48 protein-coding genes are annotated in these 56,545 nt (G+C 72.3%); 21 read left to right on the top strand and 27 right to left on the bottom strand.

The features are described 5' to 3' along the window. The first annotated feature begins 77 nt into the window (after positions 1-77). Positions 78-851: an MBL fold metallo-hydrolase gene (locus ACFRIC_RS36305; RefSeq protein WP_382795248.1), complete on the top strand. Its 774-nt coding sequence runs from the start codon at positions 78-80 to the stop codon at positions 849-851. After that, positions 848-1,474 (top strand): DedA family protein, encoded by a 627-nt coding sequence (locus tag ACFRIC_RS36300; RefSeq protein WP_382795245.1) that lies wholly within the window; start codon positions 848-850, stop codon positions 1,472-1,474. The genes ACFRIC_RS36305 and ACFRIC_RS36300 overlap by 4 nt, the downstream gene beginning before the upstream one ends. Before the next feature lie 123 nt (positions 1,475-1,597). Here ACFRIC_RS36300 and ACFRIC_RS36295 read toward each other — a convergent pair whose 3' ends face one another. The 7 genes from ACFRIC_RS36295 to ACFRIC_RS36265 form a co-directional block, all read right to left on the bottom strand. Continuing rightward, positions 1,598-2,692 (bottom strand): MBL fold metallo-hydrolase, encoded by a 1,095-nt coding sequence (locus tag ACFRIC_RS36295; protein WP_382795242.1) that lies wholly within the window; start codon positions 2,690-2,692, stop codon positions 1,598-1,600. Beyond that, positions 2,689-3,936: an aminotransferase class I/II-fold pyridoxal phosphate-dependent enzyme gene (locus tag ACFRIC_RS36290; protein WP_382795240.1), complete on the bottom strand. Its 1,248-nt coding sequence runs from the start codon at positions 3,934-3,936 to the stop codon at positions 2,689-2,691. The genes ACFRIC_RS36295 and ACFRIC_RS36290 overlap by 4 nt, the downstream gene beginning before the upstream one ends. Positions 3,937-4,053: 117 nt before the next feature. Then, positions 4,054-5,127 carry a hypothetical protein gene (locus tag ACFRIC_RS36285; protein WP_382795238.1) on the bottom strand — a complete coding sequence of 358 codons (1,074 nt, stop codon included), beginning with the start codon at positions 5,125-5,127 and terminating at the stop codon, positions 4,054-4,056. Positions 5,128-5,398: 271 nt separating this feature from the next. Then, positions 5,399-6,193 (bottom strand): RNA polymerase sigma factor SigF, encoded by a 795-nt coding sequence (locus ACFRIC_RS36280; RefSeq protein WP_382795235.1) that lies wholly within the window; start codon positions 6,191-6,193, stop codon positions 5,399-5,401. A gap of 226 nt (positions 6,194-6,419) precedes the next feature. Further along, on the bottom strand, positions 6,420-6,998 hold the full coding sequence (locus tag ACFRIC_RS36275) for a TIGR03086 family metal-binding protein (protein WP_382795232.1): 579 nt from the start codon (positions 6,996-6,998) through the stop codon (positions 6,420-6,422). Next, entirely contained in the window at positions 6,995-7,237 is a 243-nt protein-coding gene (locus tag ACFRIC_RS36270) for a DUF6158 family protein (protein WP_355771041.1), read from the bottom strand. Before ACFRIC_RS36270 ends, ACFRIC_RS36275 begins: the two co-directional genes overlap by 4 nt. A 181-nt stretch (positions 7,238-7,418) precedes the next feature. Beyond that, the gene (locus ACFRIC_RS36265; protein WP_382795229.1) at positions 7,419-9,038 is read right to left on the bottom strand and encodes an ABC-F family ATP-binding cassette domain-containing protein; all 1,620 of its coding nucleotides are present in this window, start codon (positions 9,036-9,038) and stop codon (positions 7,419-7,421) included. Positions 9,039-9,143: 105 nt separating this feature from the next. On the opposite strand from ACFRIC_RS36265, the gene ACFRIC_RS36260 reads away from it, so the two are divergent. Next, entirely contained in the window at positions 9,144-10,649 is a 1,506-nt protein-coding gene (locus ACFRIC_RS36260; protein ID WP_382795226.1) for a bifunctional phosphatase PAP2/diacylglycerol kinase family protein, read from the top strand. A gap of 267 nt (positions 10,650-10,916) precedes the next feature. Then, positions 10,917-11,750, top strand: a complete 834-nt coding sequence (locus ACFRIC_RS36255; protein ID WP_382795223.1) for a class I SAM-dependent methyltransferase — start codon at positions 10,917-10,919, stop codon at positions 11,748-11,750. Positions 11,751-11,881: 131 nt separating this feature from the next. On the opposite strand, the gene ACFRIC_RS36250 is transcribed toward ACFRIC_RS36255, so the two are convergent. Together ACFRIC_RS36250 and ACFRIC_RS36245 are read right to left on the bottom strand one after the other, a co-directional pair. Beyond that, a complete protein-coding gene (locus tag ACFRIC_RS36250) occupies positions 11,882-12,628 on the bottom strand; it encodes a GvpL/GvpF family gas vesicle protein (RefSeq protein ID WP_382795221.1) in 747 nt (248 codons plus the stop codon). A 68-nt stretch (positions 12,629-12,696) separates the two neighbouring features. After that, the gene (locus tag ACFRIC_RS36245; RefSeq protein WP_382795218.1) at positions 12,697-14,673 is read right to left on the bottom strand and encodes a transketolase; all 1,977 of its coding nucleotides are present in this window, start codon (positions 14,671-14,673) and stop codon (positions 12,697-12,699) included. Between the two features lie 202 nt (positions 14,674-14,875). On the opposite strand from ACFRIC_RS36245, the gene ACFRIC_RS36240 reads away from it, so the two are divergent. After that, entirely contained in the window at positions 14,876-15,223 is a 348-nt protein-coding gene (locus ACFRIC_RS36240) for a VOC family protein (protein WP_382795216.1), read from the top strand. 164 nt (positions 15,224-15,387) lie between these two features. Here ACFRIC_RS36240 and ACFRIC_RS36235 read toward each other — a convergent pair whose 3' ends face one another. The 10 genes from ACFRIC_RS36235 to ACFRIC_RS36190 form a co-directional block, all read right to left on the bottom strand. Beyond that, a complete protein-coding gene (locus ACFRIC_RS36235; protein WP_382795213.1) occupies positions 15,388-17,364 on the bottom strand; it encodes a DUF5107 domain-containing protein in 1,977 nt (658 codons plus the stop codon). A 77-nt stretch (positions 17,365-17,441) separates the two neighbouring features. After that, entirely contained in the window at positions 17,442-17,990 is a 549-nt protein-coding gene (locus tag ACFRIC_RS36230) for a GNAT family N-acetyltransferase (RefSeq protein ID WP_382795211.1), read from the bottom strand. A gap of 45 nt (positions 17,991-18,035) precedes the next feature. Further along, positions 18,036-18,962 carry an LD-carboxypeptidase gene (locus ACFRIC_RS36225; protein ID WP_382795418.1) on the bottom strand — a complete coding sequence of 309 codons (927 nt, stop codon included), beginning with the start codon at positions 18,960-18,962 and terminating at the stop codon, positions 18,036-18,038. Positions 18,963-19,296: 334 nt separating this feature from the next. Next, positions 19,297-21,270: an LpqB family beta-propeller domain-containing protein gene (locus ACFRIC_RS36220; RefSeq protein WP_382795208.1), complete on the bottom strand. Its 1,974-nt coding sequence runs from the start codon at positions 21,268-21,270 to the stop codon at positions 19,297-19,299. Between the two features lie 9 nt (positions 21,271-21,279). Next, the gene (locus ACFRIC_RS36215) at positions 21,280-22,584 is read right to left on the bottom strand and encodes a M20/M25/M40 family metallo-hydrolase (RefSeq protein WP_382795205.1); all 1,305 of its coding nucleotides are present in this window, start codon (positions 22,582-22,584) and stop codon (positions 21,280-21,282) included. Continuing rightward, on the bottom strand, positions 22,577-23,410 hold the full coding sequence (locus ACFRIC_RS36210) for a M55 family metallopeptidase (RefSeq protein ID WP_382795202.1): 834 nt from the start codon (positions 23,408-23,410) through the stop codon (positions 22,577-22,579). Before ACFRIC_RS36210 ends, ACFRIC_RS36215 begins: the two co-directional genes overlap by 8 nt. 73 nt (positions 23,411-23,483) lie before the next feature. After that, positions 23,484-24,209 carry a class I SAM-dependent methyltransferase gene (locus ACFRIC_RS36205; RefSeq protein WP_382795200.1) on the bottom strand — a complete coding sequence of 242 codons (726 nt, stop codon included), beginning with the start codon at positions 24,207-24,209 and terminating at the stop codon, positions 23,484-23,486. Between the two features lie 172 nt (positions 24,210-24,381). Then, complete coding sequence (locus ACFRIC_RS36200; protein WP_382795197.1) at positions 24,382-26,838, bottom strand: SpoIIE family protein phosphatase; 2,457 nt, start codon at positions 26,836-26,838, stop codon at positions 24,382-24,384. Positions 26,839-27,014: 176 nt separating this feature from the next. After that, complete coding sequence (locus tag ACFRIC_RS36195) at positions 27,015-29,405, bottom strand: MFS transporter (protein WP_382795194.1); 2,391 nt, start codon at positions 29,403-29,405, stop codon at positions 27,015-27,017. A 227-nt stretch (positions 29,406-29,632) separates the two neighbouring features. Beyond that, complete coding sequence (locus tag ACFRIC_RS36190; RefSeq protein ID WP_382795191.1) at positions 29,633-30,076, bottom strand: SRPBCC family protein; 444 nt, start codon at positions 30,074-30,076, stop codon at positions 29,633-29,635. 171 nt (positions 30,077-30,247) lie between these two features. On the opposite strand from ACFRIC_RS36190, the gene ACFRIC_RS36185 reads away from it, so the two are divergent. The 3 genes from ACFRIC_RS36185 (at position 30,248) to ACFRIC_RS36175 (ending at position 33,760) form a co-directional block, all read left to right on the top strand. Beyond that, the gene (locus tag ACFRIC_RS36185) at positions 30,248-31,297 is read left to right on the top strand and encodes an Rv2578c family radical SAM protein (RefSeq protein ID WP_382795188.1); all 1,050 of its coding nucleotides are present in this window, start codon (positions 30,248-30,250) and stop codon (positions 31,295-31,297) included. A gap of 217 nt (positions 31,298-31,514) precedes the next feature. Continuing rightward, on the top strand, positions 31,515-33,098 hold the full coding sequence (locus ACFRIC_RS36180) for an alpha/beta hydrolase (protein ID WP_382795185.1): 1,584 nt from the start codon (positions 31,515-31,517) through the stop codon (positions 33,096-33,098). A gap of 59 nt (positions 33,099-33,157) precedes the next feature. Beyond that, complete coding sequence (locus tag ACFRIC_RS36175; protein ID WP_382795183.1) at positions 33,158-33,760, top strand: GNAT family N-acetyltransferase; 603 nt, start codon at positions 33,158-33,160, stop codon at positions 33,758-33,760. On the opposite strand, the gene ACFRIC_RS36170 is transcribed toward ACFRIC_RS36175, so the two are convergent. Beyond that, positions 33,757-34,341 (bottom strand): adenylosuccinate lyase, encoded by a 585-nt coding sequence (locus ACFRIC_RS36170; protein ID WP_382795180.1) that lies wholly within the window; start codon positions 34,339-34,341, stop codon positions 33,757-33,759. The two genes, ACFRIC_RS36175 and ACFRIC_RS36170, sit on opposite strands and share 4 nt — an antisense overlap. Positions 34,342-34,713: 372 nt before the next feature. Between ACFRIC_RS36170 and ACFRIC_RS36165 the strand changes: the two genes are divergently transcribed. From ACFRIC_RS36165 to pssA, 9 genes are all read left to right on the top strand, one after another. Then, positions 34,714-36,519 (top strand): 3-hydroxyacyl-CoA dehydrogenase family protein, encoded by a 1,806-nt coding sequence (locus ACFRIC_RS36165; protein ID WP_382795177.1) that lies wholly within the window; start codon positions 34,714-34,716, stop codon positions 36,517-36,519. A 136-nt stretch (positions 36,520-36,655) separates the two neighbouring features. Beyond that, positions 36,656-37,468, top strand: coding sequence for a TetR family transcriptional regulator (locus tag ACFRIC_RS36160; protein WP_382795174.1), 813 nt, complete (start codon positions 36,656-36,658; stop codon positions 37,466-37,468). Positions 37,469-37,936: 468 nt separating this feature from the next. Beyond that, a complete protein-coding gene (ccrA, locus tag ACFRIC_RS36155; protein ID WP_382795171.1) occupies positions 37,937-39,274 on the top strand; it encodes a crotonyl-CoA carboxylase/reductase in 1,338 nt (445 codons plus the stop codon). Positions 39,275-39,282: 8 nt separating this feature from the next. Next, positions 39,283-41,331, top strand: coding sequence for a protein meaA (locus ACFRIC_RS36150; protein ID WP_382795168.1), 2,049 nt, complete (start codon positions 39,283-39,285; stop codon positions 41,329-41,331). Then, positions 41,328-42,293, top strand: coding sequence for a CoA ester lyase (locus tag ACFRIC_RS36145; protein WP_326784643.1), 966 nt, complete (start codon positions 41,328-41,330; stop codon positions 42,291-42,293). Before ACFRIC_RS36150 ends, ACFRIC_RS36145 begins: the two co-directional genes overlap by 4 nt. Before the next feature lie 5 nt (positions 42,294-42,298). Next, on the top strand, positions 42,299-42,826 hold the full coding sequence (locus tag ACFRIC_RS36140) for a MaoC family dehydratase (protein WP_037621470.1): 528 nt from the start codon (positions 42,299-42,301) through the stop codon (positions 42,824-42,826). A gap of 2 nt (positions 42,827-42,828) precedes the next feature. Further along, complete coding sequence (locus ACFRIC_RS36135; RefSeq protein ID WP_103551079.1) at positions 42,829-44,034, top strand: acyl-CoA dehydrogenase family protein; 1,206 nt, start codon at positions 42,829-42,831, stop codon at positions 44,032-44,034. Between the two features lie 170 nt (positions 44,035-44,204). Beyond that, positions 44,205-44,852, top strand: coding sequence for a phosphatidylserine decarboxylase (locus ACFRIC_RS36130; protein ID WP_328552592.1), 648 nt, complete (start codon positions 44,205-44,207; stop codon positions 44,850-44,852). A gap of 22 nt (positions 44,853-44,874) precedes the next feature. Further along, positions 44,875-45,693 carry a CDP-diacylglycerol--serine O-phosphatidyltransferase gene (pssA, locus tag ACFRIC_RS36125; RefSeq protein WP_382795415.1) on the top strand — a complete coding sequence of 273 codons (819 nt, stop codon included), beginning with the start codon at positions 44,875-44,877 and terminating at the stop codon, positions 45,691-45,693. A gap of 128 nt (positions 45,694-45,821) precedes the next feature. Here pssA and ACFRIC_RS36120 read toward each other — a convergent pair whose 3' ends face one another. Genes ACFRIC_RS36120 through ACFRIC_RS36100 form a run of 5 tightly spaced genes read right to left on the bottom strand, consistent with a single transcriptional unit; the run spans position 45,822 to position 50,732 of the window. Then, positions 45,822-47,084, bottom strand: a complete 1,263-nt coding sequence (locus ACFRIC_RS36120) for an ABC transporter substrate-binding protein (protein ID WP_382795162.1) — start codon at positions 47,082-47,084, stop codon at positions 45,822-45,824. Next, on the bottom strand, positions 47,081-48,214 hold the full coding sequence (locus tag ACFRIC_RS36115) for a branched-chain amino acid ABC transporter permease (RefSeq protein ID WP_382795159.1): 1,134 nt from the start codon (positions 48,212-48,214) through the stop codon (positions 47,081-47,083). Before ACFRIC_RS36115 ends, ACFRIC_RS36120 begins: the two co-directional genes overlap by 4 nt. Continuing rightward, complete coding sequence (locus tag ACFRIC_RS36110) at positions 48,207-49,097, bottom strand: branched-chain amino acid ABC transporter permease (RefSeq protein WP_382795157.1); 891 nt, start codon at positions 49,095-49,097, stop codon at positions 48,207-48,209. The genes ACFRIC_RS36115 and ACFRIC_RS36110 overlap by 8 nt, the downstream gene beginning before the upstream one ends. Continuing rightward, positions 49,094-49,918 (bottom strand): ABC transporter ATP-binding protein, encoded by an 825-nt coding sequence (locus tag ACFRIC_RS36105; protein WP_382795153.1) that lies wholly within the window; start codon positions 49,916-49,918, stop codon positions 49,094-49,096. The genes ACFRIC_RS36110 and ACFRIC_RS36105 overlap by 4 nt, the downstream gene beginning before the upstream one ends. A 7-nt stretch (positions 49,919-49,925) precedes the next feature. Next, positions 49,926-50,732 carry an ABC transporter ATP-binding protein gene (locus ACFRIC_RS36100; RefSeq protein WP_382795150.1) on the bottom strand — a complete coding sequence of 269 codons (807 nt, stop codon included), beginning with the start codon at positions 50,730-50,732 and terminating at the stop codon, positions 49,926-49,928. Between the two features lie 180 nt (positions 50,733-50,912). On the opposite strand from ACFRIC_RS36100, the gene ACFRIC_RS36095 reads away from it, so the two are divergent. Beyond that, positions 50,913-52,142, top strand: coding sequence for a PucR family transcriptional regulator (locus tag ACFRIC_RS36095; protein WP_382795147.1), 1,230 nt, complete (start codon positions 50,913-50,915; stop codon positions 52,140-52,142). 233 nt (positions 52,143-52,375) lie between these two features. On the opposite strand, the gene ACFRIC_RS36090 is transcribed toward ACFRIC_RS36095, so the two are convergent. Continuing rightward, positions 52,376-53,527 carry a glycerate kinase gene (locus ACFRIC_RS36090; RefSeq protein WP_382795144.1) on the bottom strand — a complete coding sequence of 384 codons (1,152 nt, stop codon included), beginning with the start codon at positions 53,525-53,527 and terminating at the stop codon, positions 52,376-52,378. 134 nt (positions 53,528-53,661) lie between these two features. Between ACFRIC_RS36090 and ACFRIC_RS36085 the strand changes: the two genes are divergently transcribed. Together ACFRIC_RS36085 and ACFRIC_RS36080 are read left to right on the top strand one after the other, a co-directional pair. Beyond that, the gene (locus ACFRIC_RS36085; RefSeq protein WP_382795141.1) at positions 53,662-54,741 is read left to right on the top strand and encodes an ADP-ribosylglycohydrolase family protein; all 1,080 of its coding nucleotides are present in this window, start codon (positions 53,662-53,664) and stop codon (positions 54,739-54,741) included. Between the two features lie 25 nt (positions 54,742-54,766). Next, complete coding sequence (locus ACFRIC_RS36080) at positions 54,767-55,258, top strand: NUDIX domain-containing protein (RefSeq protein ID WP_382795138.1); 492 nt, start codon at positions 54,767-54,769, stop codon at positions 55,256-55,258. 277 nt (positions 55,259-55,535) lie between these two features. Here the strand turns inward: ACFRIC_RS36080 and ACFRIC_RS36075 are convergent, their stop codons facing one another. Next, complete coding sequence (locus tag ACFRIC_RS36075) at positions 55,536-55,823, bottom strand: SHOCT domain-containing protein (RefSeq protein WP_382795135.1); 288 nt, start codon at positions 55,821-55,823, stop codon at positions 55,536-55,538. A gap of 228 nt (positions 55,824-56,051) precedes the next feature. Between ACFRIC_RS36075 and ACFRIC_RS36070 the strand changes: the two genes are divergently transcribed. Further along, positions 56,052-56,486, top strand: a complete 435-nt coding sequence (locus ACFRIC_RS36070) for a hypothetical protein (protein ID WP_382795132.1) — start codon at positions 56,052-56,054, stop codon at positions 56,484-56,486. Positions 56,487-56,545 lie beyond the last annotated feature (59 nt).

Raw genomic sequence — 56,545 nt, 5'->3', positions numbered from 1 at the left:
CCCTCACCTCCTGGTTTCGCCGCAGACCCTACTCCTGCCCGTAGGCTCGGGGGGAGTCGTGCGAAGGAGGCAAAGAGGTGCCGGTGGAGATCACCTGGTGGGGGCATGCCACCTGCACGCTGGAGGACTCCGGGACACGCGTGCTCACCGATCCCCTCTTCGCGCGCCGGCTCGCGCACCTGCGGCGCAGGCGCGGGGCGCCGCCCCCTCCCCCGGCCGCGGTCGCGGACGTCGCGCTGGTCTCCCATCTGCACGCCGACCATCTGCATCTGCCCTCGCTGGCACGGCTGGCCCCGGGCACCCGGCTGCTCGTGCCGCGCGGTGCCCCGCGGTCGGTGCCCGGGCTGCGCAAGCTGCGCCATCTGCGGCTCACGGAGGTCGCGCCCGGTGACCGCACCCGGGTCGGTGACCTGGCCGTACGCACGGTCCCGGCCCGGCACGACGGGCGCCGGCTGCCGATCGGACCGCACCGCTCCCCCGCCGTGGGGTACGTGATCGAGGGAGAGGCGCGGACGTACTTCGCCGGGGACACCGGGCTGTTCGCGTCGATGGCCGAGGAGGTCGGTCCGGTCGACGTGGCCCTGCTGCCGGTGGGCGGCTGGGGCCCGTATCTCGGGGAGGGACATCTGGACGCGGGGCGCGCCGCGGAGGCGCTCGCCGCGCTGCGTCCGCGCAGCGCCGTGCCGGTGCACTACGGCACGTTCTGGCCCATCGGGATGGATGCCGTGCGCCCTCATGAATTCCATGCGCCGGGTGAGGAGTTCGTGCGCCTGGCGGCGGAGCGCGCGCCCCAGGTGGCGGTGCATCTGCTGAGTCAGGGCGAGAGCGTACGTCCGGAGGCCGCTCGGTGATCTTCCTGGCCGCGGCGGCCCCGGCCGTGCCCCCGGAGTCCACTCAGCAGGCGATCGGCTATCCGTCGCTGTTCCTGCTGGTGCTGATCGGGGCTCTGGTGCCGGTGGTGCCGACGGGGGCGCTGGTGAGTTCGGCGGCGGTGGTGGCCTTCCATCAGGAGTCGCCCTTCGCCATGCTGATGGTGTTCCTGGTCTCCTCGGTCGCCGCGTTCCTCGGCGACATGTCGCTCTACTGGCTCGGGCACCGCGGCATGGGCTCGCAGAACGGGTCGCGCTGGCTGGAGGCGATCCGGGACCGCGCCCCCGAGGACCGGCTGGCTCAGGCGCAGGAGAAGCTCGACGACCACGGTATCGCCGTGCTCGTCCTGTCCCGTCTCGTGCCGGCGGGCCGCATCCCGGTGATGCTGGCCTGTCTGCTCGCGAGGATGCCGCTGCGGTTCTTCGCCCGCGGAGACGTCCCGGCCTGCCTCGCGTGGGCGGCCACCTACCAGGTCATCGGCATCCTGGGCGGCTCGCTCTTCCCCGAACCGTGGCAGGGCGTGGTGGCCGCGGTGGCGCTGACCGTCGCGATCAGTGTGGCGCCGAGTGTGTGGCGCCGGTTCCGCCGTACGAAGGCCTCGTAGGGCGGGCTGGGCGCTTCCCACGAGGGGACGGGCGCCCCTTCTCCCGCAGGGCGCAGGCGAGGACGGCCATTCCGGCAGGGCGTGGCGGGGACGGTTCTCCCGCGAGCCGCGGCCGGAGCGGCCTCACTCCAGTACCCGGGACCCTCCCACCGCCATGTCCCACAGGTTCTCCCGGGCCAGGCCCGCCCGTTCCCACGCGGCCCGCACCCGGCGCAGGGGTTCGAGGACCGGCTCGGCGGAGAGCACGAACGTGCCCCAGTGCATCGGGGCCATCCTCCGCGCGCGCAGGTCGACGGCCGCCTGCACGGCCTCCTCCGGGTCGCAGTGCACGTCGCTCAGCCACCAGCGGGGGTCGTACGCGCCGATGGGCAGGAGGGCGAGGTCGATCCCCGGGTGGCGCTGCCCGATGCGGGTGAACCAGTGGCCGTAACCGGTGTCGCCCGCGAAGTAGACGCGCCGCCCCTCGGGGGCCGTGAGCACCCAGCCGCCCCACAGGGAACGGCAGGTGTCGGTGAGGGTGCGCTTGGACCAGTGGTGGGCGGGGACGAAATCGAAGCGGACACCTTCGAGTTGGGCCGCCTCCCACCAGTCGAGTTCGGTGACCCGGCTGAACCGCCGTCGCCTGAACCAGCGTCCGAGCCCGGCCGGGACGAACACCGGTGTGTCACGCGGGAGTCGGCGCAGGGTCGGGGCGTCCAGGTGGTCGTAGTGGTTGTGGCTGATGACGACCGCGTCGACGCGTGGCAGCGCGCTCCAGGCCACACCGACCGGGGTGATCCGGGCCGGGGTTCCTACGATGCGGCGGGACCAGACCGGGTCGGTGAGGACGGTGAGACCGCCGATCCGGATCACCCAACTCGCGTGCCCGGCCCAGGAGACGGCGGTGGTGCGGGCGTCGACGTCGGGCAGCGGTCCCGGCTCGAAGGGCAGCAGCGGGATGTCGGCGAGCCCGTCCGCGGACGGCCTGAGGGCGCCCTCGCGGGCGAGCCGCGCGAAGGCCCGCAGCCCGGGCAGCGGCGCGGTCAGCCGGTCCACGAAGGACCGGGGCCAGACACGCCGCTCGCCGAGCGGACGGGGCTCGGCGAGCGGCGGGGCGGGCGGAGAAGGAAGGGGTGGAGGAAGGACGGCGGGGTGCCCCGGCACGGGGGCGACGGCCGGCACGGGATCGCCGGTGCCCTGGGGCTTCGTGCTCGTGGTCGACTCGGACTGCTGCGTCATCGAGGAGGCTCCCGTCGCTGAGCGTCGTCGCGGAGATCGTCGAAGGCCGACCCCAGGAGGGTCAACGCGCGGTGCACGTGCGGCAGTTCCAGCGGCGCTTCGGAGTCGAGGGATTCCTCCCGCTCCTCGTCGGTGGAGCCGAGCAGTGGTCCGGTGCCGAGGCGGAAGCGCAGGGAGGCGAGGTCGTCGCCGAAGCGGTGTCCGCCCGGCGCGGGCAGGCCGAGCCGGGTGGAGAGCCAGTCCTCCAGGTCCTGCGCGTCGCCGACGCCGTGCGCGCCGAGGGCCGAGCGGAGCGGGCCGAGGTCGACGTACAGGTGCCGGCCGGCCTGCGGGGGGCGCGCGACGGCACCCGCGGCGGTGATCAGGCGGTGGACGGCGTCGGCCACGCGCGCGTGCAGGCGTACGGCGGCGGTGAGCCGTTCGGTGATCGCGGCGGGCTCGCCGAGCGCGTACGCGGCCGCCGCCGCGACCGGTTCGGCGACGCGCGCGCCCAGCACGGTGAGCACGTCGAGGACGCGGGAACGCAGGGCCGCGCCCGCCTCGTTGTCGGGGAAGCGGGCGACGGCGGCGGGCCAGCCCTGGGGCAGGAAGGCACCCGCGAGGTCGGTGATCACGCAGACGTCGTCGGGGAGCATCTCGGCGGGGCTGACCAGCACGGTGTCCCGCGGCTCGTGCAGGGTGTCGCGCCAGGTCTCGTCACTGACGATGTGCAGCCCCGCGCCGGCCGCGGCCTCCACGGCCTCGTGCACCACCTCGGGCGGGGCGACGGTGGCGGTCGGGTCGTCGGCGACGGACAGCAGGAGCATCCGCGGGTCGCCGCCCTCGGCCCGGACCCTGCGGACCGTCTCCAGGAGGGCGTACGGATCGGGGACGCCCCCGCACTCGGCGGGCGTCGCCACATGGAACACGGATCTGCCCAGCAGGCGTGCCTGCGGCGCCCACCACGCGGCACACGGGCGGCTCACGAGGATGTCGCCGCCGAGCGCCCCGGTCAGGGCCAGCAGCAGCGCGGCGGCTCCGGGGGCGGCCGCCACCCGGTCGGGCGCGGCGCGCAGTCCGCGCCGGGTCCAGTAGCCGCTGGCCGCGTCGAGGAGCACGGGGCCGCCGCCGCAGGGCTCGGCGGCGGAGCGGTCCGCGGCGGCGGCCAGCACGGCGCGGAGTTCCGGCAGCACGGGCAGGCCCTGGTCGGGCAGGGGCGGACCGTACCGGACCGGTCCGTGGCCTTCGGGGTCCGTCCGCCGCATACTGCCTCCGCACCGTGGATGCCGCCGTTCCCTGTTCCGGAGCCTGCCTGCCCGTGCGGTTCCGGTGCCCTCGTCCCCTCGTCCCTCGTCCCCTCGGCCCCTCGTCCCCTCGTACGACTAGAGGTGCCAGCTCCGTCGTCGGCGCAGCCGGTGCAGCCGGTGGGCGGCGGCTCCCAGGGCGCCGGCGATCAGCACCCCGCCGGCGACCAGGGCCGGCACGGAGTCGGTGAACACACCGCCCTCACCGGCGTGCACACCCTGCCGGCCGGCCGGCGGCTCGGCCGCCACGGTGCCGGTCCCGCTGTCGGGCACATGGGTCGCCGTGGGGCCGCGGCCCACGGAGTACGACGCGGTCCACTGCTTGCCGTGACCGCCCGGGGGCGCGGGACAGACGCCGCCTACGTTCCACCGTCCGTCGCCGTCCCCGGTGCCGGGGGCCGCCTCGTCCGGGACCTCCTTGCCGGGAGCCGTGGCGGCGGGGCCCACGGTGTCCGGGCCGGCCGGCTCGGGGACCGTGTCGGGGCCCACGGTGTCAGGGCCCAGGCCGTCGGGGCCCACCGAGTCGGGGCCGAGCTGATCCGCGCCGAGCGCGTCCGGGCCGAGGGGGTCGGGAGCGGCCGTGTCCTGGGCGTCGGTGCCGGGGATCAGCGCGTCGTGGGCCGCGGGGTCGTCGGCGCCGGAACCGGCCGCCTGGGCGTCGGGCCCGACGGTGTCCGAGCTCCCGGCGGCGGGGTTCACCGCGTCCGTACGCGCGTCCGCGGACACCTCCGCTCGCGCGCCGCCGGAGTTCTTCGCGTCGGAGGCACTCGACGCGCCGGAACTCAGCCCGTCGAGGCCGGGCCCCGGATCGTCGGAGCCTCGCGTGGCCGGGTCGGCGCCCGGATCGGGCTCGCCGGAGGCGACGTGGGCGGTTCCGCTGTAGGAGGCGGCGCCCGCGGCGGCCGGGTCGGCGCCCTCGACACGGTGGAGCTGGACCTTGCCGTCCTGGAAGCCCTGGGAACTGGCGTCGATGGAGTCGGGCAGGGTCCCGCCGATCGCGTCGCAGCTCACCGTGACGGTGACGGTGCCGCCGGGTTCGACGGAGCCCGGACTGACCTCCGCGGCCGGATCCGCGGCCGCTCCCGACGCGGCGGCGCCGAGAGCGGCGCCGGCCAGGGCGGTGGCGTACAGGACACGGGCGGTACGGCGCATGAGCGGGGCTCCTTCGGCGGGCTGCGGTCCGAGAGCCACGGCCGTCGTGTCCCTCGAAGCCATCAGAGCCCGCCGTACCGCCGGGCGCGAACGGCCGGGCACCATTCGCGGGAAAGCGGGGGCCCGAGCGGGTGACGGCACGGACGCCGCCGAGACCGGACCGGAGCCGGAACGGACCCGGACCGGAGCCGGAGCGGACCGGAGCCGGAGCGGACCGGAGCCGGAAGGGACTCGGACCGGAGCCGGAAGGGACTCGGACCGGAGCCGGCTCTCAGGCCGCGTCGCGCATGATCTGGTCCCGCAGCCGGGTGCAGCAGCGGCTGATGAGGCGGGAGACGTGCATCTGGGAGATGCCCAGTTCGTCGGCGATACGGCTCTGGGTCATGTCGCTGAAGAACCGCATGTAGAGGATCGCGCGTTCCCGCTCGGACAGGGCCTGGAGCCGGGGTTTGACGGCTTCGCGGTCGATGACGGTGTCGAGGGCCGGATCGGGCGAACCGAGGGCGTCGCTGAGCGAGTAGCCGTCCTCGCTGCCCGGCAGTTCGGCGTCGAGGGAGAGCGCGGTGAAGCTCTCCAGCGCCTCCAGGCCCGTACGGACGTCGTCCTCGCTCATGCGGGCGTGCTCGGCCATCTCGGCGACGGTGGGCCTGCGGCCCGGGATGGTCTGGGACAGGTCCTGGGCGGCGAACCGGACCCGGTTGCGCAGGTCCTGGACCCGCCGCGGCACGTGCAGGGTCCACATGTGGTCACGGAAGTGACGCTTGATCTCGCCGGTGATCGTCGGGACCGCGTAGCTCTCGAAGGCGTTGCCGAGCTCGGGGTCGTAGCGGTCGACGGCCTTGACCAGGCCGAGCGCCGCGACCTGGCGCAGGTCCTCGTAGCTCTCGCCACGGCTGCGGAAGCGGCCCGCGAGGCGCTCGGCCATCGGCAGCCAGGATTCGACGATCTCGGAACGCAGCGCGTCGCGCTGCTCTCCGGGCGGGAGCATGGCGAGCCTGCGGAATGCCTCCCCGGTGTCGGGGGCGTCGTCGTGCGGATGGTGCGTCGCGCTCGCTTGGGTTCGCATGGTGCGTCGCAACTCCCTTGATGGTGCCATGTGATGGACAGTCATCGTGGGAACGCACCCGTGCTCCGGACGAGTACACCCATGGCGCGGCTGGCCGCTCCCACGGACGTGCCTCCTGTCCGAAGCACTGCAACTGCGTCTGCCCCGCGCCATGCGGGGCAAACACCCTTCCATTCTCCCCGACTTCGGCGCGCGCGTCCTTCCGGGGCCCCTTACGCGGCTCCGGTCAGGGCCGGCGTCCGACCAGGCAGAGGAGTTTCGTCTGGACGTCCGCGCCGGGCGGGGGCTCCTCCGGGGCGGCGAAGAGTCCGGACTTCTCCAGCTCCGCGGCGTGCGGGGTGACCTCCCGGACCGCGAACGACAGAAGGTTCTCGGGGAGTTGTTCGTCGGCGCCGATGGCGCGGGACAGGTCCCAGGTGTGGACCGTCAGGTCGGTGACGAGCTGCGCGCAGTAGTCGTCCGCCGGCATGTCGCCGAAGGACAGATGGACCGTGCGGTCGAGCGCGCCGGGCTCGGCGAACACCGCTCGGGAGGCGTCGGCCACGGCCTCCCAGGCGGCGACGGGGTCGGAGCCGAGCAGATCGCCGTCCAGACGGTCGCCGACCGAGTCGACGCTCTCGCCGTCACGGACCAGCGCGGGCACCCAGGCCTGCTCGGCGACGAGATGGCCCACGAGGTCGCGCACGCTCCAGGCGGAGCAGGGCGTGGGGGCTTCCCACTGGTCGTCGCGGACCGCGTGGACCCGGCGGCCGAAGAGCTCCAGGGCCTCCGCCTGCCGGGCCAGCACAGGATTCGGTTCGGTCATGCCGGCGGCACCCCCGCGGGTCCGCGTTCCCGGGCGCCGTCACGGGTACGTGCCGCCGCGACGGGCCGTCGCGGGTGGCGGCGCAGATACTCGCCCTCCAACTGGGCCATGCGCACGTTGTGGGTGTGCAGCGCGTCGTTCGAGCCGTGCAACAGCGTGTCGTGGCGGGTGCGGTGGATGGCCTCCAGCTCTTTCATGAGCTGCTGATCGTCCAGCCGGCCCGGGTCGACTCCGGTCATGGTGCCACCCCGCTCGTCGTGGCCGTCGGTGCGGTCCGGGCCTCCGCGCGGGGCAGACACTGCCCGAGCGGCGTCCGGGAGGGAGCCGTGGATCGAGACCCACTCCCTCCACTCTACGAACATCCGGGGTGCCGGGCCTCCCCGGAACGTGCCCGCCTACCTCTCGCGCCCCAGGTGTCGCCTACCGCTCGCGTTCCACGCGGCGCTCGTCCCAGACCGGCTCCTGCGTCTCCCGTACGCGGCCGTCCGAGCCGAAGACCAGGTAGCGGTCGAAGGAGCGGGCGAACCAGCGGTCGTGGGTGACCGACAGCACCGTTCCCTCGTACGCCTCCAGGCCCTCCTGAAGCGCCTCCGCGGACTCCAGGTCGAGGTTGTCGGTCGGCTCGTCCAGCAGCAGGGCCGTCGAGCCCTCCAGCTCCAGGAGCAGGATCTGGAAACGTGCCTGCTGGCCGCCCGACAGCTTCTCGAAGCGCTGCTCGGCCTGGGCGGTCAGCTCGTAGCGGCGCAGCCGGGACATCGCCGCCCCGCGGTCCTGCGAATGCTCGGTCCACAGGATGTCCAGGAGCGTGCGGCCCTCCAGTTCCGGGTGGGCGTGGGTCTGCGCGAAGTGGCCGGCGACCACGCGGGCGCCGAGCTTCCACTCGCCGGTGTGCGCCACGTCGCCGCCCGCGAGCAGCCGCAGGAAGTGCGACTTCCCCGAGCCGTTGGAGCCGAGGACGGCGACGCGCTCGCCGTAGAAGATCTCCAGGTCGAACGGCTTCATCAGACCGGTGAGCTCCAGCCCCTTGCAGGTCACCGCCCGCACACCGGTCCGCCCGCCGTGCAGCCGCATCTTGATGTCCTGCTCGCGCGGCGGCTCCGGCGGCGGTCCGGCCTCCTCGAACTTGCGCAGCCGGGTCTGAGCCGCCGCGTAGCGGGAGGCCATCTCATGGCTGACGGCGGCCGCCTGACGGAGGTTCAGCACCAGCTTCTTGAGCTGTGCGTGCTTCTCGTCCCAGCGCCTGCGCAGCTCCTCGAAGCGCGCGAACCGCTCCCGCCTGGCTTCGTGATAGGTCGCGAAACCGGCGCCGTGCACCCAGGCGTCCGCGCCGGCCGGGCCGGGCTCGACGCTGACGATCTTCTCGGCGGCACGGGCGAGGAGTTCGCGGTCGTGGGAGACGAACAGGACGGTCTTGCGGGTCTCCTTGAGGCGCTCCTCTAGCCAGCGCTTGCCGGGCACGTCGAGGTAGTTGTCCGGCTCGTCGAGGAGCAGCACCTCGTCGGTGCCGCGCAGCAGCGCCTCCAGGACCAGGCGCTTCTGCTCGCCTCCGGACAGGGTCCGCACCAGGCGCCACTGGGCCTTCTCGTAGGGGATGCCGAGGGCGGCCGTCGTGCACATGTCCCAGAGGGTCTCGGCCTCGTATCCGCGGACCTCGGCCCAGTCGGACAGCGCCTGCGCGTAGCGGAGCTGTGCCGCCTCGTCGTCCACGGTCATCATCGCGTGCTCGGCGGCGTCCACGGCCTCGGCGGCCTGGCGGATGCGGGGCGGGGCCACGGAGACGAGCAGCTCGCGCACGGTCGTCTCGTCGCGTACGGACCCCACGAACTGGCGCATCACCCCGAGCCCACCGCCGACGTTCACGGTCCCGCCGTGGGGTTTGATCTCGCCCGAGATCAGCCGCAGCAGCGTCGTCTTGCCGGCGCCGTTCGGACCCACCAGGGCCACGACGGCGCCCTCCCCCACCCGAAACGACACATCGCCGAGCAGCGCCCTCCCGTCGGGAAGGTAGTACTCAAGGTGTGCGGCTTCGAGATGTCCCATGGGCAGGCATTCTCCGGGGAGCGGGGGCGCTGGGCAAACGGGTATGCGAGGACGGGCCCGGGGAGCGGGGGCGGGAAGCGCCTGATCCGGGGTAGACGGAGCCGCATGACCACGACCCCGGATGTCGACCTGACCGCCCTCGTACCGGGCCGCCACGCCCTTCGGGACCGCCTCCTCGCCCTGGACTGCCGGCTCTTCGAGGCGGTCGCGGCACGCCACTGGCCGGGCGGCGACCCCGTGCTGCCACGGCTGAGCCGGGGCGCGAACCACGGCGTGCTGTGGTTCGCGACGGCCGCCGCCGTGGCCGCGAGCCGCACCCCGCGGGCCCGCCGGGCCGCGGCACGGGGAATCGCCTCGCTGGCCCTGGCCTCCGCCACGATCAACACCGTCGGCAAGCGCTCGGTGCGCCGCACGCGCCCGGGGCTCGACGCGGTCCCCGCCGTCCGGCAGCTCAAGCGGCAGCCGATCACCACGTCGTTCCCGTCGGGGCACGCCGCGTCCGCCGCCGCGTTCGCGACGGGGGTGGCGCTGGAGTCCCGCGGCTGGGGCGCGGCCGTCGCGCCGCTGGCCGCGGCGGTGGCGCTGTCCCGCGTCTACACCGGTGTCCACTTCCCGAGCGACGTCGTGGCCGGCGCGGCCCTGGGCGTCGGGGCGGCGTACGCGGTGCGGGCGCTGGTGCCCACCCGGGACGGGCTCACCCCGCCCGGCCGTCCGCGCACGGACGCTCCCGCGCTGGCCGACGGTGAGGGCGAGGGGCTGGTCATGGTGGCCAACAGGGCCTCGGGCACGGTGGAGCGGGTCGGGGCGCTGGCGGCCGCGCTGCCGCGGGCGGAGATCGTGGAATGCGAGCCCCACGAGATTCAGGAGGAGCTGGAGAAGGCGGCGGCCCGGGCCCTCGTGCTGGGTGTGTGCGGCGGCGACGGCACGGTGAACAGCGCGGCCGAGGTGGCCCTGCGCCACGGCCTTCCCCTGGCCGTCCTGCCGGGCGGCACGCTCAACCACTTCGCCCACGACCTCGGTGTGGAGGGCGAACGCGATCTGGTCCGCGCACTCCGGGAGGGCGAGGCGGTCCGGGTCGACGTGGGCCGGTTCGCGTCCGGCGACAGGAGCGGCATCTTCCTCAACACCTGCAGCCTGGGCATCTACCCGGAGTTGGTGCGTGAGCGGGAGAACTGGTCCAAGGTGATCGGCAGTTGGCCCGCCGGCGTGCTGGGCGCGCTCCGTGTACTGCGCGCCGACCACCACCCGCTGCGAGCCGAACTCGGCGGCCGCAGCCACCCGTTGTGGCTCCTGTTCGCGGGCAACGGCACCTACCACCGGATGGGCCTTGCCCCCGCCCGCCGCTTCGACCTCGCGGACGGCCGCCTCGACGTCCGGGTCGTGCACGGGGGCCGCCATCCCGCGATGCGGCTGCTGGCCGCGGCCTTCGCGGGGCCGCTCACCCGCTCGCCCGCGCACGCGGCGGTACGGGTGGGCCGCTTGAGCATCGAGGGTGTCGCACCGGGCACGCTGCTGGCCTACGACGGCGAGGTCACCGAGGTCGGCGGCGAGGTGACGCTGCGCAAGAGCCGTGAGGCGCTGACCGTCTACCGCCCGCGTCCCGCGCACTGACCGTCTGCCGCGTACTCCCGCTCCCCGCCCGCCACGTACGCCCGCGTCCTGCCCACTGACCGCCTGCCACGTACGCCCGCTCCCCGCCCGCTGACCGTGGTGTGCCGCCTGCGTCCGCGTCCCGCCGACTGACCAGGCACCCCAACCCCCTTGTCCACATAGCAAGATGCGGGTCTCATCATTCGGCATGACCGCGTACGGTGATGACATCGCCTCGGGGAGTGCGCACACGCCCGGGAGGCCCGTACGACGAGAAGGGGATCGGTCATGGCTCAGTCACAGTCGAAACCGCAGGAGACGGCCGTCTACACGCACGGCCACCACGAGTCGGTGCTCCGCTCGCACACCTGGCGCACCGCCGCCAACTCGGCGGCCTACCTGCTCGACTCGCTGAAGCCGCACATGAAGATCCTGGACATCGGCTGCGGACCGGGCACCATCACCGCGGACCTGGCCGAACGGGTGCCGGACGGCCGGGTCACCGGAGTCGACCACGCCCCCGGCATCCTGGACCAGGCACGCCGGACGGCGGCCGAACGCGGTCTGGAGAACGTCGAGTTCGCCGTCGCCGACGTCCACGCACTGGAGTATCCGGACGACACGTTCTGCGTGGTCCACGCCCACCAGGTGCTCCAGCACGTGGGTGATCCGGTCCAGGCGCTGCGCGAGATGCACCGGGTCACCAGGCCGGGCGGGATCATCGCGGTCCGCGACTCGGACTACTCGGCCATGACCTGGTATCCGGCGGTGCCGGGCATGGACGACTGGCAGGACCTGTACCTGCGGGTGGCCCGCGCCAACGGGGGCGAGCCCGACGCGGGCCGCCGTCTCAAATCGTGGGCGCTGGCCGCCGGGATCCGGGACATCAGGGCCACGTCGAGCACCTGGACGTTCGCCACCGAGGACGAACGGGCGTGGTGGAGCGGACTGTGGGCCGACCGCACGGTGGCCTCGGCGTACGCGGAGCGCGCGACGCAGGGAGGCCATGCGACGACGGAGGAGCTGCGGGCGGTGTCGGACGCCTGGCGGCGGTGGGGACGGCAGGAGGACGGCTGGTTCTCCGTGCTGCACGGGGAGATCCTCTGCCGAAAGGCGGCGTGACGCCGCTCCCGCCAGGGAGAGCCGAGGGAACGGGCGCGCGCCGGGACGCGGTCCAGGAGGCGAACGGCCGCGCGCGGTCCGGGTCGGGGGGGCGCCCCGGCCCCAGCCCCAGGCCGCGCGGTCCGCGCCACTCAGCCTGTACGGCCCGTACGGCCCGTACAGCTCGGCAGACCGGTGAACCCGGTGACGCCCGTGAACCCGGTGAGACCCGTGGATCCCGTGAAGGAGTACGCCGCCCACGGTCCCGTCAGCTCCACCCGGATCCCCGCCTCCTCACCCTCGCTGTTCAGCCGTTCCACGAATTCCCCCGAGTCCGCGCGCGGCACCAGATAGGCCGCGTCGAGGACTTGCTGCCCCTCTTCCCCGGAAGGCGCCTGGCGGGACGAGGCCGGGTTCGCCGGGGTCAGCAGCCGGTTCTCCTCGGCGCACTCGGAGAGGCTGCGGTGCAGCCGGCGCGTGAACGCCTCGGCTTGTTCCGGGGCGGCGTCGGCGTACACCCGCACATCCCACTCCACGCGTCCGTCGAGCCGGTCGAGCGTCCGCAGGAAGTCCTCCCTGCGTTCGTCGATCATCACGCGCACTCCGCTGTCGTCCCTGAGGACGGTGGCGAGCCGGAGCGGCAGCGGGCTGGTGACGGCGGTGAGCGCGTCGAGGACGCCCTGGTGGGCGCGGGCCGTCGCCTCCAGCCAGTGGACGTCCTCCAGCCGGCGGCGCAGCGGCTCGGCGGCGAAGTCCCGCTCCGGGACCGAGCCGACCACGGCGATCAGATCGCCGTGGCGCAGCAGTTTGGGCGGGACGCCGCCGACCCCGGTCAGCTCGGCCGACAGCGCCGCCGGGAAGGGGCGGCAGATCGCGTAGACATAGCGCAGAGCGCTCATGAATCTCCTCCCGCGCTTCCACTCGCACCCCCCGCGGCGTACTGACCATGGTGCCCTCCGGACACCGGTCAGCGCACCACGGCCGTCTCGACCAGCAGACGGCCCGCCGCCGCGATCGACTCGGCGTCGATGCCCGCCGCGTGGAGCTGCTCGGCCGGGCTCGCGGAACCGGGCATCGTACGGACGGCGAGGCGCACCAGCCGGGGCACGGGGCGGCCGTCGGTGAAGGCGTCGAGGACCGCGTCCCCGAGACCGCCCTCCTCCCGGTGGTCCTCCACCGTGACCAGGCAACCGGTCTCCTCGGCGGCCTCGCGCAGGGTCTCCCGGTCCACCGGCTTCACCGAGTAGAGGTCGATCACCCGGGCCTGGATGCCCTCGCGGTCGAGCGCCTCCGCGGCGGCCAGCGCTTCGTGGACGGTGACACCCGCGGCGACCAGCGTGAGCCGGTCGTCGGCGGAGGCGCGGAGCACCTTGCTGCCGCCGACGGGGAACTCCTCGGTGGCGCTGTAGATGACGGGGCCCTCCCCGCGCGAGGTGCGCAGATAGCGGACGCCCTCCAGGCCCGCCATCGTGGCGACGAGCTTGGCCGTCTGGTTGGCGTCGCACGGGTACAGCACGGTCGAGCCGTACACGGTCCGGAACATCGCCAGGTCCTCCAGGCCCATCTGCGAAGGTCCGTCCTGGCCGATGGCGACGCCCGCGTGGGAGCCGACGAGGTTGATGCCGGCACCGCTGACGGCGGCCATGCGCACGAAGTCGTGGGCCCGGGTGAGGAAGGCCGCGAACGTCGAGGCGTACGGCACCCAGCCGCGCGCGGCCATGCCGACGGCGGTGGCGACGAGTTGCTGCTCGGCGATGTAGCACTCGAAGTAGCGCTCGGGGTGTTCCTTGGCGAAGAACTCGGCGCGGGTCGAGTCGCCGACCTCGCCGTCCAGCGCCACGACGTCGCCGCGGGCGCCGCCGAGCGCCTTCCCGAAGGCGTCACGGGTGGCGACCTCGTCACCGGTCTCGTACCGCGGCAGGTCGAGGTGGCCGGAGCGTACGGCGTGCAGCATCCGGGCGGGGGGCGGCGGCTGGACCGCGACCCGGTGGTCGTGCACCCCGCCGAGTTCGGCGATCGCCGCCTCGGCGTCCGGCAGCGGTTTGCCGTGCATGCCCTCGCGGTCCTGGACCGATGCCACGCCCTTGCCCTTGAGGGTGCGGGCGAGGATCACGGTGGGCTGTCCGGCGGTGGAGTCGGCCTCCGTGAAGGCCCGGTCGATGGCGTCCACGTCGTGTCCGTCGACCTCGACGGTGTGCCAGCCGAAGGCCGCGAACCGGCGCGCGTACGCGTCGAGGTCGTGTCCGTGCCGGGTCGGCCCGCGCTGGCCCAGGCGGTTGACGTCGACGATCGCGGTCAGATTGTCGAGGTGCTCGAACCCCGCGTGCTCGGCGGCCTCCCACACCGAGCCCTCGGCGAGTTCGCTGTCTCCGCACAGCACCCGGACGCGGTATCCGGTGCGGTCGAGGCGCTTCCCGGCGAGCGCGATGCCGACCGCGACGGGCAGTCCCTGGCCGAGCGAGCCGGTGGCGGTCTCGACCCACGGGAGCTGCCGGGGGGTGGGGTGCCCTTCGAGCCGGCTGCCGGCCTTGCGGAAGGTGAGCAGTTCGGCCTCGTTCAGCGCGCCGGCCGCCTTGTACGCGGAGTACAGGAGCGGTGAGGCGTGTCCCTTGGAGAGGACGAAACGGTCGTTGCCGGGATGCCGCGGGCGCTCGAAGTCGTAGCGCGTGTGGTTGGCCAGCAGGACCGCCATCAGGTCGGCGGCGGACATGGACGACGTCGGGTGTCCCGAACCCGCCGCGTCGGCGGCCCGGACGCTGTCGACGCGCAGTTGCCGGGCCAGGTCGTTGAGCTCGCGTGTGTTCATCGTGTTCCTTCCCTGCGTCCGGCGGTTTCCGGACAGCTCGGTGCTCCGGCCCCTCCTCGTCGGCACGGGTGAGGCCGGTCTCCGCCCGCCGTACGGGCTTTCCGCGTCCCCCCGAGCCGGGCGCCCAAACACGGGCATGCCCGGCGACTCACGGCCCCCCGGTACCCGGGGTCGTCGGCCCGGGACACCGGGCTCGTCGGTCTCTCCGGCAGCCGGAGGCGTCGGCCCGAGGCACCTGGACGGCCGGACACCCGGCGGAGCCGGCGGAGCCGGCCGGGTGCCGGGAGCGATCGTCCGAATCGATCTCCCGTGCCGTGCGCGCCCAACTAGGCTCGTCCTCATGGAGATTCTGGGAGCCACGCTGCGCGTCTGCGTCGACGACCTGGAGACCGCGGTCCCCTTCTACGAACGGCTGGCGGGCGGCAGAGCGCTCCGTTTCGAGCGCGGCGGTGTGTCGGTCGCGGCGGTCGGCTGCTTTCTGCTGATGAGCGGGCCCGCGTCCGAGCTCGACGTGCTGCGCAAGGTCGCGGCGACGATCGCCGTCGAGGACGTGGAGGAGACCGGCCGGGTCCTCACCGACCTCGGCGCCCGGGTCGTCGCGGGCCCGGTGGGGACACCGGCGGGCCGCAACCTCATCGCCGTCCATCCCGACGGCTCGGTGTACGAGTACGCGGACCGCCGCGGCTGAGCGGTTCCGGCCGCCGGACGCGACGGGCCTCGGGTACACCACCAGGCGGTGGCGCACCCGAGGCCGTCGTCACGGGGAACCCGAGGCCGTCGTCAAGGGGATCCCTGGGCCGTCGTCACCGGGAACCCGAGGCCGTCCTCACGGGGGCCCCGGGGCCGGGGCCCTCAGGGCGTCGCCGGTGGCCGCATGCGGAAGTCGTAGCGCGCCGGCAGCGGCTCGTCGGCGATGCGGGACCACAGCCGGTCGATGGTCTCCGCCCCTTCGCGCAGGTCGGCGACCTCGAAGCCCGCGTCGAAGATCGCCCGCGCGTCCTCGCGGCGGCCCTCGGCGAGCAGCAGCTCGGCCTCGACGAGCCGGAACCTGCCACGGTCCCGGGTCCCGGGAAGCAGCCGCTCCCACACGGCACGCGCCTGCGCCGGACGGCGCGCCTTCAGCAGCGCCTCGATGGCCTCGCGGCCGAGCGCGGCGGTCACGGCGGTCCACCGTTCCCCGTCGTCGCGCCGCTCCCGGCACAGATCGTCGAAGGCCTCGGCGTAGCGGTCCGCGGCCCGCTCGTCGTTGCCCGCCTCCTGGTCGGCGACGGCGAGGCAGCGCAGCAACGGCCAGAGCGACGGCGCGAGTTCGAGGGCCCGCTCCCAGCTCCGCACGGCCTGGGCCACGTCTCCGGCATGCCACTGGGCGACGCCGAGGTGGTACTCGGCGGCCGGGGTGGCGGGCGCGGTCTCCAGCATGTCGCGCCAGTGCGAGGCCACCAGCGTCTCGCCGGGCGGCCCGACCTTCCGGAGCTCGGGGAAGGCGCCGGAGCTGAGCAGTTCCCGCCACGGCTCCTGGTCCGCGCCGAGCGTGCTCTCCTCGAAGGGCGTCCCGGGCAGCTTGTGGGCGGCGCGCAGCACTTCGAGCGCGCCCCAGCCGGAACCGACGGCGAGGACCTCGCCGGGCGCGGTGTCGGCGTGCGGGAGCCAGGCGGCGTACGCGGCGTCGACCGCGTCGCGGGCGAGGACGCCCTCCAGCCGGCTCTCCACCTCGGCCCGCGCGACCTCCCAGTCCGCTCCGTGCGCCGTCTCCGCGCCGACCGACAGCGGCCCGTACGCCTCCAGCCAGGAGACGTCGCTCTCGGCCTCGAGCCGTACGTGTTCGAGCTGCGTACGGGCCAGCCCGGCCTGGATCTCGCAGTATCCGCCGGTCCCCGGCTCGGTGAGCCACTCCTGCCAGCGCCGGCCGCCGGGTCCCGAGCCCCAGACGAAGAGCTTGCGCCCGCGCAGCACGTCGGTGGACGTCTGGACCAGGCCCTCGCCCGAGCCGTCGACCGCGGCGATCCAGCGCCGCCGCCCGTCGGGCACCTCGTAGAAGTAGTCGGCGGGGAAGACGCTGTTGAGCGGGTACGTGCGGTCGGTCCCGTCGTACTCCGGCACGGGTACCCGGCGCAGCCGCCGCTCGTAGCCGAAGTGCCAGGCCTCCTCGGCGGGGGCGAGCACCCTGCGCTCCTCGGGGACCGCGATGTTGGACCACCAGTACAGCGGGGCAGGCCTCTCGTGCGGGTTGCGGACGCGGACGCCGACGTACAGGAAGTCGGAGCCCTCCGGCAGCCACAGATCGACCTGGAAGGGGAGGTCGCGCAGTCGTTCCCACTCCCACAGGCGCAGCATCTCGCCGCCGTCGGGGGCGGGGACGCGGGCCGCGTGGACGGGTGAGCACGACAGGGTGGTGTGCCCGGTGGCGCCGATGTTCCACTCGATGCCGCCGGAGAACCAGGCGCCGTTGAGCGCGAAGCAGGCCGGCTGGAGCACCGGGTTGGTGTAGAGCAGTTCCGTCTCGGTGGGCTTGTGGAAGAGCGAGACGATGCGGCCCCCGTAGCCGGGCAGCACGGTGGCGCGCAGCCGGTCGTTCTCGATCACGATCGTGTCGAGTTCGCGCGGCGCCCTTTCTCGCTCGTACCCGTCGCGTATGCGTTCGGGCAGCACGCTGCGCAGCGGCTCGTACCCGATCTGCCGGGCCATGTCGCCCGGCAGGCCGACGCGGTCGCGGTCGTCGATCTGGTGCATCTCGTCGAGGGTCCGCAGGGGCGGCAGCGGGTTGCTCGGGCCCAGTTCCGCCGCCGGGAGGGCCAGTACGTCACGTCGGATCGTCGTCACGACGACCATGGAACAGGGAGATCGGCCCGCTGACCAGGGTGTCCGCTCATCGGAATCGGGTCAGGATTGCGCAAAGGCGCGGCCGGTCAGCCGGGTTTGACCATCTCCGCGGTGATCGCCCACCGTTCGTGGTCCCGCCAGGCGCCGTCGATGTGGATGAAGGCGGGCGAGAAGCCTTCGAGGCGGAAGCCGCAGGTGCGGGCCAGCGCGATCGACCCCGCGTTGCCGGGCTGCGCGTTGATCTCCAGCCGGTGCAGGCCCATCTCCCCGAAGGCGTACCGCACGACGAGGCCCAGCGCCTCGGTCATCAGCCCGCGCCCTGCCGCGTGGGCGAAGGCGCCGTAGCCGAGGGCACCGCACAGGAAGCCGCCCAGGACGATGTTGTTGATGTTGATGAAACCGGCGATGCCCCCGCCGTCCCGTTCGCAGACGAGGAACCCGGCCTTGGTCGGATCCTTGATCAGCCGGCCGGCGTAGACGGCGTAGGCGTCGATGTCACCGGGCGGGAAGAGCCAGGGGTGGTGCAGGCTCCTGCTCTCCCTGGCCCGTGCGGTGAACTCCGCGCCGTCCTCGATGGTGAAGTGACGGATGCCCACACGGGGGCCCTCGGCGAGAAAGCCGACGTTCTCAGGCATCCGGTCACCCTACGCGATCACCGACGCGGCGGCAGCTTCATCGGATCAGCGCAGCGCGGGCTCGTCCAGGGTGAGTGTCCCCGCGTCCGCGTCGAGCTCGGCGCGGACTCCGAACGGCATCGTCAGCGTCCCCTCCGCGTGCCCGAACCCGGCGTGCTCGACGACCGGGACGCCGAGCGGGCCGAGCCGGTCGGCGAACACCGCGCGGAGTCTGTCGTACGGGCCGCAGTCCGCCCAGGAGCCGAGGGCGACCCCGGCGACTCCGTCGAGCCAGCCGCTGCGCAGCAGTTGGGTCAGGATCCGGTCCAGGCGGTAGGCCTCCTCGCCGACGTCCTCGATCAGGAGCAGCCCGCCGCGGGCCCCGGCACGGGTGTGCGGGGTGCCCAGCCCGGCGGCCAGCAGGCTGGCGCAGCCGCCGAGCGTGACGCCGCGGGCCTTCCCGGGCACGAGCGGCGCGGCCTCGGAGGAGGCGATGGTCCGGACCGACTCGGGTTCGAAGAGGGTCGCCCGCAGATGCTCCTGGGACCGCTCGTTCTTCACGAAGCCGAGGGACGACACCATCGGGCCGTGCAGGGTCGCGAGCCCCACCCGGGTGGCGAACACCTCGTGCAGGGCGGTGATGTCGCTGAAGCCGACGAAGACCTTGGGACCCGCGGCGCGGATGGCGTCCCAGTCGAGGAGGTCGATCATGCGCTGGGCGCCGTAGCCGCCTCGGGCGCACAACACCGCGGCCACGTCGGGGTCGCACCAGGCCGCCTGGAAGTCGGCGGCCCGATCCGCGTCCGTCCCCGCCAGGTAGGCGAACTCGTTGTGCCGGTCCAGGACATGGGGTGCCACGACCGGGTCGAGGCCCCAGCCGCGCAGGATGTCGAGGCCGGCTTCGAGCCGCTCCTCGGGGACGGGCCCGCTGGGTGCGACGACCGCGACCCTGGCCCCGGCGGCGAGCCGCGCGGGCCTGGTCAGTGCGGTGATCGGTGCGGTCGTTCGGGTCACGCGTGGGGCTCCAGGTGCTGATGGTTCGTGTGCGGGTGGTTCGTGTGCGGGTGGTTCGTGTGCGGGTGGTTCGTGTGCGGGTGGTTCGTGTGCGGGTGGTTCGTGTGCCGGTGGTTCACGCGGGTCGTTCATGTGCCGGTGGCCCATGTGCCGGTGGTCCATGTGCGGGTCGTTCATGTGCGGGTCGTTCATGTGCCGGTTTTCAGGACCGACAGCTCGGATTCAGGGGTTCAGGTGCCGGTGTCGCGATCCAGGTGTCGGGTGCCGGCGTTCAGGTCCCTCGGGTTCCTGTGTCTCCGGTTGCCGGGCCGCCTCACTTGGACAGCTCCAGGGTGGGGATGCCGGGCGGGTCCAGCCCGAGGACCTGGGCGTACAGGGAGAGTTCGGACTCCAGGGCGCGCACCATCGTCTCCGCGCGGCGGAAACCGTGGCCCTCACCCTCGAAGGCGATGTAGGCGTGCGGGACCCGGCGGCCCTGCTCCTCCAGCCTGGCCAGGAACCGCTCGCACTGCACGGGCGGGCAGACGGCGTCCTCGAGCCCCTGGAGCAGCAGGAAGGGCGCGGTGATCTTGTCGGCGTGCGTGGACGGCGACCGCTCGGTGTACCGGGCCGGTACCTCGGCGATCGGGCCGACTAGCGATTCCAGGTACTGCGACTCGAAGTCGTGGGTCTCCCCCGAGGCCCATTCGGTGAGGTCGATCACGGGGTAGAGGATCGTGCCGCAGGCGTAGACGTCGGTGGTGGCCAGCGAGGCGGCCGTGGTCCAGCCGCCCGCGCTGCCGCCGCGAACGGCGAGCCGCCGCCCGTCGGCGGTGCCCTCCTCGGCGAGGGCGAGCGCGACGGCCGCGCAGTCCTCGACGTCGACGACACCCCACTGCTCCCGCAGCAGGTTGCGGTACTCCCGTCCGTGGCCGGTCGATCCGCCGTAGTTGACCTCGGCCACCCCGATGCCGCGGGAGGTGAAGTAGGCGATCTCCAGGTCGAGCACCAGGGGCGACCTGCTGGTGGGGCCGCCGTGGACCCATATGACGTACGGCGGGAGTTCGTCGGCGCGGCCCACATGGCCGGGGTGGTGCGGCGGGTAGATGTGCGCGTGGACCTCGCGGCCGGCGGGGCCGACGAAGGTGCGCATCTGGGGTTCCGGGTAGTAGGCCGGGTCGACCGGGTCGTCGTGCGCGGCGCCGATCACCCGGGCCCGCCCGGTGCGGGCGTCCAGTTCGACGACCTCGTGGGCGCTGCGGGGGCTGGCTCCCACACCGACGACCCTGCTGCCGTGCACCGCGAGCGTCGGCGAGAACTCGGTCCAGGGTCCGGCCGCGTCGACGACTTCGCCGGTCTCGGGGTCCAGGATCCCGAGCGCGGTGGTGCCCCGTCCGTGCACGACGGCGACCAGTCCGCTCTCCAGCGGTGCGAACCACCGGAGGCCGACCTTCCAGAGCGGTCCCCCGAACTCCTCCTCGCGCGGACAGACGGCGACCGCCTCGCCGTCCGCGCACAGGCGGTGGAGGTTCCACCAGCCGCTGCGGTCGCTGACGAACAGGAGCGTGCCGTCGGCCGCCCAGTCGGCCTGGGCGACGGACTCCTCCGGGCCGCCCGCGACGGGCCGCGGGGCGGACAGCGTGGCGTCCTCGGTGACGTCCGCGAGGATCACCTCGGTGCCGTCCCACGGCATCCGGGGGTGGTCCCAGGCGAGCCAGACCGCCTGCCGGCCGTCCGGGGAGAGCCGGGGGCCGGTGACGAACCGGTGCCGCCCGTCGGACAGCTCACGCACGGCGGCCCGGTCCCGCGCCGCCGATCCGTCCAGCGGCACCGCGACGAGGGCCCGGCGCACGTCGGTGGCTCCGCCGCCGGTGAACTCCTCCATGACGCACCAGACCTCACCGAGCTCGGGGCGCAACTGCGGGTCCACCCAGCGCAGTCCGCCTCCCACCGGCGAGAGAGGTGTCAGCGGGCGCGGTTCGCTCCCGGGTTCCCAGTGGTAGAGGCGCTGGTCGGCGAAGTCGACGAAGACGACGAGCGGGCCTTCGGGGCCCATGACCCCCGCCCAGGGGCTGCCGCCGTACTCCATGACGCGGCTGCGGACGTTCCACGGGGCGGGGAGGACCGCCTCCTCGGTGCCGTCCGCCGTCCGCCGCACGAGTGTGCGCCGCCCGCCCTCGGCCGGCCGGGGCTCGGTCCACCAGGCCTCGTCGCCGACGAAACCGACGAACTCGGGATGGCCGTCGTGCGCCGCGGCGAGACGCGCGTCGATCGGCGAGGGCCATGAGCCGTATGGCGTGGTCTGCATCTCGTCCCCCTAGGCCGTGCGCAGGAAGCGGTCGAGGACGCGGACGCCGAAGTGGAGCGCCTCGACCGGGACGCGCTCGTCGACTCCGTGGAACATCGCCTGGTAGTCGAAGCCCTCGGGGAGCTTGAGCGGCGTGAAGCCGTAGCCGGTGATGCCGAGGCGGGAGAACTGCTTGGCGTCCGTGCCGCCCGACATGCAGTAGGGGACGACATGGCCCTCGGGTGCGAACTCCTCGACGGCCGCCCGCATCCGCGCGTACGTCGGCGTGTCCAGCGGCGCCTGGAGCGCCACCTCGTGGTGATGGAACTCCCACTCCACGTCCGGTCCGGTGAGCCGGTCCATGGTCGTGCGGAACTCGTCCTCGCCGCCCGGCAGATAGCGGCCGTCCACGTAGGCGACGGCCTCCCCGGGGATCACGTTGATCTTGTAACCGGCGCTCAGCATCGTCGGGTTGGCGCTGTTGCGGACGGTCGCCTCCACCAGCGCCGCGGCCGGTCCGAGCTTGCTCAGGAGGGCGTCCACGTCGTCCAGGCCGCCGTCCACGCCGTACAGGGCGGCGAGTTCGGTCAGGGCGGCCCGCACGGTCGGGGTGACGCGCAGCGGCCACTCGTGGGCGCCGATGCGGGTGACCGCCGCGGCCAGCCGGGTCACCGCGTTGCTCCGGTTCACCTTGGAGCCGTGTCCCGCCCGTCCCCGCGCGGTGAGCTTGAGCCAGCCGGTGCCGCGCTCCCCCGCGGCGATCGGATAGAGCTGCCGTCCGCTGCCGTCGTGGAAGGTGAACGCCCCCGACTCGCTGATGCCTTCCGTGCACCCCTCGAAGAGGCCGGGGTGCTCGTCGGCCAGGAAGCCCGAGCCGTCCTCGGCGCTCGCCTCCTCGTCCGCGGTGAAGGCGATGACCAGGTCGCGGCGGGGCCGTACCCCTTCGCGCGCCCAGGAGCGGACGACGGCGAGGATCATCGCGTCCATGTTCTTCATGTCGACCGCGCCGCGTCCCCAGACGACGCCGTCGCGGATCTCTCCGGAGAACGGGTGGACGCTCCAGTCCTCGGCCTGGGCCGGCACGACGTCCAGATGACCGTGGACGAGCAGGGCGTCGGCGGACGGGTCGGTGCCCTCCAGCCGGGCCACGACGTTCGTACGCCCCTTGGTGCGCTCCAGGAGCGTGGGCTCCAGGCCCGCCTCGGCCAGCCGCGCGGCCGCGTACTCGGCGGCCGGGCGCTCCTGGCAGTCCCCGCCGCCGCGGTTGGTGGTGTCGACGCGGATGAGGTCCGAGGTGAACCGGACGACCTCGTCCAGTGCCCGTTCGTCAGCCATACTGCTCCTCCACCGCGGCCGAGACGATCGTGGTGACCGCCTTGAAGGTCCGAATCCCCTCGTACATCGTGTCGCTGGTGTACGCGATCTTGCGCTCACCGACACGGCCGACCCCGGGGACGACGGTGGCCGCCATGGCCAGATGCTCGGCGTCGAACTCCAGGGCGATCGTGAACGGCCCGCCGGCGACCGGCTCGTGCCGCACCGCGAGGGCGGCCGCCTCCTTGGCCGCGGCCCGGATGTCCGCCGCGGTCCTGGCCGGGGTGCGGCACACGGCCGCGTACCGCGAGACATGGTCCTTCACGGCGACCTTCAGTGCCTCCGGCGCGTACCCCAGGGCGTCCTCGCAGGCCACGTCGTCGCCGGTGACCAGGACGACCGGCACGCCGTACTCGGCGACGACGCGCGCGTTCAGCAGGCCTTCGCTGGCCCGTACGTCGTCGACCCACACACCCGTGATGGAGTTCGCCAGATAGGTGTGGGCGAGGACGCCCTCCATGCCCGCGCCCGCGTGGTAGCCGACGAACGCGATGCCGTCCACGTCCCCGTGCTGGACGCCCTCGACCATGGACAGCGCCTTGTGCCGCCCGGTGAGCATCTCCGCTCTCTCGTCGAGCCGCTCCAGCAGCAGGTTCCGCATGGTCCAGTGGGCTTCGTTGATCAGCACCTCGTCGGCGCCGCCGTCGAAGAAGCCGAGCACCGCGGCGTTCACGTCCGAGGTGAACAGCGCGCGGCAGCGCTCCCACTGGGGAGTCCCCGGCAACACGTCGGCCGGCCAGGTCACACCCGTGGCGCCTTCCATGTCGGCGCTGATGAGGATCTTCATGCCGAAACCGTACGCGCTTCGGCCCGGACCCGGCAGAGCCTGTGGACAACTCCTGCCGGTCCGGGCCGGCGTGTCACCCGGGGCGTCCGGCCACCAGCCACCGCGACGGAAGTTCGATGAGGGTGCCGTCGGGCGTGTGCTCGGTCGTGAAGAGCGGGAGCTCACCGCTCGCGAGGACGGTGAGGCCGGCCTGGCGCAGATGCTCGGGGACCGCGGCGTCCTCGACCTCGCCCGGGGCGATGCCGTGCCGGAACACCGGGGCCAGTTTGGCCGGAGGACCGTCCTCGCTCCGGGCGAGGGCGCGCAGGATCGGACCGGCGGCCTCGGCGAGCTCGACCAGGAACACCCGGCCCCGGTCGCCCGCGAGGACGGCCAGGCCGTCCGCGAGCGGCTGCCGGTCGTCGGGCTCCGACTGGTGGAGCACGCCCCGCATGTAGACGTTGGCGTCGCCGAGCTCCGCGTGCAGCGCCTCGGTCTCGGCCTTGTCCGCCGCGTCGAGCAGCCGGTAGCGGGCCCGGCCAGCCGGATCCGCGTCGCGGGCGTGGTCGAGCGCCGCGGGCACGAGGTCGGTGCCGACGACCTGCGGGAACCGGTCGGACAGGAAGCGGGTCTGGGTGCCGTTGCCGCAGCCGAGGTCCACCAGGGGCAGGTCCGGCGCGGTCAGATGGGGCTCGAAGTGGGCGAGGTGGACCGCGGCGGTGAGCGCCGGCTCGGCGTCCCAGAGGACTCCGCCCTGCCCGCCGGGGGCCTCGCGCCAGAAGCCCTCCCAGGCCCCCCTGTACCGACTGCTCACGCTCATGCCCGCTCCCCGGGGTCGCGACCGCGCCCGCCGGCACCCGGCGGGCCTGATCGGTCTACCGCGCCGGGCGTGCGCCGACAAGCCGCCGGCGCATTCCTTCACCGCTCATTCGAACCCCGTACCCCTTCGCCCACCGGAACCGCGCCGGCGTGCGGGAGGCGGCGGGAACGGATCAGCCGCGCGGGAGCGTCAGTTCGAACCACACGGTCTTGCCCGCGCCGGTGCGGCTGGCGCCCCACTCGCGGGACAGCGCGCTGACGAGCCGCAGTCCGCGTCCGAACTCGTCGCCCGGACCGGCGCTGAGCAGGATCGGGAGCGTGTGGTCGTCGTCGTCCACCTCGCACAGCAGGGTGTCGCCGCGGACGAGCCGCAGCTCGATCCGGCGGCTGTGCGCGTGCCGTACGGCGTTGGTGACGAGCTCTCCGACCATCAGCTCGGCGTTGTCGGCGAGAGCCGTCAGCCCCCACTCGCGGAGCTGTTCGCGCACCACGGCGCGCGCTCGGCCGGCCTCCGCCGGGTCGAGCGCCAGGCGCCATTCGGCGACGGCCTCGGGCCCGATGCCGTTGAGCCGGGCCATCAGCAGGGCGACGTCGTCCTTGCGTCCGCCGCGGGTGTTGAGGGCCCTGATGATGGTGTCGCAGGCCTGGTCCATGGAGGCGGCCGGGTGGGCGGCCGATTCGCACAGGGTGGCCAGGCCGACACCGATGTCCTCGCCGCGCACCTCGACCAGTCCGTCGGTGCACATCACGAGCCGGTCCCCGGGCCGCACCCGGACGCGGACCGCTTCGAAGGGCACTCCGCCGACGCCGATGGGCGCCCCGGTCGGCAGGTCGAGCAGCTCGCTGCGGCCGTCCGCGGCGCGGACCAGGACCGGCGGGATGTGGCCCGCGTTGGCGAGGTGCAGCATCCCGGCGATCGGGTCGTAGACGGCGTACAGGCAGGTCGCGAGGTAGGTGTCGCCGAGGCGCTGGGCGAGGTCGTCCAGGTTGCGCAGGAGCTGGGCGGGCGGCAGGTCGAGCGCGGCCATGGTCTGCACGGCGGTGCGCAACTGGCCCATCATCGCGGCGGAGTTGAGGCCGTGGCCCATGACGTCCCCGACCACCAGGGCGGTGCGCGAGCCGGGCAGCTTCACCGAGTCGAACCAGTCGCCGCCGACCCGCCCGAGGAGCGTTCCCGGCAGATAGCGGGTGGCGATGTCGCAGCCCGCCATGCGGGGTTCGATGGTCGGCAGCATGCTGTCCTGGAGGGTCTCGGCGACGCTCTCCTGATAGGTGTACATGCGCGCGTTGTCGAGCACCAGGCCCGCGCGGGCGGCGAGTTCGGCGCCGGTGACCCGGTCCATGTCGTTGAACTCGACCCGCTCGGGGTGCCGGAGCAGGATCATGAACCCGAGCACCACCTGCCGGGCCTTGAGGGGCACGACGAGCATGGAGCGGCCGGTGATGAGCGGCCTGATGTCGCGCTTCTCGAACTGCGCGGCGATCATGTGGCCCATCTGCTCGCTGATGCGCGGCACGAGGACGGGCTCGCCGGTGGTCATGCACTGGAAGAAGGGTGTGTGCGCCGGGAAGGGCATGGCCTCGCCGACCGGCACGACGTCGTCCCAGCGGCCCGGCTCGTCCGTGTGCTCCAGGGCGACCCGGTGCCACATGGTGGTGGTGTCGGGGACGCCTTCGGGGAAGCCCTCACCGGCGACGACCTGCTCGCGCAGATAGGTGCCCGCCACGTCCGTGAAGCGCGGCACGACGGCCCGGCTGACCTCCACGATGGTCCGCGACAGGTCGAGGGAGGTGCCGATGCGCCCGCTGACCTCGTTCAGGAACTCCAGGCGCTCCCGCACCGCCACGTACTCGAGGTCCTCGCCCTCGTCGTCCGGGAGGTCCTGCGGCAGGGGCGCTCCGGAGGCCGCGGCCCGGACGGCCCGCTCGCGGCGCGCCCTGCGCTCCGCGCGCCGGGGCACGCCCCAGTCGGGGGTGACGGGAACCCGGTCGTTCTGGCTGAACTCCAGGACGGGATAGCCCAGTTCGAGCACCTGGGAGACGATGCGGGCGCTTTCGCCGACGCTCATGCTGGGCAGGATGTCGGGGAGCCGGCGGGCCAGTTCCTCGGCACCGGGGAAGTCCGTGTGCAGCGCGAAGCCCGGTGCGATGCGCTCGAAGGAGACGTCGTCGTCCTCGTGCCGCATGGCGGCCGCGTCCGCGGCGAGCACGAGCAGCCGCTCCGGGCCGGGGCCCACCAGCGGGTAGGCCCACCACAGGACGTCGATCCGCTCGGGACGGGCCGTGGTGAGCCGGGCGCGTCCGGCGGCGGGATAGGAGAGATGCCCGTCCAGGGAGGACTCCAGGCCGGGCCCGAGTCCGTCGTACGTGGCGCGGCTCCCCAGGGGAGTCGCGCCCGCGTCCTCGGGGAGCGCCCCGGAGACCGGGAGCAGGTCCGCCGCGTGGCGGCCCAGTGCCTCTTCCTTGGGGGCGCCGAAAAGGCGTCGTGCTCCGCTGCTCCAGTGCGAGACGAGTCCGTCGCGGTCCACGACCACCACGGCCAGCGGGATGCGTCCGGCGTCGGCGTGCTCCGCCACGCCGTTCCCGGCTCCGGGGCCGGGAGTCGCGCCCGCTTCGGTGCCACGGTCCATGGCCCAGGCCCTCTCTCCCCACGGCTCCGCATGATCTGGTCGGCCTCCACCACCGTACGGCGGCGGCTCGTCGCGATGTGCGACAACGCGGGAATTGGCGTCGGCGGCGGCGGCTCCGGCGCGCGGGGTGCCCGCCCGGGCGCCTGTCGGGCCCGGCCGGCGGGCGGGGGCGCGCGTCAGTCCTCGTGTCCCACCAGCAGGTCGTGCTCCGTGCGGCCGCCTCCGGCGACCTGGAGCACGGTGGCCACGGGCGGGTAGCCGGCCGCGATGACGGTGTACTCGCCGGACGACAGGTCGATGAACCGGAACGTCCCGTCCGGGCCGGTGGTGAGGGTGTCGACGACGTTGCCCGCGGCGTCCAGCAGGGTCACGCGCGCGTCCTCCACGGGCCGTCCCCCGCCCGCCCGGACGGTACCGCGCAGCACGGCGCCACCGGCGAGTTCGACGTCCTGGCGGGTCTCGTGGGCCGCGTGGACGGTCACCGGGAGGGCCGCGGGCCGGAACGCGGGCGCGCCGGCGGCGAGGGTGTACTCGCCGGCCACCAGTTCCGTGATGACGTAGCCGCCCTCGCGTCCGCTGCGGGTGGTGGCGACCACCTCGCCGTGGACGTTGGTGAGGGTGACGGTGGCCTCGCGCACGGGGGTGCCGTCCGCGGTCAGGACGCTGCCGGTGAGCCGTCCGGCGCCGCCCAGCACGACGTCGAGCTCGACCGGCCGCTCGCCGACCGTGACCGAGACGGCCTGCGGCTGGTGCCCGCCTGCCGCGGCGATCAGCACGTACGAGCCCGCCCCGGGCGTGGACAGCGCGTACCGGCCGTCCTCCGCGCTGGCGCCCCGGCCGATCTGCTGTCCGCCGATGTCGATGAGGGTGAGCGCGGCGCGTGCCACGGCGGTTCCGTCGGGGTGCTGCACGGTGCCGCAGACGGGGAGCCCGGCGGCGTACCCCGAACGGGCCTGGGGGATCCGGTCGTTCGTCCGCGCGGCGGCCGGGTCTGCGGCGGATGCGTTGTGGGACACCAGCGGTCTCTCCTTGAGGAAGCAGGCGATGAGCAGGCCGAGGACGAGGACGGGGACGAGGTAGAGGAAGATCCTCGGCATCGCCTCGACGTAGGCGCCGATGTAGGGGGCGCGCAGGGCGGCGGCCATCGCGTGGACGGCCTGCGGGGTGATGGACTCGGGGTCCGGGGCCGCCCTCCCCGCGCGCGGGGGCAGGCGGTGGGCGAGCGCGTCGGCCAGCCGGTGGGCGAAGAGGGTGCCGAAGACGGCGGCGCCGACGCTGCCGCCGATCTGCCGGAAGTAGGTGTTGGCGCTGGTGGCGGTGCCGAGGTCGGCGGGCCGTACGGAGTTCTGCACGGCGACCACCAGCACGGGCATCACCATGCCGATGCCGACGCCGAGGACCGCCATCCAGAGGCTGTACTGCGGCCGGGGCGTGTCGGCGTCGAGGCGGGAGAGGAGCCCCATGCCGACGGCCGCGAGGGCGCAGCCGAGGACCGGGAACACCTTGTGGCGGCCGGTGCGGCTGACGATCTGCCCGGAGACGACGGAGGCGACGACGATGCCGCCCATCATGGGGAGCATCAGGAGCCCGGACTCCGTGGCGCCGGCGCCGTCCGCCATCTGCAGGAACGTGGGGAGGTAGCCGGCGGCGCCGAAGAGCGCGGCGCCGACGACCAGGCCGACGAGCGCGGTCACGTTGAAGACGGGGTCTCTGAACAGCCTGAGCGGGATGAGGGGTTCGACCGCGAAATGCTCGACGACGAGGAAGAGCGCCGTCGTCGCGACCGCGCCGGCCGCCAGCGCGAGGACGGTCCGTGAGTTCCACGCGTACTGGGTGCCGCCCCAACTGGTCAGCAGGACGAGGCAGGTTGAGGCGGCGGCGAGGAGGAGGACGCCGAGGACGTCGACCCGCCCGCGGACGGCGGGCTTCGGCAGCTTGAGGACGACGGTGACGACGGCCAGGGTGAGCAGGCCGAAGGGCACGTTGACGTAGAAGCACCACCGCCAGGACAGATGGTCGGTGAAGTAGCCGCCGAGCAGGGGTCCCGCGACCGAGGCGAGTCCGAAGGCTGCGCCGATGAGGCCCATGAACCGGCCGCGGCGGCGCGGCGGCACGATGTCCGCGATGATCGCCTGCACGCCGATCATGAGCCCGCCGGCACCGACGCCCTGGACCGCGCGGAAGGCGATCAACTGGTCCATGGTCCGGGCCCGTCCGGCGAGCGCGGAGCCGATGACGAAGACCGCGATGGCGAACTGGAAGACGCCCTTGCGGCCGTAGAGGTCGCCGAGTTTTCCGTAGACGGGGAGTCCGACGGTGGAGGTGAGCAGGTAGGCGGTGATCGCCCAGGACATCCGGTCGAGGCCGTGCAGTTCTCCGACGATCCTCGGGAGCGCGGTGGCCACGATCATCTGCTCGAGCGCGGCGAGGAGCAGGGCCGGGATCAGTCCGCAGAAGATCAGCCGTACCTGGCGCGGGGTCGGCCCGACGGGCTCGGCGGCGGGCGGAACGGGGTCGCGCGGGGGTGCGAGGGCCGGTTCGTCCCGCACCGAAGTGATCCCGCCCATGTGTCCGCTCCCCTCGTCGCGCCCGCCGCACAATTGCCGCCAATCGCGACAACTTCCGGCAAGCGTGACGAGTTACGGCATAGCGCCGCACGGGAGGGAGATCCACCCGAAACGGTGAGGGCACAACCCGCTTTCGGGGGCGGCCTCTTGGCGGTCTCGACCGTCAAGTCGCCGCCCGGAGGCCGTACCTGAGCCTCCGGGAACCGCTTCGCCCCGGAGGGCGGGGCTCACTTCTCGGTGTGCGTGGCGAGGTTGGCGAGCAGGGTGTCGTAGATGCGGCCGAGGCCCTTGGGCGCGAAGGTCCGCTCGAAGAAGCCGCCGATGCCGCCCGCTCCGTTCCAGACGCTGGTGACCACGACGCGCGACTTCCCCTCGCCGGCCGGGGTGACACGCCAGGTGGTGACCATGGAGGAGTTGCGGTCCTTCTCGACGAGCTCGCCGTCGGTGGGCTCGCTCACCTCCAGCAGGCAGTCACGGACCCGCTTGCTGGTGGCCTGGAGCTTCCAGTGCACGAGGGTGCCCTCGCCGTCGCCGCCCTCGCGGACCTCGTACTCGCTGAAGTGCTCGGACAGCAGCTTCGGCCGCGTGCCGCTGTAGTCGGCCAGGGCGTCGAACACCGCCTCCGCGTCCGCCGCGATGACCCGCTCCGTCGTGGCCTCGACCTGCGCCATGGCACTTCCTCCAGCACTTGGTTCCCGGGATGTGCGGCCAGCCAACCACCCGGTGCCCCGGCCGCCCAAATCGGGGTGCCCGTGGGCGCGCGCGGAACGCGTCGGGAATCAGGTCGCACGATCAAGGGAACATATGTTCTATTCTCTGTCCAGTACTACCTAGGAGGCGCCATGCGCTGGGAGAACCTGACAGCGGACCCCGCCGGGGGCCCCGCCCGGGACGCCGCCCTGTTCGGCGCGGACGCGGTCACGACGAGGACGTTCGACACGCCCGAGTTCCGGGGGATCACGTTCCACGAGATCCGGGCACGGTCGATCGTGAACCGGGTGCCGGGGGCCTCCCGGATGCCGTTCGAGTGGACCGTCAACCCCTATCGGGGCTGCTCACACGCCTGCGTCTACTGTTTCGCCCGCAAGACGCACAGCTATCTGGACCTCGACACCGGCCTCGGCTTCGACTCGCAGATCGTGGTGAAGGTCAACGCTCCGGAACTGCTGCGCCGCCAGCTCGCCTCGCGCCGCTGGCACGGCGAGCACATCGCCATGGGCACCAACGTCGACTGCTACCAGCGCGCCGAGGGCCGCTACCGGCTCATGCCGGGCATCATCGCGGCCCTGCGCGACCACGCGAACCCCTTCTCGATCCTGACGAAGGGCACACTCATCCTGCGCGACCTCGACCTGCTGAAGCAGGCCTCCGAGGTCACCGACGTCGGGATCTCGGTCTCCGTCGGCTTCACGGACGGCGAGCTGTGGCGCACCGTGGAGCCGGGCACACCGGCCCCCGAGCGCCGCCTGGACGTCGTCCGCGCCCTGACGGAGAACGGCATCGGCTGCGGTGTCCTCATGGCCCCCGTCATCCCCTTCCTGGGCGACCACCCCGCCCAGCTCCGCGCCACGGTGCGGGCCATCGCCGCCTCGGGAGCCACCTCGGTGACCCCTCTGGTGCTGCATCTGCGGCCCGGCGCCCGCGAATGGTTCATGGCCTGGCTGGAGCACCACCACCCGCATCTCGTACGGCGGTACGAGCGGCTGTACGCGGAGGGCGCGTACGCCCCGAAGTGGTACCAGCGCCGGATCACCCGTCAGGTCCACGAGCTGGCGCAGGAGTACGGCATCGGCCCCTCGCGCGCGGGAATGCCCCGCCGGATCACCCCGCCCGGACCCGTGGACACCCCGGCTCCCGTCACCCCGGAACCGACGCAGTTGACCCTGCTCTGAGGGCCGATGACGATCCGTCACGGCGCACTGTCGCGTGCCCCCGCCCGACCGCCTCCTCCAAGGGCCGCCGGTACGGCCCGTGACGGCATCCGAGCGCATCGGGCCATCCAATCGGGTCGAGTCTCGCCGGAACACGTTCTTCCAGGACCACCGCCCGGCACGATACGGCGAAGGCCGTGGCGTGCACGGCTCAGATTCCTCCGTCCTGGGAGGCCTTGTGAAGAAACACGCAGCCGCGCTGTGCGGGGCGGCCGTCGTGCTGGCCGGGATGATCACGTCGATCCCCGCCGACGCGAGCACCGGCCGCGGCGCCGCGCCACCCACCACCCGGACCGCCGAGCCCGTCTGGAAGAAGTGCGGCACCAGCGACTATCCGACGCTCCAGTGCGCGTCCGTGAAGGTGCCGCTGGACCACTCGAACCCCTACAGCGAGCGGATCACCCTCGCCCTGTCCCGTGTCCCGCACACCGCCAAGACGTACCAGGGACCGCTGCTGGTGAACCCGGGCGGTCCCGGTGGCAGCGGACTCACGCTGGCCGGTTTCGTCGCCTCCGCGCTGCCCGAGGCCGTGGCGGCGCAGTACGACGTCATCGGCTTCGACCCGCGCGGTGTCGGCAAGAGCAAGCCGGCCCTCGACTGCGAGCCCGGACACTTCAAGCCCGTCCGCCCCGACACCGTCCCGAGCACCCGGGCCCTCGAGAAGGCGAACCTCGCCCGCGCGAGGAACTTCGCCGTGGCGTGCGCGAAGAAGTACGAGAACCTGCTGCCGTACCTCGACACGGTGAGCGCGGTCCGCGACATGGACGCGATCCGGGCCGCCCTCGGCGCCAAGAAGATCAACTACTTCGGCTACTCGTACGGCACCTACCTGGGAGCCGTGTACGCCAAGCTCTACCCCCAGCGGGTGCGCCGGCTGGTCCTCGACTCCATCGTCGACCCCACCGGGGTGTGGTACGACGACAACATCAGCCAGGACTACGCCTTCAACGACCGCCACCTGGCGTTCCTGGCGTGGGTCGCGAAGAACGACGCCGTCTACAAGCTCGGCACCGACCCGGCCGCCGTCGAGACCAAGTGGTACGCGATGCGCGCGGCGCTCGCCAAGGAACCCGCCGAGAACAAGGTGGGCGCCTCCGAGCTGGAGGACACCTTCATCCCGGGCGGCTACTACAACGGCTACTGGCCCTACCTCGCCGAGGCGTTCGCGTCCTACGTGAACGACAAGAAGTCGGACGCGCTGGTCGAGGCGTACGAGAACTTCGGCGCCGTCGACGCCTCGGGCGACAACGGCTACAGCGTCTACACGGCGGTCCAGTGCCGTGACGCGTCCTGGCCGCGCGACTGGAGCCAGTGGCGCAAGGACAACTGGGCGGTGTACGACAAGGCGCCGTTCATGGCCTGGAACAACGCCTGGTACAACGCGCCGTGCGCGTTCTGGTCGACGGACTCGCTGCGGCCGGTGGACATCTCCAACCGCAAGCTGCCTCCGACGCTGCTGTTCCAGGCGACCGACGACGCGGCCACTCCCTACGAGGGAGGGGTGACCGTCCATCACCAGTTGCGCGGCTCCAGCCTCGTGGTCGAGCAGGGCGGCGGCAACCACGGCATCACGCTGAGCGGCAACGCCTGCCTCGACAAGTACCTCGCGGCCTATCTGACCGACGGCAAGGTGCCGCGCGGCGGCGGCGAGGCCGACGCGGTGTGCAAGGCGCTGCCCGACCCCAAGCCGCTGGCCGCGAAGGCCCTGTCCTCCTCGTCCCAGGGCTCGACCCTGCACCGGATGCTCGGTCACCGGGGCTGAACCTCCCCGGCCCGGGGCCCGTCGGGGGCGCTGTCGGACCCGTGGTCCACGATGGAACCATGAACGAGCCGACGACCGCCTTCGCCCCCGACGGGCCCCGGGTCCGCGAGATGACCCTCGACGACTGCGCGCGCGTGGCCGAGATCCGGGTGCGCGGCTGGCAGCACGCGTACAAGGGCCTGATCCCGCAGTCGTACCTGGACGGACTCAGCGTGACCGAGGACGCGGCACGCCGGCGCGCCCGCCTCGAACAGGGCGACGGGTCCGTCGTGAACCTGGTCGCGGAGCGCGCCGGATCCGTGGTCGGCTGGGCCTGCCACGGACCGCACCGCGACGACGAAGTCCGTTCCCAGGACGTCGAGTTGTACGCCATCTACGTAGACCCGGATGTGCTGGGCCAGGGGATCGGGCACGCCCTGCTGCGGGAGTCGGTGGAGCGCTGCACGGCGGCCGGGCGCGAGCGCATGCTGCTGTGGGTCCTCAAGGAGAACGCCCCGGCCCGCCGCTTCTACGAGAGAGCCGGCTTCGGCCCCGACGGCGCCGAGGAACCCTTCGAGGCGGCCGGGGTCGCGGTGCCCGAGGTGCGCTACGCGCGTGTACTGACCGGCACCCGCCCCGCCCGGGCGCGGACACCGGCGGAGCCCGCCCCTGAAGGGTCCTAGACCTGCCCGTCGGGCAGCCGGGCCAGCGCGCGCACGGCCGTCTCCGCGAGCGCCGGGTGGGCCAGCGCCTCGTTCAGGACCCGTCTGGCCCGCGCGTCGCCGAGGACGCCCAGGCCCTCCGCACAGGCGAGGGCGACCTTGCGGTAGGGGTCGTGCGGGCGCAGCCTGCGCTCCAGGGTCGTGATCAGCGCGGGTACGGCCTCGGGCGCGCGCAGTTCGACCAGGAGCCGCACCGGCTGGAGCGCGTACGCGACCCGCAGCTCGTTGGTGGCCAGCGCCGCGGCGGCGCGGGCGGTGCGCGGGTCGCCGAGCCGGGCCAGGGCGTGGGCGGCGGACGCGCAGCGCTGCGGATCGCGGTGGTTGAGCAGCAGGACGAGTGCCTCGAAGGCCCGCCGGTCCCCCGCCGTGCCGAGCCGGAAGGCGACCAACTCCCGCGCCCAGAGCGGCTGTCCCGGCTCGGTCAGCGCCGCGGCGAGCACCTCGGGATCCCCCGTCCCGGCCAGACGTTCGTAGGCCGCCGATGCGCCGGACCCGGCCTCGGTCCGCAGACGCTCCGTGAGCGATCGCAACGCTTCGTCCATGGGGCGAGCTTAGGCAAGCGGGTGACGTGCGGGGACGTACATCACAAAGTCGGGGGCTGGCGCGCTCGTTACCGGCGGGTTAAGCTCAGACGAGCGAGTTACCCACTCGTGTCTCACCTCTCGGTGGCCTGGTGACGCAGCCACCGTGAGCGCAGTCGGTTCGGTACTTCAGGTACCTCTCAGTACGACATGGCTCCGGGACAGGGCCGGTCGGCTTTCACCGCCCGTGGGCGCCCGTTCGTCGGCACCCCCGGGACGGCACCGGGCGTGTGCGCTCGTCAGCCCGGAAACACCCGCAACCTCCGCACGGTGTGCGCCTGTCGGCGTACCCGCGTGCGCTCCTCAGTCGTCACCTCTCCCAGGAGTCCCGCGATGGCCACTCCCCTGTCCGACACCCCTCTGTCCCCGCTCAAGACCGTCGCCGTCGTCGGCCTCGGCACCATGGGAACCGGCATCGCCGAGGTCCTGGTCCGGGCCGGCCGTGACGTGATCGGCATCGACATCAGCGAAGCCGCCGCAGCCCAGGCCGTGGCCACCCTCGAAGCCTCCACCGCCCGCGCCGTGCGCCGCGAGCACCTGAGCGACGCGGAGCGCACGGACGCCCTCGCCCGCTTCCGCACCTTCACCGACCTCGCGGCCGCGGCCGACGCCGACCTCGTCATCGAGGTGACCCCGGAGTCGTACGACATCAAGCAGCAGGTCTTCCGGGCGCTCGACGGCATCGTGCGCCGTGAGGCGATCCTCGCGACGGGCACCAACGCCCTGTCCGTGACCCGTCTCGCCGCCGACTCGGCGCACCCCGAGCGCGTGCTCGGTCTGCACTTCTTCAACCCGGCGCCCGCGATGAAGCTCGTCGAGGTCGTCTCCTCGGTGCTGACCGCGCCGACCGCCGTGGCCGCGGTGACCGATCTGGCCCTGGAGCTCGGCAAGGAGCCGGTCGCGGTGGGCGACCGCCCCGGTTTCGTCGCCGACGGACTGCTCTTCGGCTACCTCAACCAGGCCGCCGCGATGTACGAGGCGAAGTACGCCTCCCGCGAGGACATCGACGCGGCGATGAAGCTCGGCTGCGGACTGCCCATGGGCCCGCTCGCGCTGCTCGACCTGATCGGCGTGGACACCGCGCGGACCGTCCTGGAGGCGATGTACTCCGAGTCGCGCGACCGGCTGCACGCCCCCGCGCCCATCCTCAAGCAGCTCAGCGAGGCGGGCCTGACCGGGCGCAAGTCCGGCCGCGGCTTCTACTCGTACGAGGCCCCGGGCAGCGACGCCGTCGTGCGGGACGCGCTGACGCCGCTGGAGGGCTCCGTCCTGGCGGAGGGCCGCACGATCCGCTCGGTGGGTGTCGCCGGCTCCGGCACGATGGCCTCCGGCATCGCCGAGGTCTTCGCCAAGGCCGGGTACGAGGTCGTCCTCGCCGCCCGTACGGAGGAGAAGGCGCAGACCGCCAAGGCCCGCATCGGCAAGTCGCTCTCCCGTTCCGTCGACAAGGGCCGCATGACGGCCGAGGCGGCGGCGAAGACCCTGGAGCTGATCACGCCGACCGGCAGCTACGACGACTTCGCCGACGTGGACCTGGCCCTGGAGGCGGTCGCCGAGGACCTGGAGATCAAGCAGCAGCTCTTCGGCACGTTCGACAAGGTCTGCAAGCCCGGCGCGATCCTCGCCACCACCACCTCCTCGCTGCCCGTCGTCGCCTGCGCCCGCGCCACCTCGCGCCCGCAGGACGTCATCGGCATGCACTTCTTCAACCCGGCCCCGGCGATGAAGCTCGTCGAGGTCGTGCGGACCGTGCTGACCGCGGACGACGTGCACGCCACCGTGCGCGAGGTCTGCGCGAAGATCCGCAAGCACCCGGTGGACTGCGGCGACCGGGCCGGCTTCATCGTGAACGCGCTGCTGTTCCCGTACCTGAACAACGCGATCAAGATGGTGCAGGAGCACTACGCCACGTTGGACGACATCGACGCGGCGATGAAGCTGGGCGGCGGCTACCCGATGGGGCCGTTCGAACTGCTCGACGTGGTCGGGCTCGATGTCTCGCTGGCCATCGAGAAGGTCCTGCACCGCGAGTTCCGGGACCCGGGACTGGCCCCCGCCCCGCTTCTGGAGCACCTGGTGGCCGCGGGCTGCCTCGGCCGCAAGACGGGCCGCGGCTTCCGCGAATATGCCCGCCGCTGAGGTTCCGGGCGACCGGTTCGCGGACGACGCCGACTGGGGCGGACTGCTGGGCCACGCCGGACACCCCCCGCCCTTCCCGGGCGGGGGGATCCCCGGTCATGAGCGCTCTCCTGCGCACATGCAGTACGTTCGGGGCATGTCCCAGCCCGCCAGGTCCTCACGTACACCAGCCACGCCCGACGCGCCGGAGAGCGCCGCGGGCAGTCGCGCGGCGGCCCAACGCCTCAAGATGCGCCGGGAACTGGCGGCCGCGGCCATGGAGCTGTTCGCCGCCAAGGGGTACGAGGCGACCACCGTCGACGAGATCGCGGCGCAGGCCGGAGTGGCCCGCCGGACGTTCTTCCGCCACTTCCGCTCCAAGGAAGAGGCGATCTTCCCCGACCACGACGACACCCTGATCCGGGCCGAGGCGGTGCTCAACGCGGCCCCCGCGCACGAGCATCCGCTCGACACCGTGTGCCGCGGCATCAAGGAAGTCATGAAGATGTACGCGGCCCAGCCGGAGATCTCCGTCTCCCGCTACAAGCTGACGCGCGAGGTGCCGACGCTGCGCGAGGCCGAGATCGCCTCGGTGGCCCGCTACGAGCGGCTCTTCACCCGCTATCTCCTCGGCCACTTCGACGAGCACGCGCACGACGACGACGCCAACGACGATCCGCTGCTCGCGGAGGTCGCCGCGTCGGCCGTGGTCACGGCCCACAACCACGTCCTGCGGCGGTGGCTGCGGGCCGGCGGGCAGGGCGACGTGGAGTCCCAGCTCGACCACGCCTTCGCCATCGTCCGCAAGACCTTCGGCACCGGGATCGGCGCGGGACGGGAGACCGCGCCGCGACCGGCACCGGCGTCGTCCTTCACCGAGGGGGACGTCCTGGTGACCGTCGCCCGTGTCGACGCCCCGCTGGACCAGGTGATGCGCACCATCGAGCAGGCCCTCAAGGAACGGTCGTAGCGACCCGCCGCCCCAGGGCGGCCCCTTTCTCCGACCACGCGCCGGACACGCTCACTTAGAGCGCGTCCGGCGTTTTTTGTGCCCTGGTTTGAGTGTTTTGCGGCCCGATCTGATCGATCATCGCTCACGTGTTACGTAAAGATTTCACCTGAGCGCAACTTCTGGCACTCCGTGCCTTGTCAGGTGACACGGCGTGCCATACGTTGAATGTGTCCGGGCGGCCGGCGTGCAGAGACCATTCGTACGCCGGCTGTCCCCGCAAGCCCCATGGCCTGCGCGCCCGGACGCCTGCGTCACAGGCAACCTCCTGCGCCAACCACAGCGCTGCCACAGCACCACCTCCGCCGGACCGACGGCACACCCCTCAGCAGCAGCACCGACGTACCCCTCAGCGTTCTCCCTCGGAACATCCCCAAGCTCTCGACTTCGCTCGACCAGGGGAGACCCCATCTCGCCGGAGGCAACACCGTGAAGGAAATCCTGGACGCGATTCAGTCGCAGACGGCCACGTCCGCCGACTTCGCCGCTCTTCCGCTCCCCGACTCCTACCGCGCGATCACCGTGCACAAGGACGAGACGGAGATGTTCGCCGGCCTCAGCAGCCGCGACAAGGACCCCCGCAAGTCGATCCACCTGGACGACGTGCCGGTGCCGGAACTCGGCCCGGGCGAGGCCCTGGTCGCCGTGATGGCGTCCTCCGTGAACTACAACTCGGTCTGGACGTCGATCTTCGAGCCGGTGTCGACCTTCAGCTTCCTGGAGCGCTACGGGCGGCTCAGCGACCTCAGCAAGCGCCACGACCTGCCGTACCACATCATCGGTTCGGACCTCGCGGGCGTCGTCCTGCGCACCGGCCCGGGAGTCAACTCCTGGAAGCCCGGTGACGAGGTCGTCGCGCACTGCCTGTCGGTCGAGCTGGAGTCCTCGGACGGCCACAACGACACGATGCTCGACCCCGAGCAGCGCATCTGGGGCTTCGAGACCAACTTCGGCGGCCTCGCCGAGATCGCGCTCGTCAAGTCCAACCAGCTCATGCCGAAGCCGGACCACCTGAGCTGGGAGGAGGCCGCGGCGCCCGGACTGGTGAACTCCACCGCCTACCGGCAGCTCGTCTCCCGCAACGGCGCCGGCATGAAGCAGGGCGACAACGTGCTCATCTGGGGCGCGAGCGGCGGACTGGGCTCGTACGCCACACAGTTCGCGCTCGCCGGTGGCGCCAACCCGATCTGTGTCGTCTCCAGCGAGCAGAAGGCGGACATCTGCCGCTCGATGGGCGCCGAGGCGATCATCGACCGCAGCGCCGAGGGCTACAAGTTCTGGAAGGACGAGAGCACCCAGGACCCGAAGGAGTGGAAGCGCTTCGGCAAGCGCATCCGCGAGTTCACCGGCGGCGAGGACATCGACATCGTCTTCGAGCACCCCGGCCGCGAGACCTTCGGCGCCTCGGTCTACGTCACCCGCAAGGGCGGCACCATCACCACCTGCGCCTCGACCTCGGGCTACATGCACGAGTACGACAACCGCTACCTGTGGATGTCGCTGAAGCGGATCATCGGCTCGCACTTCGCGAACTACCGCGAGGCCTGGGAGGCCAACCGGCTCGTCGCCAAGGGCAAGATCCACCCGACGCTCTCCAAGGTCTACTCCCTGGACGAGACCGGGCAGGCCGCCTACGACGTGCACCGCAACCTCCACCAGGGCAAGGTCGGCGTCCTCGCGCTGGCGCCCGAGGAGGGCCTGGGGGTCCGCGACCACGAGAAGCGCGCCCAGCACATCGACGCCATCAACCGCTTCCGGAACGTCTGAGGTCCACCATGACAGAGCGTCAGACAGCCGACGGGCAGAGGGTGAAGGACCGGCCGTGGCTCATGCGCACGTACGCCGGCCACTCCACGGCCGAGGCGTCCAACGAGTTGTACCGGCGCAACCTCGCCAAGGGGCAGACAGGGCTCTCCGTGGCCTTCGACCTGCCGACGCAGACCGGCTACGACCCCGACCACATCCTCGCCCGCGGCGAGGTCGGCCGGGTCGGTGTCCCCGTCTCGCACCTCGGTGACATGCGCCGGCTGTTCCAGGACATCCCCCTGGAGCAGATGAACACCTCGATGACCATCAACGCCACCGCCATGTGGCTGCTGGCGCTCTATCAGGTCGTCGCCGAGGAGCAGGGCGCGGACATCACGCAGCTCCAGGGCACGACCCAGAACGACATCGTGAAGGAGTACCTCTCGCGGGGGACGCACGTCTTCCCGCCGGTGCCCTCCCTCCGTCTGACGACGGACATGATCACGTACACGGTCAACCACATCCCCAAGTGGAACCCGATCAACATCTGCAGCTACCACCTGCAGGAAGCGGGCGCCACGCCGGTCCAGGAGATCGCGTACGCGATGTCCACCGCGATCGCCGTCCTGGACGCGGTGTTCGCGTCCGGGCAGATCGCCGAGGACCGCAAGGGCGATGTCGTCGCCCGCATCTCCTTCTTCGTGAACGCGGGTGTCCGCTTCATCGAGGAGATGTGCAAGATGCGGGCGTTCGGGCGGATCTGGGACAAGATCACGCGTGAGCGGTACGGCATCGAGAACCCCAAGCAGCGGCGCTTCCGGTACGGCGTCCAGGTCAACTCCCTCGGTCTGACCGAGGCGCAGCCGGAGAACAACGTCCAGCGCATCGTGCTGGAGATGCTGGCCGTCACCCTGTCCAAGGACGCCCGCGCGCGGGCCGTCCAACTGCCCGCCTGGAACGAGGCGCTGGGCCTGCCCCGCCCGTGGGACCAGCAGTGGTCGCTGCGCATCCAGCAGGTCCTGGCGCACGAGAGCGACCTGCTGGAGTACGAGGACATCTTCGAGGGCTCGCACGTCATCGAGGCCAAGGTGACCGCCCTCGTCGAGGAGTCGCTGGCCGAGATCGCGCGGATCGAGGAGATGGGCGGCGCGATGGCCGCCGTCGAGTCCGGCTACCTCAAGTCCCAGCTCGTCTCCTCGCACGCCGAGCGCCGGGGCCGGATCGAGGGCGGCACCGACAAGATCGTCGGCGTCAACGTCTTCCAGTCGACCGAACCGAACCCGCTCACGGCCGACCTGGACGCGGCGATCATGACGGTCGACCCGGCGGTCGAGGCCCGGGTGATCTCCGCGCTCGGGACCTGGCGCGACACGCGCTACCAGCCGCCCTTCAACCACCCGCGCCCGTGCAAGGCGCTGGAGCGGCTGAAGGAGGCCGCGAAGGGCACCGCCAACCTCATGGAGGCCACCCTGGAGTGCGCCCGCGCCGGTGTCACCACCGGCGAGTGGGCCGGGGCCCTGCGCGAGGTGTTCGGCGAGTTCCGCGCCCCGACCGGTGTCTCGTCCGCGCCCGTCGCGGTGACCGCCGAGGAGGGCACCGCGCTGGCGCTGGTGCGCCGCAAGGTGGAGCTGACCGCCAAGGACCTCGGCGCCGGCAACCTGCGCTTCCTGGTGGGCAAGCCGGGCCTGGACGGACACTCCAACGGCGCCGAGCAGATCGCCGTGCGGGCGCGTGACGCCGGCTTCGAGGTGGTCTACCAGGGCATCCGGCTCACCCCCGAGCAGATCGTGGACGCGGCCGTGGCCGAGGACGTGCACGCCGTGGGCCTGTCCATCCTGTCCGGCTCGCACGCCCAGCTCGTGCCGGACGTCCTGGAGAAGCTGCGCGCGGCCGGTGCGGCCGACATTCCGGTGATCGCGGGCGGGATCATCCCGAACGCCGACGCCGAACAGCTCAGGGCCGCGGGAGTGGCCGCGGTCTTCACACCGAAGGACTTCGACATCACCGGAATCATCGGCCGTATCGTCGACGAGATCCGGAAAGCGAACAAGCTCGACCCCCTGGAGGTCCCCGCATGACCACGCCCGTGAACCGTCTGCGTCCCAGGCGCTCCTGCCTCGCCGTGCCGGGCAGCAACCCGCGCTTCCTGGAGAAGGCCCAGGGGCTGCCCGCGGACCAGGTGTTCCTGGACCTGGAGGACGCGTGCGCGCCGCTGGCCAAGCCCGACGCCCGGCACACCATCGTCAAGTTCCTCAACGAGGGTGACTGGACCGGCAAGACGCGGGTCGTGCGCGTCAACGACTGGACGACCGAGTGGACGTACCGCGACGTCGTCACGGTCGTCGAGGGCGCGGGGCAGAACCTCGACTGCATCATGCTGCCGAAGGTCCAGACGGCTCAGCAGGTCGTCGCGCTCGACCTCCTGCTGACGCAGATCGAGAAGACGATGGGCTTCGAGGTCGGCAAGATCGGCATCGAGGCGCAGATCGAGAACGCCCAGGGCCTGAACAACGTCAACGAGATCGCCACCGCCTCGCAGCGTGTGGAGACCATCATCTTCGGCCCGGCCGACTTCATGGCGTCGATCAACATGAAGTCGCTCGTCGTGGGTGAGCAGCCGCCCGGCTACCCGGCGGACGCCTACCACTACATCCTGATGAAGATCCTGATGGCCGCGCGCGCCAACAACCTCCAGGCGATCGACGGTCCCTACCTCCAGATCCGCAACATCGACGGCTACCGCGCGGTCGCCCAGCGCGCCGCCGCGCTCGGCTTCGACGGCAAGTGGGTGCTGCACCCGGGTCAGGTGGAGGCCTCGAACGAGATCTTCTCCCCCTCGCAGGAGGACTTCGACCACGCCGAGCTCATCCTGGACGCGTACGACTACTACACGTCCGAGGCGGGCGGCAAGAAGGGCTCCGCGATGCTCGGCGACGAGATGATCGACGAGGCCAGCCGCAAGATGGCGCTCGTCATCTCGGGCAAGGGCCGGGCCGCCGGCATGCAGCGCACCACCTCGTTCGAAGCCCCGGAGGCCTGAGCACCATGCAGTTCGGACGCACCTACGAAGAGTTCGAGGTCGGGGCGGTCTACAAGCACTGGCCCGGAAAAACGGTCACGGAGTACGACGACCACCTCTTCTGTCTGCTGACCATGAACCACCACCCGCTCCACATGGACAGCAACTACGCGGAGAAAACCACCGATTTCGGCAAGAACGTCGTAGTCGGCAACTACATCTACTCCCTGCTGCTGGGCATGTCCGTGCCGGACGTCTCGGGCAAGGCGATCGCCAACCTGGAGATCGAGTCGCTCAAGCACGTGGCGCCGACCTTCCACGGCGACACGATCTACGGCGAGACCACGGTCCTCGACAAGACGCCCTCCCGGTCCAAGTCGGACCGCGGGATCGTCTACGTGGAGACCAAGGGCTACAAGCAGGACGGCACGCTCGTCTGCGTGTTCCGCCGCAAGGTGATGGTCCCCACCGAGACGTACATCAAGGAGCGCGGCGGCGAGCAGCCCGGCCGGCCCGAACTCACCGCCCCGGCGGAGAAGAAGACGGAGAAGTAGTCATGGCGCGACTCGCCCAGACCGCCGGTCTGACCGATGTGCAGCAGGAGATCCTCTCCACGGTCCGCGATTTCGTGGACAAGGAGATCATCCCGGTCGCCACCGAGCTGGAGCACCGCGACGAGTACCCCCAGCAGATCGTCGACGGACTCAAGGAGCTGGGTCTGTTCGGTCTGATGATCCCCGAGGAGTACGGGGGCCTGGGCGAGTCGCTGCTCACCTACGCGCTGTGCGTGGAGGAGATCGCCCGCGGCTGGATGTCGGTCTCCGGCATCATCAACACCCACTTCATCGTGGCGTACATGCTCAAGCAGCACGGGACGCAGGAGCAGAAGGACCACTTCCTGCCCCGTATGGCGCTCGGCGAGGTGCGCGGCGCCTTCTCGATGTCGGAGCCGGGGCTCGGCTCGGATGTGTCGGCCATCACGTCCAAGGCGGTCAAGGACGGCGACGAGTACGTCCTGAACGGCCAGAAGATGTGGCTGACGAACGGCGGATCCTCGACTCTGGTGGCCGTTCTGGTCAGAAGTGACGAAGGACACCCCGAGGGCACGGCGCCCCACAAGTCGATGACGACCTTCCTCGTGGAGAAGGAGCCGGGCTTCGGAGAGGTCCGTCCGGGCCTCACCATCCCCGGGAAGATCGACAAGATGGGTTACAAGGGGGTCGACACCACCGAACTCATCATGGACGGACTGCGCATTCCGGCCAATCGGGTGCTCGGCGGCACCACCGGCCGAGGGTTTTACCAAATGATGGACGGAGTCGAGGTCGGCCGCGTCAATGTCGCGGCTCGTGGCTGCGGTGTCGCACAGCGTGCATTTGAGCTCGGCGTCTCATATGCCCAGCAACGTCACACTTTCGGCAAGGCGATCGCCCAGCACCAGGCGATCCAGTTCAAGTTGGCCGAGATGGCTACCAAGGTCGAGGCCGCCCATGCAATGATGGTGAACGCGGCTCGCAAAAAGGACTCCGGGGAACGAAACGACCTCGAAGCAGGGATGGCGAAGTACCTCGCCTCCGAGTACTGCAAAGAGGTCGTTGAGGACGCTTTCCGGATCCACGGCGGCTACGGCTTCTCCAAGGAGTACGAGATCGAGCGCCTCTACCGTGAGGCACCGATGCTGCTGATCGGCGAAGGTACCGCCGAGATCCAGAAAATGATCATCGGGCGCCGACTGCTCGAAGAGTATCGACTCCAGGGCTAGATGTCCGGGTTCGGGGTGTTTTCTTCGCGAAGAAGATCACACCCCGTCAGCTCTCCTCAGCCGTCGACTCCGCATCTTGGCTTGCCCAGTTGCGGTCTGCGACCGGTACGATCGCGTGAAAGCCGCCGTCCCCCGTTCGAGCGCGGCATCATCCGCTACGAAGGTCATCCATGCCCCACAGCCAAACCTCTGCACCTCGCGGCCGGGTCCGCCTCGCGCGCGGAGCATCGCCGTGGCTTCTCCCGACCGTTGCCACCGCAGCACTCAGCCTGGCCCGTTCGCGCCGCTCCGGCGCGGCCAAGGCCGTGGCCGTACCCGTCACCGCACTCGCGGCCGGGATGCTGTGGTTCTTCCGCGACCCCGAGCGCGAGATCACGCAGGGCCGTGTCATCTCGCCCGCCGACGGTGTGGTGCAGAGCATCATGCCGTGGAAGGACGGACGCACCCGCGTCGCGATCTTCATGAGCCCGCTCAACGTCCACGTCAACCGCGCGCCACTCTCCGGCACGGTGACGTCGGTCGAGCACATCCCCGGTGGGTTCGTTCCGGCGTTCAACAAGGAGAGCGAGAACAACGAGCGCGTCGTCTGGCACTTCGACACCGAGCTCGGTGACATCGAGATGATCCAGATCGCCGGCGCCGTCGCCCGCCGCATCGTGCCCTACATCCCGCAGGGGACGAAGGTCGAGCAGGGCGACCGGATCGGTCTGATCCGCTTCGGCTCGCGCGTGGACATCTACCTCCCCGAGGGTGTCGAGGTCGACGTGGAGGTCGGTCAGAAGACCGTGGCTGGGGTGACTCGAATTGACCGTGATTGATCCCGAGACACAGGCCGGCTGGGTGCCGGAGGCCGATGAGGTGGACGACGAGGAGGAGATGCCTCTCTCGCTCCGCCTGTCGATAGCGGACACGCTCACCCTCGGCAACGCCACCTGCGGCTTCATGGCGGTGTACTACACCACCACCGGCATCCTGATCCCGCACCTCACGGGCAGCGACGAGTCGGGCATGGCCCGTCACTCCGCCGCCACGGCCGTGATCCTCATGCTCTGCGCCGCGGTCTTCGACCTGTTCGACGGCCTGGTGGCCCGCAAGCTGCGCTCCTCCCCCATGGGCGCCGAGCTGGACAACCTGTCCGACCTGATCAGCTTCGGCCTCGCGCCGGCGTACTTCGTGCTGGTCTACGGCATGGTCGCGGACGACGCCTACCAGAAGGTGGCGGCGGTCGGGGCGATCGTGGTGCTCCTGGCCGTGGTGCTGAGGCTCGCGAGATTCTCCTGCGTCACGGTGAAGGACGGCACGTTCCAGGGCATGCCGAGCCCGTTCGGCGCGCTGACGGTGGTCTCGATCATCCTGCTGGAGCTGCCCTTCGTCGCCACGCTCCTGGCGATCATGGGCACCGCCTGGCTGATGGTGAGCCGGGTCGAGTACCCCAAGCCGCGTGGCCGCCTCGCGGTGGCGATGCTCTCGTGGATCGTGCTCTCGATGGCGCTCCTGGCGGCCTGGGCGTTCGACGCCCCCGGTGGCCAGCTCCTCCTCCAGACCGGCTGCGCGCTGCAGCTCGTCATGGGCGCGGTCATCCCGCTGTTCGCCACGGCCCGCCGGGTGAACAACTTCCGGGGCAACCGCCGTGAGGCGCGAGCCGCACAGCTCCCGTAACACCCCGTACGACACGGAAGGGCCCCGAACCACTCGGTTCGGGGCCCTTCCGCTTGCCCGGACTCCTCCGGCTCCGTGCGCCCCGCGCGCCGGGGCGCGGGGAATCACGCGCCGGGCGTGCGCCGGGGTCAGGCGCCGGGTGTGTACCCCTGTGCCACGGACGAGGCGTCCGCGTCACGGACGACCTTCATCCCGCCCACGGCGTTCTTGTCGGGCTGCAGGATGACGCTCTCCTTCGACGAGGCCGCCTTCGGGTCGGTGAAGTCCTGCGGGATGCCGAACCCCGGGTCGAAGCCCTTGATCGTCAGCAGGGCCTTGTCGACACCCTCACGGGTGAGGTCCTTGGCGGCGCAGGCCTTCTTCAGCGCCTCGCCGAACGCCGACGCGGCCGTCCAGCCCGCCACCACGCCGTTGTCCAGGGAGTCCTTCGGATAGGCGGCCCGGTAGTCCGCGACCAGCTTCTTGGCCTTCGGGGTGTCCGCGCCGATCGGCAGCGAGGGGTTCGCGACGTAGTAGTTCGCCTCCAGGGCGGGGGCGGCCGCGGTGGCCAGGAGCTGCGGGGCGAACGCCGAGTTGTTGCCGATCACCGGCACGTCGAACTTGACGGCCGCCGCGACCCCGACGAGCGAGGCCGCCTGCCGCGGGCCCGCGCTGATCACGACGGCCTTCACCCCTGCCTTCTTCAGGGCGACGACCTGGCCGGTCATGTCGTTGTCGGTCGGCTTGATCTTCTGCTCGACGACCTTGAGCCCCGCCTGCTTCGCCATGTACCGGGAGCCCGTCAGGGCGTTCTCGCCGTAGTCGCCCTCGAAGTACACATGGCCGATGCTGTCGCCCTTCTTCAGCCCCTTCTCCTTCATCAGGAAGTCGATCGCGTTGATCGTCTCGATGTCGTACGTGGAGCCGATGGGCCGGATGTACGGGCTGCCCAGCAAGGTGGCCGACCAGGCCTGCGGCAGGACCAGGGCCTTGTCCTGGCCGTCGATGCGCTGCTTGACGGCCGCGACGAACGGCGAGCCGATGAACTGGGTGAAGCCCAGCACCTTCGGAGCCAGCTCCGTGTAGCCGGAGACGGCCTTCTGCGGGTCGTAGCCGTGGTCGCGGACCGTCAGCGCCAGCTTGTAGCCGCAGACGCCGCCGGCGGCGTTGGTCTGCTTCACGTAGAGCTGCTGGGCCTGGGTGACGCTCTTGCCGAGCGTGGCGTAGACACCGCTCATGTCGGTGAGCACGCCGAGGCTGATCGTCTTCCCGGAGATCCCCTCGCCGGTCTTCACCCCGCCGGCGGCCTTCTCGCCGTCGTCTCCGCTCTTGGCCTTGGAACTGCATCCGGCCAGCACGAGCAGGGCGGCCAGCGCCCCCGCGGCCAGCCTCGCGGTGTGTGTCGTTCTCATCGTTCCTCCCCTTCAGTGACCCCGGGACGGGGCGTGACGCGAAGCCGGGCGGCCACCCTGACCAGGCCGCCCGGAAGAAAGAGCACCACCGCCACGACGGCGGCGCCGTACAGGTACCGGGCCGCCTCGCCCGGCGCGATGCCGCCCGTGCCCGGGTCGGAGACCAGGGGGAGGGTGTCGCTGTAGCGGGTCAGCACCTGGGGCAGCAGCGAGACGAACACGGCCCCGGCCACCGCTCCCGTCACCGAGCCGAGTCCGCCGATGACGATCATGGCGAGGTAGTCGAGCGAGAGGGTGATCCCGAAGTAGTCGGGCACCGTGCGCTGGAAGACCAGGGCGAGCAGCACCCCGGCCAGGCCCGCGTACATCGAGGACAGGACGAAGACCCCGGCGCGGTAGCGGGCGACGGGCACGCCGATCACCCCGGCCGCGATCCGGTGGTCGCGGATCGCGTTCATCGCCCGTCCGGGCCGGCCGCGCAGCACCCCGCGGGCGAACAGTCCGCAGCCGAGGAGCAGCAGCAGCCCCACGTACCAGAGCTTCTCGGCCGAGCCGAAGGGCACGTTCGCGACGACCAGCTCGCGGTCGTCGAAGGTGAGGCCGAAGAGGCTCAGCGGCGGCACGTCGCGGCCGTTGAAGCCGCCCGTCAGATCCCGGGCGTTGAACAGGACGTGCTGGCCGATGAAGATCAGGGCGAGCGTGGCGATGCCGAGGTAGGCGCCGCGCAGCCGTCCCGCGATCGGGCTGAACAGACCTCCGGCGATCCCGGAGACGGCCACGGCGAGGACGGCGGCGAGCCAGGCGGGCAGGCCGAGCCCGGTCAGCCCGTCGCCCCCGTCGGCGGCGAACACGCAGTAGCCGTACGCGCCGACCGCGAGGAAGAACGCGTGCCCCATGGAGAGCTGCCCGGTCGCGCCGGTCAGGAGGTTCAGGCCGATGGCGCCGATCGCGGCGGCCATCGCGAACAGTCCGGCCTGCAGCCAGAAGCGGTCGACGTAGAAGGGCAGGGCGAGCAGCAGGACGGCTCCGGCGGCGCCTCCCGCGGTACGGGCCGCGGGCAGCCGGACGGTGCGGCGGCGGGCGGGGCGGGGCGCGCTGCCCGCCTCGTCGTGGGTGAGGACCTCAGACACGGGCGAGCTCCTTCGTGCCGAACAGCCCGGCGGGCCGGATGAGCAGGATCGCGACCATCACCAGGTAGGGCGCGAGGTCGCCGAGACCGCGCCCGAGGAAGGTGAGGTCGCTCTGGTAGCCGGTGGCCAGGGACTCGGTGACGCCGACGAGGAGTCCGCCGACCAGCGCGCCGGTCGTCGAGTCGAGGCCGCCGAGGATGGCCGCGGGGAAGGCCTTGAGCGCGGCGAGCGAGGTGGCCCGTTCCAGCCCGGGTGTCGGGAAGACGGTCAGGAACAGCGCGGCGACGGCCGCGAGGCCACCGGCCACCGCCCAGGCCCCCAGCGACACCCGGCCGAGCCGGACGCCCATCAGGGCCGCGGTCTCCGGGCTCTCGGCCGCGGCGCGCGTGGCCACGCCCCAGGACGTGTACCGGAAGGCCAGCAGGAAGACCGTGATGAGCAGGGACGCGGTGACGAAGGCCGCGATCCGGGTGTGGGCGACGGAGACGGGGCCGACGGTGAGGACCGCGTCGCCCCAGGGGTCGCCGAGCGCCAGGACGTCGGTGCCGATGCGGCGGGTGAGTTCGGTGGTGAGCAGGATGTCGACGCCGATGGTGACGATCGCGAGGACGCTCTGGTCGGAGCCCCGGTAGCGGCGCATGACCAGGAACTCGACGGCGGCGCCCACCACCGCGGCGCCCGCGACCCCGGCGAGCAGGGCGGGCCAGAAACCGATGTCGTCGTGGAGCGTCGCGGTGACGTAGCCGCCCGCCAGGAGCAGGGAGGCGTGTGCGAAGTTGACGACCTCGGTGGCCCGGAAGATGACGACGAATCCGAGCGCGATGAGCGCGTAGACGGAGCCCAACGACAGTCCGTTGAGCAGGAGTTCGGCAAAGGTGCTCATGACGCGGTCTCCTCCGGTTCGGCGTGCTCGCCCAGGTACGCGCGGACGACGGCCGGATCGTTCTGTACGTCGGCGGGGGCGCCGTCGGCGATCCGGCGCCCGAAGTCCAGTACGGTCACCGCGTCCGCGAGCCGCATCACCACCCCCATGTCGTGTTCCACGAGCACGATCGAGATGCCGAGGCTGTCGCGGACCCCCGCGACGACCGCGGCGGTACGGCGCCGTTCGTCGGCGGTCATGCCGGCGATGGGTTCGTCCAGCAGGAGGACCCGGGGTTCCATGCACAGCGCCCGGGCGAGCTCGGCGAGCTTCTGCTGTCCGTACGGGAGCGAACCCGCGGGCCGGCCGAGCTGCCGCTCCAGGCCCACGAACGCGGCGATCTCGCGGACGCGTTCGCGGTGGCGCCGGTCCTCGCGGGCCGCCGAGGGCAGCCGCAGACCGGCGGCGAGGAATCCGGTGCGGGTCAGCCTGTGCCGGCCGAGCAGCAGACAGTCCTCGACGGTGGCGTGCGGGGGCAGGGCCAGGTTCTGGAAGATCCGGGCCACGCCGAGCCCGGCGATCCTGTGGGGCGGCAGTCCGGTGAGCTCGTGCTCCCCCAGACGGACGCTTCCGGAGGCGGGCCGGCACACACCGGACAGCACGTTGAAGCAGGTGGACTTCCCGGCGCCGTTCGGTCCGATGAGGGCGTGCACGGTGCCCGGCCGCACGGTGAAGCCCACCGTGTCGAGCGCGGTCAGCCCGGCGAAGCGGACGGTCACGTCCCGGACCACGAGCGGCGGGATGCCGGAGGGCACGGCCGCCGTGTCGTCGTGTTCTTCCACGGTGGGTTCACCCCTTCCAGCGGGACAGGGACGGAAGTCCGGCGGAGGAGGCCGCGCCGTCGGCGGCGGCGTCCTCGTCGACCACGCCGAGGTAGCGGCGGCGCACCTCGTCCGAGGCGGCGAGTTCGTCGGCGGGACCGGACAGGGTGACCTCGCCGACCTCCAGGACGTAGGCGGTGGAGGCGAGCCGCAGGGCGAGGGCGGCGTTCTGTTCCACGAGCAGGACGGAGGTGCCCTGCTCGTTGATCTCCCGCACGGTGTCGGCGATCCGCGCGGCCATCAACGGGGCTAGCCCGAGGGAGGGTTCGTCGAGCAGCAGCACCTTCGGGGCGCCCATGAGCGCCCGCCCGACCGCGAGCATCTGCTGCTCACCGCCGGACAGCAGTCCCGCCCGCTGGCCCGCGCGGTCGGCGAGGACCGGGAAGAGTTCGTGCACCCGTCGCAGGGCGCGGCTTCTGCCGACGCGGCCGCCGGTGCCGCCGAGGGCTCCGGCGCGCAGGTTGTCCGCGACCGTCATGCGGCTGAACACCCGCCGCCCTTCGGGTACTTGGGAGACCCCGGCGGCCACCACCCGGTCCGGCGGCAGCCGGTCGAGCGGGCGCCCGCCCAGCGTGACCGTGCCGCCGGTGACCGCGCCCCCGTGGAAGGAGAGGGTTCGGCACACCGCCCGCAGCAGCGTCGACTTGCCCGCGCCGTTGCCGCCGAGGACCGTCACCACGGCCGCCTCGGGCACCTCCAACGACACATGACGCAGTGCGCGTACGGGGCCGTATCCGACCGACAGATCCCGCACGTGCAGAGCGGAACCGCCCATGGCATCTCCCTTGTCCTCGCTCGGTGTGGCGCTCACCTCAGCACCGGCGGGCACCCCCGTCCACGGGCCGCGGCCGATACGCGGCGGGAGCCCACCGGTGGCGCCCGCCCGTTGTGCACGCGCACAACACCGCGTGTCAGGGGCCTGTGCGACCCCGGGTCGCGGTGGCATCCTCCGGCCATGGGAGGGCGCAGACCGCGGACCGGTCATGACTGGAAGCTGCTCGCGGAGTCGTGTGGGGCTCTGCTGGAACGGCTGCCCGAGCTCGTCGACGAGCACGTCAGGCAGCTCACCGAGTACTCCCCCGTCTACGGACAGGTGCTGCCGTACGACCAGCAGTGGCGGGAGGCGGAGACCGCGATGCGCATCGGCATCAAGGCGATCTCCGCGCCGCGGGACTCACCGCGCCGCGATCTGGAGCACGCCGAGGAGGCGGGGCGCAGGCGGGCCCAGCAGGGGCTGCCGCTCGAACTCCTCGTGCACGCCTACCGTGCCGCGGGCTATCTGGTGTGGGACGCGCTGATGGAGAGCGCGGCGAGCCGTGAGCCCGAGCGGCTCGCGGTGCTCATGCGGTGCGCCACGATGGTGTGGTCGGCGGTGGACGCGCAGGCCGCGACCGCCTCGGAGTCGTACCTGGCCACGGAACGGGAGCTGCGGCGGCGCACGGACGAGCAGTTGCAGGCCCTGCTCGACGCGCTGCTGGAGGGTCATCAGGCCCCGGGGCTCGCGGCCAGGGCGGCGGCCGGTCTCGATCTGCCCGAGCACGGCCCGTACGCCGTCGTCGTGCTGCGGACGGAACGCCACGACGGACGGGACGCCTGCGTCCGGCCGGTGCTGGGCGCCGGGCTGCGGTTCATCTGGCGGATGCGGGCCGACTGCGAGATCGCCGTGGTGGCGCTGGCCGCGGGGCAGGGCCTGGACGGGGTGGCCCGGCTGCTGGACGGCCGGCGGTCGGGTCCGGGCGGCATCAGTCCCGTGGTGTCGGGTCTGGGCGAACTGGGGCGGGCCCGGCGGTGGGCCGAACTGGCGCTGCGCACCTGTCCGCCGGACGCGACCGGTGTCGTACGCCTCGATCAGCGGATGCCGACGGCGCTCGTCGTGAGCCAGCCGGAGCTGGCGGGCCGGCTGGTGTCGGAGGTGTTCGGCACGGTGCTGGAGCTCGAACCCGGGGACCGGGCGGTGCTGATCGAGACGCTGGACATGTGGCTGGCCTGCGAGGGCTCCGCCGGGCGCGCGGCCGGACGCCTGTACTGCCACCGCAACACCGTCTTCAACCGCCTGCGCCGGCTGGAGCAGCTCACCTCGCGCTCACTGGCCCGCCCCCGCGACCTGATCGAGATGACACTGGCCCTGGACGCCTACCGGCTGGCGGGCGCGACGACGGCCGCGGGCGCAACCCCGGGACGGTGAGCCGGGAGCACCCGGCGCCCCGGGCACCGACGCCCCGGGGGCACCCGTGCCGCGGGGCTGCCGGGCCACCGGCCGGGTCCGAGAACCGGAGCGCCGGCCGCCGGGGAATCGGGTGCACGGGGAGTCGGGTGCGTGCCGCCGGATGTGCGGGGCGTCGGGTGTGCGGGGCGTCGAGCTTCTGAGACGTCGGGTGTCTGAGACGTCGAGCGTCTGAGGCGTCGGGTGTGCGCGGGTCAGAGCAGGAAGTCGCGGCCGATGTTCTCCGCCACCCGTTCCAGGATCGGTCCGGCCTCGGAGAGGCACCGGGCGATGTCGGGCTCGGCCTCCGTCAGCGGGTAGGCGCGCCGGATGCCGGCCCTGCCGAGCGCCTCGGGCGGGAGCGCGAGGCGGCCGCAGACCGCGACGACCTCCTTGCCCGCCGCACGGGCGGCCGCCGCGACCCCGGCCGGCGCCTTGCCGTGCAGGGTCTGCTCGTCCAGCGAGCCCTCACCGGTGATCACCAGCGTGGCGCGCTCCAGCGCGGGCGCGAAACCGAGCACGTCGAGCATCACCTCGATGCCGGGCCGGAAGCGGGCGCCGAGAACCAGCGCCCCGTAGCCGACCCCTCCCGCGGCACCGGCGCCGGGCGCGGTCGCGTACCCGGCGGCCTTCGGTCCGATCTCCTTCTCCAGGACACCGGCGAAGTGACCGAGGGCGATGTCCAGCACCGCCACGTCGTCGGGACCGGCGCCCTTCTGGGGACCGTAGACGGCGGGGGCGCCCTTCGGTCCGGTCAGCGGGTTGTCCACGTCGCTGGCGAGAACGAGGTCGACCCCGGCGAGCCGGTCGTCGAGGCCGGACAGATCGGCGCTCTGCACGTCGGCCAGCGCGGCGCCGCCGGGAGCCACCGGCTCGCCCCGCGCGTCGAGGAAGCGCGCGCCGAGCGCCGAGAGCATGCCCGCGCCGCCGTCCGTCGTCGCGCTGCCGCCCACGCCGAAGACGACCGTGTCGACACCGGCGTCGAGCGCTGCGCGCAGCAGTTCCCCGGTGCCGTACGTCGAGGACGAGAGCGGCGCCAGGACCCCCCGGGGCAGCCGCTGGAGCCCGCTCGCCTCGGCCATCTCCACGACCGCGGTCCGCCCGCGCAGGGCGAACGCGGCGGTCACCTCGTCGCCCAGCGGTCCGGCGACGCGCACCTCGTGGCGCTCGAACCCGGCCGCGACGGCGGCGTCGACGGTGCCGTCGCCTCCGTCGGCCACGGGCAGCGACTCGACCCGGACGTGCGGCGCGACCCTGCGCAGTCCGGCCGTCACCCGCTCCGCGACCTGTACGGCCGTCAGTGATCCCTTGAACTTGTCCGCCGCGATGAGCACACGCGGGGTCCGATCCACAGCAGCGTCCGCCACCTTGCATTCCCCTTGCTTCCGGGCCTTGCACACGTCAAGGCAGTCGCGCCGCTGCGACCATAACCGGAGCGGACCCTCGCCGTCATGCCCCTGCCCAGCCTGCGGGACCGCCCGCGATTGGGTAGACCTGAGCCATGACCCCTGTGGGCACCGACCTCGCCGACCGCGTCCTCGGGGGCTGGCTCGGCCGGATCGCGGGCAACATGCTCGGCAAGCCGGTCGAGCAGGGCGACCACTGGACGCGGGACCGGATCGACCGCTACCTGCGGCGGACGGCGGCCCTGCCGCTGACCGACTATCTCCCCGGACCCGCCGACGACGGCGACGGCGACAGCGGGTGGGGCGAGTTCGAGCTGCGGCCCGAGTGGCGCGAGTGCGTACGCGGCCGCATCCACGGCAGTTGCCGCGACGACGACGTGGACTACGCGATCCTCGGACTCGACCTGCTGGAGACGTACGGCTTCTCGTTCAGCACCGAGCAGGTCGGTGATCTGTGGCTGACGCGGCTTCCGTACCTCCAGACGTTCACGGCGGAGCGCGCCGCCTACCGCAACCTCGCCCAGGGCCTGAAGCCGCCGGTGACGGCCACGTACGAGAATCCGTACCAGGAGTGGATCGGCGCGCTGATCCGTGCCGACGTCTACGGCTGGACGTCACCGGGGATGCCGCTGCGCGCGGCCTCCCTGGCCCGCCGTGACGCCGTCCTGTCCCACACCGGCAACGGCGTGTACGGCGCGATGTGGGCGGCGGCGCTGATCTCCGCCGCCTTCACCACCCCCTCCGTGCGGGGCGCGCTGGAGACGGCGCTCACCGTGATCCCCGCGAGCAGCCGGCTGTCCCGCACCGTCCGCCGGGTGCTCGCGCTCCACGAGACGCGGATGTCCTGGGAGGACACGCTGACCGCCGTGTCCGAGGAGACCGCGGGGATGGGCTGGATCCACACGGTCCCGAACGCGGCCGTGCTGACCGCCGGGCTGCTGTACGGCGACGGCGACTTCACCCGCACCATCACGCTGACGGTCCGCGGCGGCCTCGACACCGACTCGAACGGCGCGACCGCCGGCTCCGTCGCGGGCGTCCTGTGCGGTGCGCGGGCGATTCCGCCGCAGTGGAAGGACCCGCTGGAGGACACCGTCCGCAGCGCGGTGTTCGGCTTCGACGGGGTGCGGATCACCGAGCTCGCGTCACGCACGGTCGCGCTGGTCGAGGCCTGAGCGGGCTTCTCGTTACGCTTCCGGGGTGAGCACTTCGGACTATGCCGCCTATATCGCCGGCCTGCCCCGTGTCCTCCTCGGGGCCGCCGCACTCTTCCGTGACGCCGAGGGGCGGGTGCTGCTCGTCGAACCGAACTACCGCGACGGCTGGACGCTTCCGGGCGGGACCGTGGAGTCGGACGACGGCGAGAGCCCTCGGCAGGGGGCGCGCCGCGAGACGGCCGAGGAGATCGGGCTCGACGTGGAGCTCGGACGGCTGCTGGCGGTCGACTGGATCCTCGGACCGGAGCGACCGCCGCTGGTGGCCTATCTGTACGACGGCGGGGTGCTGGACGACCGGGAGCTCAAGTCGATCCGGCTGCAGGAGGAGGAACTGCTGTCCTGGCGGCTGGTGCCGCGCGAGGACGTGCCGAGCCATCTGTCGGGCGCGACGGGCCGCCGGGTCCTCGCGGCGCTCGACGTCCTGGCGGAGGGCTCGGGCACGGCGGAACTGGAGAACGGCCGGCGGGTGGGCTGACGACGACGGCGGAGGCGGCTGCCGGCGGAGGTGGCCGGCGACGGCCGTCGAGGCGGCCTGACGGTGGCGACACTGCGGCCTGGCGTGGCGACGCGGCGGCCTGGCGGCGGCGCGGCGGGACGGCCGGGGTCCGAGGACGGGCACCCGGCGGGCCGCTGAAGGCAGGGGCCCGCGAACACCGGCCAGGGGCCGGTGTTCGCGAAGCCGGTCCCAGCCGGGGTTCCTCGCCGGGTTGTCAGGGGACCTCGACGGGGCGCCTCGACCGGGCGTTCACGGGTCAGCCGAGGATCCGGGCCTTCTGCGCCTCGAACTCGGCCTCGGTCAGCACGCCCTGGGCCTTGAGGTCCCCCAGTTGCTTGAGCTGATCGATCTTGCTGGTCATCTCGTCGCCCGGCGCGGGGGGCGGAGGCGGCGGCGGAGCCTGCTGCTCCTGGTACTGGTACTGCTGCTGCGCTTCCTGCTGCGCCCATCGTCCCTGCTGACGACGTGACACACGGTTCGAGACGGCGGTGGCCGTACCGGCCACCACGGCGGTGCGGGCGACCCCGCGGAGGAGACCTGGCACGGTGGTTTCCTTTCCGGGCACGAGTGCATACGGAACCGGCGCCGAATTCGACTCGGCGCACCGGGCAGAACCATTGGAGCACCGAACCCATTCACCCGCACGTCGATCTCGTCCCGGCCGGGCGCGCTTTTCGACGATCTGCCGGTCCGTCATTCCCGTGGCAAGCTGAAATGTGGGCCACCGGCCGTCGCCCGGTCAGTGGCGAGGTCTACGCACGAGGAGCTCGCAATGGCTACGACGGGTATGCACCACCGACAGGAATCCGCCGGCGGTTCCGGGGCGTGGGTGTCCGGCTGGACCGCCTTCGCCGGAGTCATGATGATCTTCGGAGGGGCGATGGCGATATTCCAGGGCATCGCCGCCATCGCACAGGACGACGTGTTCGTCACCACCGGCAACTACGTCTACACCTTCAACCTCACGAGCTGGGGATGGATCCACCTCACCCTCGGCGTCCTCGTCGTCCTCGCCGGCATCGCCGTGTTCCGCGGCATGCTGTGGGCCCGCGTCGTCGGCATCACCCTGGCGGGACTGGCCATGGTCGCCAACTTCATGTGGCTGCCGTACTCCCCGGTGTGGGCCAGCGTGCTGATCGCCATCGACGCCTTCGTCATCTGGGCGCTGTGCGTCGGAGCCGGCCGGGACGCCGCCCGTACCGCGTAGCCGCTCGCGACCTCCCCGAAGTCCCCGGCCGTCGGCGGCCCCGCACCGAGGTGCGGGGC

The organism is Streptomyces sp. NPDC056738 (genome assembly GCF_042790435.1).
Taxonomy (GTDB): Bacteria; Actinomycetota; Actinomycetes; order Streptomycetales; family Streptomycetaceae; genus Streptomyces.
This window is presented reverse-complemented; position numbering and strand designations above follow the sequence as displayed.

Bases quoted from the DNA above. Each gene is read 5' to 3' on its own strand.
- ACFRIC_RS36295 (WP_382795242.1), bottom strand. From the start codon at position 2,692: ATGACGCAGCAGTCCGAGTCGACCACGAGCACGAAGCCCCAGGGCACC.
- ACFRIC_RS36290 (WP_382795240.1), bottom strand. From the start codon at position 3,936: ATGCGGCGGACGGACCCCGAAGGCCACGGACCGGTCCGGTACGGTCCG.
- ACFRIC_RS36285 (WP_382795238.1), bottom strand. From the start codon at position 5,127: ATGCGCCGTACCGCCCGTGTCCTGTACGCCACCGCCCTGGCCGGCGCC.
- ACFRIC_RS36280 (WP_382795235.1), bottom strand. From the start codon at position 6,193: ATGCGAACCCAAGCGAGCGCGACGCACCATCCGCACGACGACGCCCCC.
- ACFRIC_RS36275 (WP_382795232.1), bottom strand. From the start codon at position 6,998: ATGACCGAACCGAATCCTGTGCTGGCCCGGCAGGCGGAGGCCCTGGAG.
- ACFRIC_RS36270 (WP_355771041.1), bottom strand. From the start codon at position 7,237: ATGACCGGAGTCGACCCGGGCCGGCTGGACGATCAGCAGCTCATGAAA.
- ACFRIC_RS36265 (WP_382795229.1), bottom strand. From the start codon at position 9,038: ATGGGACATCTCGAAGCCGCACACCTTGAGTACTACCTTCCCGACGGG.
- ACFRIC_RS36260 (WP_382795226.1), top strand. From the start codon at position 9,144: ATGACCACGACCCCGGATGTCGACCTGACCGCCCTCGTACCGGGCCGC.
- ACFRIC_RS36255 (WP_382795223.1), top strand. From the start codon at position 10,917: ATGGCTCAGTCACAGTCGAAACCGCAGGAGACGGCCGTCTACACGCAC.
- ACFRIC_RS36250 (WP_382795221.1), bottom strand. From the start codon at position 12,628: ATGAGCGCTCTGCGCTATGTCTACGCGATCTGCCGCCCCTTCCCGGCG.
- ACFRIC_RS36245 (WP_382795218.1), bottom strand. From the start codon at position 14,673: ATGCCCGTGTTTGGGCGCCCGGCTCGGGGGGACGCGGAAAGCCCGTAC.
- ACFRIC_RS36240 (WP_382795216.1), top strand. From the start codon at position 14,876: ATGGAGATTCTGGGAGCCACGCTGCGCGTCTGCGTCGACGACCTGGAG.
- ACFRIC_RS36235 (WP_382795213.1), bottom strand. From the start codon at position 17,364: ATGGTCGTCGTGACGACGATCCGACGTGACGTACTGGCCCTCCCGGCG.
- ACFRIC_RS36230 (WP_382795211.1), bottom strand. From the start codon at position 17,990: ATGCCTGAGAACGTCGGCTTTCTCGCCGAGGGCCCCCGTGTGGGCATC.
- ACFRIC_RS36220 (WP_382795208.1), bottom strand. From the start codon at position 21,270: ATGCAGACCACGCCATACGGCTCATGGCCCTCGCCGATCGACGCGCGT.
- ACFRIC_RS36215 (WP_382795205.1), bottom strand. From the start codon at position 22,584: ATGGCTGACGAACGGGCACTGGACGAGGTCGTCCGGTTCACCTCGGAC.
- ACFRIC_RS36210 (WP_382795202.1), bottom strand. From the start codon at position 23,410: ATGAAGATCCTCATCAGCGCCGACATGGAAGGCGCCACGGGTGTGACC.
- ACFRIC_RS36205 (WP_382795200.1), bottom strand. From the start codon at position 24,209: ATGAGCGTGAGCAGTCGGTACAGGGGGGCCTGGGAGGGCTTCTGGCGC.
- ACFRIC_RS36200 (WP_382795197.1), bottom strand. From the start codon at position 26,838: ATGGACCGTGGCACCGAAGCGGGCGCGACTCCCGGCCCCGGAGCCGGG.
- ACFRIC_RS36195 (WP_382795194.1), bottom strand. From the start codon at position 29,405: ATGGGCGGGATCACTTCGGTGCGGGACGAACCGGCCCTCGCACCCCCG.
- ACFRIC_RS36190 (WP_382795191.1), bottom strand. From the start codon at position 30,076: ATGGCGCAGGTCGAGGCCACGACGGAGCGGGTCATCGCGGCGGACGCG.
- ACFRIC_RS36185 (WP_382795188.1), top strand. From the start codon at position 30,248: ATGCGCTGGGAGAACCTGACAGCGGACCCCGCCGGGGGCCCCGCCCGG.
- ACFRIC_RS36175 (WP_382795183.1), top strand. From the start codon at position 33,158: ATGAACGAGCCGACGACCGCCTTCGCCCCCGACGGGCCCCGGGTCCGC.
- ACFRIC_RS36170 (WP_382795180.1), bottom strand. From the start codon at position 34,341: ATGGACGAAGCGTTGCGATCGCTCACGGAGCGTCTGCGGACCGAGGCC.
- ACFRIC_RS36165 (WP_382795177.1), top strand. From the start codon at position 34,714: ATGGCCACTCCCCTGTCCGACACCCCTCTGTCCCCGCTCAAGACCGTC.
- ACFRIC_RS36160 (WP_382795174.1), top strand. From the start codon at position 36,656: ATGTCCCAGCCCGCCAGGTCCTCACGTACACCAGCCACGCCCGACGCG.
- ACFRIC_RS36150 (WP_382795168.1), top strand. From the start codon at position 39,283: ATGACAGAGCGTCAGACAGCCGACGGGCAGAGGGTGAAGGACCGGCCG.
- ACFRIC_RS36145 (WP_326784643.1), top strand. From the start codon at position 41,328: ATGACCACGCCCGTGAACCGTCTGCGTCCCAGGCGCTCCTGCCTCGCC.
- ACFRIC_RS36140 (WP_037621470.1), top strand. From the start codon at position 42,299: ATGCAGTTCGGACGCACCTACGAAGAGTTCGAGGTCGGGGCGGTCTAC.
- ACFRIC_RS36135 (WP_103551079.1), top strand. From the start codon at position 42,829: ATGGCGCGACTCGCCCAGACCGCCGGTCTGACCGATGTGCAGCAGGAG.
- ACFRIC_RS36130 (WP_328552592.1), top strand. From the start codon at position 44,205: ATGCCCCACAGCCAAACCTCTGCACCTCGCGGCCGGGTCCGCCTCGCG.
- ACFRIC_RS36120 (WP_382795162.1), bottom strand. From the start codon at position 47,084: ATGAGAACGACACACACCGCGAGGCTGGCCGCGGGGGCGCTGGCCGCC.
- ACFRIC_RS36110 (WP_382795157.1), bottom strand. From the start codon at position 49,097: ATGAGCACCTTTGCCGAACTCCTGCTCAACGGACTGTCGTTGGGCTCC.
- ACFRIC_RS36100 (WP_382795150.1), bottom strand. From the start codon at position 50,732: ATGGGCGGTTCCGCTCTGCACGTGCGGGATCTGTCGGTCGGATACGGC.
- ACFRIC_RS36095 (WP_382795147.1), top strand. From the start codon at position 50,913: ATGGGAGGGCGCAGACCGCGGACCGGTCATGACTGGAAGCTGCTCGCG.
- ACFRIC_RS36085 (WP_382795141.1), top strand. From the start codon at position 53,662: ATGACCCCTGTGGGCACCGACCTCGCCGACCGCGTCCTCGGGGGCTGG.
- ACFRIC_RS36070 (WP_382795132.1), top strand. From the start codon at position 56,052: ATGGCTACGACGGGTATGCACCACCGACAGGAATCCGCCGGCGGTTCC.